The sequence below is a fragment of the Desulfobacterales bacterium genome (genome assembly GCA_028704555.1).
Taxonomy (GTDB): Bacteria; Desulfobacterota; Desulfobacteria; order Desulfobacterales; family JAQWFD01; genus JAQWFD01.
Map to the genome: position 1 here is coordinate 1 of JAQWFD010000027.1, position 53786 is coordinate 53786.

The 53786-nt window shown below is 51.1% G+C and carries 39 protein-coding genes; 19 read left to right on the top strand and 20 right to left on the bottom strand.

The genetic code is table 11. The annotated features are described in order from the left end of the window. The 10 genes from rpiB to PHQ97_10875 form a co-directional block, all read left to right on the top strand. Positions 1 to 396: ribose 5-phosphate isomerase B (rpiB, locus tag PHQ97_10830; GenBank protein ID MDD4393226.1), on the top strand; the 396-nt coding region annotated here is incomplete at its 5' end. A 107-nt stretch (positions 397 to 503) separates the two neighbouring features. After that, positions 504 to 1754, top strand: coding sequence for a serine hydroxymethyltransferase (locus PHQ97_10835; GenBank protein ID MDD4393227.1), 1251 nt, complete (start codon positions 504 to 506; stop codon positions 1752 to 1754). Between the two features lie 58 nt (positions 1755 to 1812). Next, positions 1813 to 2280 carry a cytidine/deoxycytidylate deaminase family protein gene (locus PHQ97_10840; protein MDD4393228.1) on the top strand — a complete coding sequence of 156 codons (468 nt, stop codon included), beginning with the start codon at positions 1813 to 1815 and terminating at the stop codon, positions 2278 to 2280. Positions 2281 to 2315: 35 nt separating this feature from the next. Then, positions 2316 to 2789, top strand: a complete 474-nt coding sequence (gene nrdR, locus PHQ97_10845) for a transcriptional regulator NrdR (protein ID MDD4393229.1) — start codon at positions 2316 to 2318, stop codon at positions 2787 to 2789. A 256-nt stretch (positions 2790 to 3045) separates the two neighbouring features. Then, positions 3046 to 4137: a bifunctional diaminohydroxyphosphoribosylaminopyrimidine deaminase/5-amino-6-(5-phosphoribosylamino)uracil reductase RibD gene (gene ribD, locus PHQ97_10850; protein ID MDD4393230.1), complete on the top strand. Its 1092-nt coding sequence runs from the start codon at positions 3046 to 3048 to the stop codon at positions 4135 to 4137. A 204-nt stretch (positions 4138 to 4341) separates the two neighbouring features. Next, entirely contained in the window at positions 4342 to 5010 is a 669-nt protein-coding gene (locus PHQ97_10855; protein MDD4393231.1) for a riboflavin synthase, read from the top strand. 126 nt (positions 5011 to 5136) lie between these two features. Beyond that, positions 5137 to 6351, top strand: a complete 1215-nt coding sequence (locus PHQ97_10860) for a bifunctional 3,4-dihydroxy-2-butanone-4-phosphate synthase/GTP cyclohydrolase II (GenBank protein ID MDD4393232.1) — start codon at positions 5137 to 5139, stop codon at positions 6349 to 6351. Positions 6352 to 6482: 131 nt separating this feature from the next. Further along, positions 6483 to 6956: a 6,7-dimethyl-8-ribityllumazine synthase gene (gene ribE, locus PHQ97_10865; protein ID MDD4393233.1), complete on the top strand. Its 474-nt coding sequence runs from the start codon at positions 6483 to 6485 to the stop codon at positions 6954 to 6956. A gap of 6 nt (positions 6957 to 6962) precedes the next feature. Next, the gene (gene nusB / locus PHQ97_10870) at positions 6963 to 7412 is read left to right on the top strand and encodes a transcription antitermination factor NusB (GenBank protein MDD4393234.1); all 450 of its coding nucleotides are present in this window, start codon (positions 6963 to 6965) and stop codon (positions 7410 to 7412) included. Between the two features lie 88 nt (positions 7413 to 7500). Beyond that, positions 7501 to 8130 (top strand): MBL fold metallo-hydrolase, encoded by a 630-nt coding sequence (locus PHQ97_10875; GenBank protein MDD4393235.1) that lies wholly within the window; start codon positions 7501 to 7503, stop codon positions 8128 to 8130. A gap of 33 nt (positions 8131 to 8163) precedes the next feature. Here the strand turns inward: PHQ97_10875 and mltF are convergent, their stop codons facing one another. The 12 genes from mltF to PHQ97_10935 all read right to left on the bottom strand — a co-directional run bounded on the left by mltF (position 8164) and on the right by PHQ97_10935 (position 26013). Next, positions 8164 to 9609 carry a membrane-bound lytic murein transglycosylase MltF gene (mltF, locus tag PHQ97_10880; GenBank protein ID MDD4393236.1) on the bottom strand — a complete coding sequence of 482 codons (1446 nt, stop codon included), beginning with the start codon at positions 9607 to 9609 and terminating at the stop codon, positions 8164 to 8166. Positions 9610 to 10003: 394 nt separating this feature from the next. Further along, the gene (locus tag PHQ97_10885; protein MDD4393237.1) at positions 10004 to 11194 is read right to left on the bottom strand and encodes an MFS transporter; all 1191 of its coding nucleotides are present in this window, start codon (positions 11192 to 11194) and stop codon (positions 10004 to 10006) included. Between the two features lie 338 nt (positions 11195 to 11532). Continuing rightward, entirely contained in the window at positions 11533 to 12825 is a 1293-nt protein-coding gene (locus PHQ97_10890) for a 4Fe-4S binding protein (protein MDD4393238.1), read from the bottom strand. A gap of 50 nt (positions 12826 to 12875) precedes the next feature. Beyond that, on the bottom strand, positions 12876 to 13775 hold the full coding sequence (locus PHQ97_10895; protein ID MDD4393239.1) for a glycyl-radical enzyme activating protein: 900 nt from the start codon (positions 13773 to 13775) through the stop codon (positions 12876 to 12878). A gap of 137 nt (positions 13776 to 13912) precedes the next feature. Further along, the gene (locus PHQ97_10900) at positions 13913 to 14980 is read right to left on the bottom strand and encodes a DUF6282 family protein (GenBank protein ID MDD4393240.1); all 1068 of its coding nucleotides are present in this window, start codon (positions 14978 to 14980) and stop codon (positions 13913 to 13915) included. A gap of 54 nt (positions 14981 to 15034) precedes the next feature. Continuing rightward, positions 15035 to 15619, bottom strand: coding sequence for a hypothetical protein (locus PHQ97_10905; GenBank protein MDD4393241.1), 585 nt, complete (start codon positions 15617 to 15619; stop codon positions 15035 to 15037). Between the two features lie 75 nt (positions 15620 to 15694). Then, positions 15695 to 16999, bottom strand: coding sequence for an FAD-dependent oxidoreductase (locus tag PHQ97_10910; GenBank protein MDD4393242.1), 1305 nt, complete (start codon positions 16997 to 16999; stop codon positions 15695 to 15697). Between the two features lie 76 nt (positions 17000 to 17075). Next, positions 17076 to 19082: an aldehyde ferredoxin oxidoreductase family protein gene (locus PHQ97_10915; GenBank protein MDD4393243.1), complete on the bottom strand. Its 2007-nt coding sequence runs from the start codon at positions 19080 to 19082 to the stop codon at positions 17076 to 17078. A 73-nt stretch (positions 19083 to 19155) separates the two neighbouring features. Continuing rightward, positions 19156 to 19689, bottom strand: a complete 534-nt coding sequence (locus PHQ97_10920; protein ID MDD4393244.1) for a 4Fe-4S dicluster domain-containing protein — start codon at positions 19687 to 19689, stop codon at positions 19156 to 19158. A gap of 94 nt (positions 19690 to 19783) precedes the next feature. Then, a complete protein-coding gene (locus PHQ97_10925; protein ID MDD4393245.1) occupies positions 19784 to 22252 on the bottom strand; it encodes a pyruvate formate lyase family protein in 2469 nt (822 codons plus the stop codon). 391 nt (positions 22253 to 22643) lie between these two features. Then, the gene (locus PHQ97_10930) at positions 22644 to 25649 is read right to left on the bottom strand and encodes a sigma 54-interacting transcriptional regulator (protein MDD4393246.1); all 3006 of its coding nucleotides are present in this window, start codon (positions 25647 to 25649) and stop codon (positions 22644 to 22646) included. Between the two features lie 175 nt (positions 25650 to 25824). Next, positions 25825 to 26013 carry a hypothetical protein gene (locus PHQ97_10935; GenBank protein ID MDD4393247.1) on the bottom strand — a complete coding sequence of 63 codons (189 nt, stop codon included), beginning with the start codon at positions 26011 to 26013 and terminating at the stop codon, positions 25825 to 25827. A gap of 554 nt (positions 26014 to 26567) precedes the next feature. On the opposite strand from PHQ97_10935, the gene ispG reads away from it, so the two are divergent. From ispG to PHQ97_10950, 3 genes are all read left to right on the top strand, one after another. After that, positions 26568 to 27644: a flavodoxin-dependent (E)-4-hydroxy-3-methylbut-2-enyl-diphosphate synthase gene (gene ispG / locus PHQ97_10940; protein MDD4393248.1), complete on the top strand. Its 1077-nt coding sequence runs from the start codon at positions 26568 to 26570 to the stop codon at positions 27642 to 27644. 150 nt (positions 27645 to 27794) lie between these two features. After that, positions 27795 to 29315 (top strand): proline--tRNA ligase, encoded by a 1521-nt coding sequence (gene proS, locus PHQ97_10945; GenBank protein MDD4393249.1) that lies wholly within the window; start codon positions 27795 to 27797, stop codon positions 29313 to 29315. Positions 29316 to 29513: 198 nt separating this feature from the next. After that, a complete protein-coding gene (locus PHQ97_10950; GenBank protein ID MDD4393250.1) occupies positions 29514 to 31661 on the top strand; it encodes a bifunctional (p)ppGpp synthetase/guanosine-3',5'-bis(diphosphate) 3'-pyrophosphohydrolase in 2148 nt (715 codons plus the stop codon). Here the strand turns inward: PHQ97_10950 and rpmB are convergent. From rpmB to trxA, 4 genes are all read right to left on the bottom strand, one after another. Next, positions 31658 to 31849: a 50S ribosomal protein L28 gene (gene rpmB, locus PHQ97_10955; GenBank protein MDD4393251.1), complete on the bottom strand. Its 192-nt coding sequence runs from the start codon at positions 31847 to 31849 to the stop codon at positions 31658 to 31660. The genes PHQ97_10950 and rpmB overlap by 4 nt on opposite strands. Positions 31850 to 31957: 108 nt before the next feature. Continuing rightward, on the bottom strand, positions 31958 to 32620 hold the full coding sequence (locus PHQ97_10960; GenBank protein MDD4393252.1) for an outer membrane protein assembly factor BamD: 663 nt from the start codon (positions 32618 to 32620) through the stop codon (positions 31958 to 31960). Continuing rightward, a complete protein-coding gene (gene trxB / locus PHQ97_10965) occupies positions 32617 to 33546 on the bottom strand; it encodes a thioredoxin-disulfide reductase (protein ID MDD4393253.1) in 930 nt (309 codons plus the stop codon). Before trxB ends, PHQ97_10960 begins: the two co-directional genes overlap by 4 nt. 10 nt (positions 33547 to 33556) lie before the next feature. Further along, positions 33557 to 33883, bottom strand: coding sequence for a thioredoxin (trxA, locus tag PHQ97_10970; GenBank protein ID MDD4393254.1), 327 nt, complete (start codon positions 33881 to 33883; stop codon positions 33557 to 33559). Positions 33884 to 34238: 355 nt separating this feature from the next. On the opposite strand from trxA, the gene purN reads away from it, so the two are divergent. Next, the gene (gene purN / locus PHQ97_10975) at positions 34239 to 35045 is read left to right on the top strand and encodes a phosphoribosylglycinamide formyltransferase (protein ID MDD4393255.1); all 807 of its coding nucleotides are present in this window, start codon (positions 34239 to 34241) and stop codon (positions 35043 to 35045) included. A 49-nt stretch (positions 35046 to 35094) separates the two neighbouring features. Here the strand turns inward: purN and PHQ97_10980 are convergent, their stop codons facing one another. Beyond that, positions 35095 to 36261, bottom strand: a complete 1167-nt coding sequence (locus tag PHQ97_10980; protein ID MDD4393256.1) for a TraB/GumN family protein — start codon at positions 36259 to 36261, stop codon at positions 35095 to 35097. 597 nt (positions 36262 to 36858) lie between these two features. Between PHQ97_10980 and PHQ97_10985 the strand changes: the two genes are divergently transcribed. Continuing rightward, positions 36859 to 41067 (top strand): translocation/assembly module TamB domain-containing protein, encoded by a 4209-nt coding sequence (locus PHQ97_10985; protein MDD4393257.1) that lies wholly within the window; start codon positions 36859 to 36861, stop codon positions 41065 to 41067. Positions 41068 to 41154: 87 nt separating this feature from the next. After that, entirely contained in the window at positions 41155 to 43983 is a 2829-nt protein-coding gene (bamA, locus tag PHQ97_10990; protein ID MDD4393258.1) for an outer membrane protein assembly factor BamA, read from the top strand. Between the two features lie 58 nt (positions 43984 to 44041). Here the strand turns inward: bamA and hrpA are convergent, their stop codons facing one another. Continuing rightward, on the bottom strand, positions 44042 to 48079 hold the full coding sequence (gene hrpA, locus PHQ97_10995; protein MDD4393259.1) for an ATP-dependent RNA helicase HrpA: 4038 nt from the start codon (positions 48077 to 48079) through the stop codon (positions 44042 to 44044). 235 nt (positions 48080 to 48314) lie between these two features. On the opposite strand from hrpA, the gene PHQ97_11000 reads away from it, so the two are divergent. From PHQ97_11000 to PHQ97_11010, 3 genes are all read left to right on the top strand, one after another. Then, positions 48315 to 49655 carry an FAD-dependent oxidoreductase gene (locus tag PHQ97_11000; GenBank protein ID MDD4393260.1) on the top strand — a complete coding sequence of 447 codons (1341 nt, stop codon included), beginning with the start codon at positions 48315 to 48317 and terminating at the stop codon, positions 49653 to 49655. Positions 49656 to 49729: 74 nt separating this feature from the next. Continuing rightward, positions 49730 to 50146, top strand: a complete 417-nt coding sequence (locus tag PHQ97_11005) for a secondary thiamine-phosphate synthase enzyme YjbQ (GenBank protein MDD4393261.1) — start codon at positions 49730 to 49732, stop codon at positions 50144 to 50146. After that, complete coding sequence (locus PHQ97_11010; GenBank protein ID MDD4393262.1) at positions 50143 to 51165, top strand: aminoglycoside phosphotransferase family protein; 1023 nt, start codon at positions 50143 to 50145, stop codon at positions 51163 to 51165. Before PHQ97_11005 ends, PHQ97_11010 begins: the two co-directional genes overlap by 4 nt. A 90-nt stretch (positions 51166 to 51255) precedes the next feature. Here the strand turns inward: PHQ97_11010 and PHQ97_11015 are convergent, their stop codons facing one another. Beyond that, a complete protein-coding gene (locus PHQ97_11015) occupies positions 51256 to 53241 on the bottom strand; it encodes an LOG family protein (protein ID MDD4393263.1) in 1986 nt (661 codons plus the stop codon). A gap of 74 nt (positions 53242 to 53315) precedes the next feature. Then, positions 53316 to 53786: flavodoxin family protein (locus tag PHQ97_11020; protein ID MDD4393264.1), on the bottom strand; the 471-nt coding region annotated here is incomplete at its 5' end.

The window sequence follows — 53786 nt, forward strand, 5'->3', positions numbered from 1 at the left end:
GTCAAGTCGTATCTGGCTGAAAACGGTTGTGAAGTCATCGATGTCGGAACCGATAGTGAAAAATCGGTAGGTTATCCGGATTTTGGCATGAAGGTGGCCCGCATGGTTTCCGCAGGAACGATACAGCGGGGGATTCTGATGTGTGGGACCGGCATAGGAATGTCTATGGTTGCCAACCGGTTTCCCCATGTTCGTGCCGCACTTTGTAACGATGTTTACTGCGCCGGGATGAGCCGTCGACACAATGATTCGAATATACTGGTCATGGCCGGGCGGATTATCAGCAGGGAACTTGCATATGAAATCGTTGACATCTGGTTGAAAACCCCGTTTGAAGGCGGGCGGCATCAGGGCAGGCTTGAAAAATTTGATTGTATTCCGGGGCTGGACGGTTGATAGATCGAAGACATCCGCTGCAGGGGGATGTACCGTATTGCAGAGGTATTCAGTAGAATATTTTTTTTCAGTGTTAACCAGTTAAACCATAAGAAGGGGATGGATCGTTGAATTTAAAACTTATTGGCGCAACGGATCAGGAAATTGCCGATGTGATTGCAAAAGAGCTGGACAGACAGGAAAATACACTGGAGCTGATTGCTTCAGAGAATATTGCCAGCCATGCGGTAATGGAGGCTCAAGGCAGTGTATTGACGAACAAATATGCCGAAGGATATCCGGGCAAGCGCTATTATGGTGGGTGTGAGTTTGTGGATATGGCTGAAAATCTGGCTATAGAACGAGTTAAAAAATTATTCAATGCGGAATATGCCAATGTGCAGCCGCATTCAGGGTCACAGGCCAATATGGCAGTCTATTTTGCCCTCCTGAATCCGGGAGACACGGTATTGGGGATGAATCTGTCTCACGGCGGGCATCTGACCCATGGCAGTCCGGTCAGTTTTTCAGGCAGGCTTTTTAATTTTATTCATTATGGCGTCTGCAAAGATTCAGGCCGGATCGATTACGACGAAGTGCGCCGGCTGGCGGAAACCCATCGTCCGAAATTGATTGTCGCCGGAGCGAGCGCCTATCCGCGCATGCTCGAGTTTGAAAAATTTTCAGAAATAGCCAAATCCGTTGGGGCCTTGCTGATGGTGGATATGGCGCATATCGCAGGATTGGTGGCCGCAGGAGTACATCCATCCCCGGTTCCGTTTGCCGATGTGGTAACCTCTACCACCCATAAAACCTTGAGGGGTCCCCGCGGTGGTTTGATACTGAGTGCAGATGCCGAACTGGGTAAAAAATTTAATAAACAGATATTTCCGGGAATTCAGGGCGGCCCCCTGATGCATGTGATTGCAGCCAAGGCGGTGGCATTTAAGGAAGCGTTTTCGGAAAATTTTAAATCCTACCAGCAGCAGGTTGTAAAAAATGCCGGTGTAATGGCAGCGCGTCTGATGGCCGAAGGTGTCAAACTCATCTCCGATGGAACCGATAATCATATGATGCTGGCCGACCTGACCCGCCAGGATATCACCGGGAAATTTGCTGAAGAAGTTCTGGGACGGGCAGGCATTACCGTCAATAAAAATTCCGTGCCGTTTGAAACCCGCAGTCCCTTTGTGACCAGCGGAATCCGTATCGGTACGCCGGCGATCACCACCCGGGGAATGAAGGAGGCCGAGATGGAAACGGTTGCCAGCCTGATTGTCGAGGTACTGACACATCCGGAAGATGAGCGGGTGGTTAAAAGGGTTCGCGAAAACGTATACAGCATTTGTGAAGCGTTTCCTCTGTACGGCAGCAAATAAGGCACAGGCTGTGCGGGGCACTAAAAACACCGATATTATCAGAGGAGAAATTGAGCAAATGCCGGATCAAATGGACCGTCCGTCCTGGGATGCGTATTTTATGGGGATTGCTTTACTGGTCGCAAAACGTTCCACCTGCCTCAGGCGATCGGTCGGGGCGGTCATTGTCAAGGACAAGCGGATACTGGCTACCGGCTATAATGGTGCGCCCAGCGGCATCGAGCATTGCAGCGTTACGGGCTGCCTTCGGGAGCGGCTCAAGGTTCCATCCGGGGAGCGGCATGAATTGTGCCGCGGCATTCATGCAGAGCAAAACGCTATCATTCAGGCGGCGTATCATGGGGTTTCCATCAAGGATGCTGTGCTGTATTGTACCAATCTTCCGTGTTCCATTTGTGCCAAGATGATTATTAATGCCGGCATAACCCGGATCTATTTTCAATCCGGATATGCCGATTCCATGTCCAGTGAGATGTTTGAGGCTGCGGATATGGACGTGGTTCATCTGATATTGCCTTTGGAATAGCTCTTTCGGTATGGCATAACGAGGAGAGGTCCTTCATGAAATGTCCGTTTTGCGGAGAAATTGACAACAAAGTCATTGATTCCCGATTGAGTAAGGATGCGACCGTAATTCGAAGACGTCGGGAATGTCTGTTGTGCTCAAGACGGTTTACCACCTACGAATATGTTGAAAAAGTTCCTGTCGTGATCATCAAAAAGGACGGGCGCCGTGAGGTCTTTAACCGGGATAAAATTCGTACAGGTATCCAGAAGGCCTGCGAGAAACGAAATATCAGTATGAATGTAATTGAAGATTTTCTCGATGATGTTGAACGGGACCTTATGGAATCCGGGGAAAAGGAAATTCCGTCCAGCCGGCTGGGTGAACAGATCATGATCAAACTCCATGAGCTTGATGACGTGGCCTATGTCAGGTTTGCATCGGTTTATCGTGAATTTAAGGATGTAAATGATTTTATCTCTGAGCTTAAAAGCCTGTTGAGTTCTCATCAAGGGTCTCGGAAGGAATAAATTTCACAGGGATTGCGCAGGATTTTCGGAGTCTCGCTCTCGTTTACCGGTTCGTCTTCAAGGCGTATCGAAGCGTGCATACTCGGTGTGTATCTTTGATACAACGCGGAAGATTGACAAAAAGACAACCAAGACGGTGTAATTTATTTTTTTCAAGATCCTGAACTCCGGAAAATCGGGAATAGGACACGGGTGAATGAAATGCCCGGTGCCCTCCGGGGGAAGCCAGCTGGTTTTTTGAGGGGATGTCGCAATGATGGATGATCGGTTTTTTATGGAAATGGCGCTGGACCTAGCTGCCAGGGGACAGGGATATGTGTCTCCCAACCCCATGGTGGGGGCGGTGGTGGTAAAAGACGGCAGCATTGTGGGAACCGGCTGGCATGAGGCTGCAGGCAGACATCATGCCGAGGTCAACGCGATCGACAATGCCGGCGATGCGGCAAAGGGGGCCACGCTCTACGTGACGCTTGAACCCTGCAATCACACGGGGCGTACGCCTCCCTGCACCCGGAAAATTATTCAGGTCGGAATAAAGCGGGTCGTGGTGGCCATGACAGATCCGAATCCGGGGGTCACGGGAGGAGGCATTGACCGGCTGCGGGCTTCTGGCATCGATGTGACCATCGGTATATGCGAGGATAAAGCCCGAAGGTTGAACGAGTCATTTGTCAAATACGTTACGACCGGGCGGCCGTTTGTGACACTGAAGTGTGCCGCCACGCTCGACGGCCGTATCGCGACCCGGACCGGTGATTCCCGGTGGGTGACCGAGCCGGAGGCCAGAGCATATGTTCATAAACTTCGGCATGCCTGTGATGCGATTCTCGTCGGAATCGGTACGGTCAGATCAGACGATCCCCGCCTGACGACCCGGCTGGACGGGGAAAAGGGCCGTGATCCGATTCGAGTTATTCTGGATTCAAGGTTGTCCATTCCCAGGACATCAAACGTGCTGAATCTGAAATCCGATTCCGATACGGTGATCGTAACCGGGGGACATGTTCCGGAACACCGCCGCAGGGAAATTGAAAAAGCAGGCATCCGGATTATTGAATGTGCCGGTGGCGATGATGGTATCGACCTGAATGCGCTGATGGATCAATTGGGCAGAATGCAGATAACCCGCCTGATGATCGAGGGCGGCAGCCGGGTTTCGGCATCTGCGTTAAAAGCCGGGATCGTGGATAAGGTCGCCTTTTTCTATGCACCGAAAATACTGGGCGGTGACGACGGCGTACCGATATGCAGGGGCCCGGGGCCGGCCTTGATGAGCCAGTGTCTTCAGGTGACCGATGTTCGTCTTCAACGGTTTGGCGACGATATGCTGATCGAGGGTTATATTTAATTCAAGGGCTCAGTGTCCGGCAAAAATTAATCGTGCACATGCGCGGGCTTGCCTGCCTGTTTGTTTTCAAGGCGTATCAACGCGGGGCATACGTGTTGAATGTGCTTTTTGATGGAACGTAGCCAGCCAGGCGCTTTAACACTTGAATTTGTGAACCGGTTTTTGTGCGAATCCTTAGCCTTGATTATCTGACGGGGGGTGCTTATGTTTACGGGAATTATTGAAGGGGTGGGTGAGATCAGGGCCATTCGTTCTTCAGGTCAGGGAAGACACTTTACGATTGATACGGATTTTTCCCTGGAGGAAACAAAAATCGGAGACAGTATCGCCGTTAACGGCGCATGCCTGACAGTTGTATCGAAAGAGGCGCGGCGGTTTGAAACCGATGTATCTCCGGAGACCCTGGCGTACACAACCTTTGGTAAGGCAGCAATCGGTCAGCGGGTCAACCTTGAACGTGCGCTCCGCCTTTCCGACCGTATTGACGGGCATCTGGTCTCCGGTCATATCGACGGAATTGGCTTTATCAAGAAACAAGCACCGTTGGCAAATGCCATCATCGTAACCATTCAGGCACCCGAGGCGCTGACCCGGTATATGATTCGGAAAGGCTCTGTCGCGGTGGACGGCATCAGTCTGACCATTAACCGTTGCGACCGTGACGGGTTTGAAGTCAGTATCATCCCTCATACCGCAAGCAGCACGACCATCGGTGTGAACAAAGCAGGGGCTGCGGTGAATCTGGAAACGGATATGATCGGAAAATATGTGGAGCGCTTTGTCACTGAAAGGCGGGCCGACAAAGGTTCGGATAACCATATCGCAGATTCTTCAAAGTATCTGGACCTTCTGGCTAAAAATGGCTTTCTTTAACCGGGATTTTTTTGAATGAGTGGCTTTTTTATTGGTTGTATGTCGATGCGGAACGCTTTACCATAGTTGTCTGTACTGATTTTTAAAATTTATCATAATTTTATATATGCAGGAGAAATAGAAACGATGCCAATGCTGACGATTGAAGAGGCGATTGAAGAAATCCGGGCTGGCCATATGGTCATTCTTGTGGATGATGAGGACCGGGAGAATGAAGGCGATCTGACAATGGCGGCTGAAAAGGTAACGCCGGAGGCGATCAATTTTATGGCGACATACGGGCGGGGACTGATATGCCTGTCGATGACGGGTGAAAAAATCGATTCTCTCGAGCTGCCGTTGATGGTGGATCACAATGAGTCCCAATTCCAGACCGGTTTTACCGTATCTATCGAAGCCCGCAAGGGGGTGACCACCGGCATATCCGCTGCGGACAGAGCGACAACCATTCTGGCTGCCGTGGCTGGCGATGCGAAACCTGCAGATGTGGTCAGTCCGGGACATGTATTTCCGCTGAGGGCACGGGACGGAGGCGTTATAGTCCGTACAGGCCAGACAGAAGGGTCAGTGGACCTGGCGCGTCTGGCCGGGCTGAAACCGTCCGGCGTGATTTGTGAAATTATGGATGAAGACGGCACTATGGCCCGTATGCCGGCGCTTGAAAAATTCAGTGAAAAACACGGGATCGGCATCTGTACTATCGCGGATTTAATTGAATACCGTATGAAAAATGAATCCTTTATTCGTCGGGCTGCCGAAACCCATCTTCCCACCGCCATCGCCGGTGAATTTAAAGCCATTGTTTATGAAAATGATGTGGATGATTACCTGCATATTGCTCTGATAAAGGGAGAAATCGACCCGGAAAAAGCGGTTCTGGTTCGGGTTCACTCGGAGTGCCTGACCGGAGACACCTTTGGATCTCTTCGCTGTGACTGCGGGGATCAGCTTCACACGGCCATGAAGTTGATGGAACAGGAGGGCTCGGGTATCCTTCTGTATATCCGTCAGGAAGGACGTGGCATTGGCCTGGTGAATAAAATAAAGGCATATGCGCTTCAGGATCAGGGGTTTGATACGGTTGAGGCCAACGTGGAACTCGGGTTTAAGCCGGACCTGCGCAATTATGGTATCGGCGCTCAGATTCTTGTGGATCTCGGGGTTAAAAAAATGCGGCTTCTGACCAATAATCCCAAAAAAATGGTTGGGCTTCAAGGTTATGGATTGAGTATCATTGAGCAGGTGCCGATTGAAATTGAGCCCAATGAATTTAACCGGTGTTATCTGGAATGCAAGAGACGAAAAATGGGGCATCTGCTCAAGGGGGATCAGACCTCGTAAATCGTGTGTATGAATTGGAAAACCGGCGCCGAGGGCAAATGATTTTTTGAAAACATATCAGAAATTCCAATTGCCAGCGTTATCAAAATCAGAGGACCGCTTGAATGCTATTTTAAACCGGGGAGGACAAAATGCCGAAAGTGTTGGAAGGTAAACTCATTGCGGAAGGTAAGAAGTTTGCCATAGTGGCCAGTCGATTTAATGATTTTATTACCGATAGACTTGTCGGAGGCGCTCTGGATGCATTGATTCGCTCCGGTGCTGTCGACAGTGACATCGACATTATCAAGGTTCCGGGAGCCTTTGAAATTCCCCTGCTGGCAAAGAAAGTTGCCCGGAAGGGACGCTATCATGCCGTGATTTGTCTGGGGGCCGTCATTCGGGGAGCGACACCGCATTTTGATTATGTCTGCGCGGAAGTGACCAAGGGAATTGCAATGGTCAGCCTGGACAGTGAAGTGCCGGTGATTTTTGGTATTGTGACTACCGATACGATCGAGCAGGCGATTGAGCGTGCCGGAACCAAGGCCGGAAACAAGGGATGGAGCGCGGCCATAAGCGCCGTAGAAATGGCGAACTTAATTGAGATGGTCGATCAGGCATAAAACAAGATGGGTATAAGACGAAAGTCCAGAGAGTTTGCCATGCAGGCGCTCTTTTACATGGATATTACACATGATATTTCTTCGGATCTGATTGGCCGTTTCTGTGACAATTTTCTTTCTTCTTCAAAGGCGAATTCGTTTACCATTGCGCTGATTCAGGGGGTCATTGACAACCGGTTGGAGATTGACGACGTCATTGAAAAATTTTCCAGTCATTGGAAAATCGGTCGCATGCCCTGTGTCGACAGGAATGTCATGCGAATAGCCGTTTACGAATTGCTGTTCTGCCCGGATATTCCTCCGAAGGTGTCGATAAATGAAGCGATTGACATCGGAAAGCGATACGGAACCGAAGAGTCCGGAGCGTTTATCAACGGTATTCTGGATTCCATCAGAATTGCTCTGGAACATAATGAACTCCATGTCAAAAACCATTTTCATGGCGTTAATTTATAGCAATGGGAATCAAATTTGATCATTCATTCAAATTCAAAGGGGCCAGCGCCGTTAAAAATGAGAGGGTGAACACAACAGGAGGAACGTTTTGATTATCAGAGCATTGGAAGTAGGGCCGTTAATGGTGAATTGCTATATCGTGGGGTGTGAAAAAACGAAACTGGCCGCGGTGATTGACCCGGGGGGTGATGTGCGGAAAATCCTCGATATTATAAAAAAAGAGAACCTGACGGTTAAATATATTATCAATACCCATGGCCATTTTGATCACGTCAGCGGCAACCGCAAGTTGAAAGAAGCGACAGATGCCCGGTTGATGATTCATTCCCGGGATGTTCCCCTGCTCAGCACCGTTGCATCCAGCGCCGGCGTCTGGGGTCTGAAAGGCGAGGATTCCCCGCCACCGGATCAGACGCTGGATGATGGAGATACGGTATCTTTCGGTGAAATTACATTGAATGTGATTCATACTCCGGGTCACAGCCCCGGGGGCATCTCCCTGTATACGGATAAATGCGTGTTTGTCGGTGATACCCTTTTTGCCGGCTCGATGGGGCGGACGGATTTTCCGGGAGGAAATTTTAATACGCTGATTTCCAGCATTCAGAAAAAATTGTTTGTTCTGGGGGATGATGTGCGCGTATTGCCCGGGCATGGCCCTGAAACGACGATTAAAAGGGAAAAACAGTTTAACCCGTTTTGTGGTGAAGGCCGATAAGGGACGGGATGTTATTGACCCATATCCGTATTGTCAAGAAACCACCCCGGCTGATTGATCTCTGACCGTTTTTGTCTTGACGGGACAATTGATTTCGTATTCGATTCCCTGATGCTTCAGGATGTCATAGTAGAGCATGATGCGATCGACATACATGATGGGTTCTGTTCCTCTGCAATAACCGTATCGCGTCTGTTTATAATATTTACGATGTCTGAGCAGAGGCAGAACCTGCTTGAGGGATGACCAGCTATCCGGATCAAGGCCTATTTCCTGCGCAAGGCTCTGGGCATCCTGAATGTGACCCAGTCCGACATTGTATGCGGCAAAAGCAATCATCAGGCGGTCTCTTCTTTCCGACTGGTCGAAATAATCGTAGAGTTTTTTCAGATGCGTGACTCCGGCATGAATATTCTGGACAGGATCATAGATATCGGTGACATGATAGCTGTCAGCGGTTGATTGGGTCAGCTGCATAAGTCCGTATGCGCCAGCGTGACTTTTGGCCAGCGGATCGAGGTGAGATTCCTGGTAGATCTGGGCGGCGATGAGTCGCCAGTCAAAGTTCTGCATGCCGGCCGCCTTCTGAATGATGTTCTGATATGTGGGCAGTCTGCTTTTGAGACGGTTGTGGTATATTTGAACATCCACATAATCAAAGTCATCCAGATTCGCATAATACCGGTTGTAAATTTTTGAAAACGTGCCATCATCCCTGATGGTTTGAAAGAAAGAATTGATTTTCTCCAGAAGGCCCTTGGCCTCCGGGTGAACGGCCCATCCCAGATATTCCTCACCATTTAAAGGCCCTGCAACGACGGCCTGGGGATAATAGCGCTGGTTGAGCAGAGCAATGTTGCTGTTCGCCACCGTAACCTCAATTTCCCTGTCTGCAACCTGTCGGATGAATTCCTCGGGTGACAGGTCATCATAAAGTGCTATGGTTAAATCAATTCCCTGCTTTTTGAGTTCTGTCAGCTTGTTCTGATAAGCCGTTCCTTTCCGTATATGAACCGTTTTGCCGTTCAGCTGCTCAGGGGAGTCGATATCCGTCTGGTTTCGATGAACGATTATTTGCTGCTGTATCGGCATGTAACCATCTGAAAAGGCAACCTGCCGCAGTCTGCCTGGAGAGATGGTCATGCTTGCGGCAATAAGATCACCTTTCCCATCGAGTAAATCCGGAATCATTTTTTCCCAGTTTTCAGCAACGGAGATGTTCAGCCGAACGCCAAGATAATCCGCAAACGCTCTGGCAAGATCATATTCAAAGCCCATTTCCTGCCCGCGGTACTGATAATAGCAGTTGGCATTATTTCTTGTAATTACGGTGAGTTCTTTTTTTCCCAGAATGGAAACCAGTGACGCCTGATCATCAATTGTCTGTTTATTGATCTGCATCATCTGCAGGGAGGCGACCAGTATCAACACCGCTGAAATCGATATGAAGAATAAAATTATTTTACTTGCGATATTCATAAATGATCCAATTCGAAAATCGATATACATATGGGGGGAGGTGCCGTTGTATTTGTTGACCGGTTTTATTTATAATGTATTTTCGTATGGAAAACAATGTCAAGTATCTCAGATTGAAATCTGGGTACAGGGTAACCGATGTCAGGTTATTTTGAAACATCACCATGTTGATTATCTTGTAAATAGCTTTTCCAGACCACAGAGGATTATATATCCGGAAGGGGTTGAGTCGTATAGCCGGTGGTTTTAACCACCGGTTTATTAAACACTTTTTCAGAGCCCCGGCAGGAAAGAATTGTGCATGGATTGTGAGGGCATTCGGCGTCGCGCAAACTTGTTTGTCCTGGTTATCATCAAGGCGAATTATGCCTGTTAAATAGGCGGTTGAGATATGTCATCCGGACGTGTTCAGAAACGTCGTTAACAGTGCACCGACCACAATCAGCCCACCCAGTATGATAAATCCCACGCTGAAATAGCCGAGATCCCCCATTGCCCCCATTCCGGTCGGTATTGCTCCGGCACCTGCCAGATAGGCAACTGGAACGGTCAATGATACGGCCATGTTCCGTATTTTTTCGGAAAATATGCGGGACAATGCCGTCATGACTGCCGGGAAAAAACAGACAGCCGACAGGGGCTGAAGAAAAACGAATACAAAAATCCATTTGCCTGAAACGGCGCCTATCAGAACGGTGAAGATTCCTGTTATCAATAAACTGGTACCCATAATCTGTTTTGAGCCGAAACGGTCGACTGCCCAACCCGCTATGAATACCACCGGAAGGGTAAATATCCTTGAAAATGCGATCCACGTATTGGCCGTGTTTTGATCGATGTTCAGGTCTGAGACCAGATAAAGGGGAAGCATGGTATATATCCCGAGGACAGAGCTGACGGCGAGGCTATGGAGCACGATGATGATCCAGAATGATGGGATGGATAACAGCTCCCGAAGGGAGGACAGACTCATTTTTTGTGATTTGAAGTTTCCTTTTTTGCCGCTTTTGCTGATTACCGCCGCCAGACACAGGGATATCAGGCCGGTAGCGATCATGACGCTTCGCCAGGTCATCCAGGCCAAAAACGCCTCGGCGATAAGTGGTGCGGCAATCAGCGCGAGATTGGGAGCCAGCTCATGGATGGAAAGCGCTTTTCCCCAGTGACGGGTCCGGACTATTGAGGTCAGGGTGGTGATGGCTGACGGAAGATAAATTCCTGATGCAAGACCGATCATAAACATCCCGACACGAAGTGTGTTTAAACTGCCGGAAAGCGATATCCACAGATTTGCGATTCCCAGCGCCATACAGGACAGGCAAATTGTGTGTTTGTGGGTGATGCGCGATGAGATGAATCCTGCGCTCAACAGAGAAAAGAAATACCCTGCGGATGCGCATAAAAAAAGACTGCCTGCCTCAAGGTGACTGAAATTAAGGTCTCTTTCAAGCGAAGGCATCAACGGCGCCAGAATGATTCTGGAGAAAAAATTGATAAAAAAAATTCCGGCCATCAGCGTCAGAAATGGAATGCAGGATCGGAAGTCATGGTCGATTTCGTTACTGTTACCTGATAAAAAAGTCATAGTGCGTTTGTTTGATCAGTCATAGCAATAAGCTGGATAATTTAGTAGCAAACTCAAATAATTAGTGAATAATATTTTTGCCTCAAGAGGCCTGAAGCGGGATTTATGATTCAGGCCTGCTGTCTGTTATTACGAAAGCTCGAAATATGCTGGATATTCCTGGGCTTTCGTGCCTTGCCAGACAGCCGCCTCAACACTTAAAATGTGAAGTTATTTCTGAGTGAACCCTTTAGCATTGCAGTAACTGATTTGCAAGTGGCATCCCCCCATGAAGAAGAATGCCACTTGCATGGATTTAAACGACTTCGTGAAAATTTTCAGGGGTAGCAACTTATAACTTAGTATCCTTCTTCGTCCGATACCCAGTCTGCGATGGTTCCACGACCGTCCCAGACCAAATCTCCGGTATCGGCCTTTACCATCTTGACCGCCCACTGTGGGCAGTGGCCTACACACCAGCCACAACCGTAGCAGGTATCTTTGTCAAAGGTCGGCTTTTCGCCGGAAGCCTTGTCGAGTTTAATGGCGCCGTAGGGACACAGGTTTTCGCAAATGCCGCAACGGGTGCATTTCTCATCGTCGAACTCGGGGATGACCGGGGTGGTCTCCTGCATATACGGCCCTTCGCGTTTCCAGTCTCTCAGATACTTAAACTGGCCAGTGATATTCGGGATATCTTTGATGGTGGCATATCCCTTTCTGTCCATGAATTCATTCAGCCCAGTGAGGATTTTCGGGATTACAGAGATACCGCGGGAGTAAATAACGGAGCACAGACCCACCAGATCGCAACCCGCCATGAGGTGACGTGCAACGTCGTCATAGGTGAACACACCGCCGCCGCCGAGGAAAGGTGTGTCCGGTACCGTCGCGGTGTTCTCGAGAATCTTGGCCAGTGAGAAGATCTGCCAGGGGCGTCCCATAAGTCCGCCCATGGAACCGGGAACACCGTAGAACTCTGCCTTCTCATGATCGATCCAGGCGCCGTAGAATGCGTTGTGGCCACTGATGGCGCCTCCGGCCTTGGCAATAGCCAATGCCAGCGAGGCTGTGTCCACGCACTGCGGGGTGGTCTTGAAGATGATTGGTACGGTAGCTACATCCATACAGGCCTTGGTTACCTTGTAAGCGATGTCAGCATCCAATGCCAGCGGTGCGCCGCAATCCTTGTCAGCCTCAATTGCGCCGAAGGTTGCATGAGGGCCGCCGGTGTCAAGCTCGATGATCTTTACGCCGCGTTCCTGCAGATCCTTGATGAAGGGTACCCAAGTATTCGCTTGCGGACCGATTCCGGAAACGGAACCGATGTAGAGAATGTCATTATCTTCACAGATCTTGAGGCACTTGGGCAGTTCTTCGTCGAGCCACTTCTCATAGGGCATATTATGGAACATCTGCGAGCAGATCCACACGTCCTTCATGTCACTGCCGAAGTGCTTCAATGAATAGAAGTACGGCCTGGGCCAACGGTGCACGCCGTCGATTTTATGCACGGTCTTGCCGACAATCCATCCGATACCGGTCGATGAAAAACGCTCGATCAGTTTGGAGGTTCCGCCGAAATCACATGATGTGATACCGATCGGATTCTTTACAGGTAATCCACAAAATTCTGTTCTTAGATCTGCCATGTTAAACTCCTTATGGTTATGTAGTGATATAAAATGATCAGAATGAACCCTTACATCATTCTTCCGATCGTCGTTTTTAAACCGTAACTTTGTATCAATCTGATGATGCTGTCCAAGTGTTCCCGATCAACGGGTTCGCAATTGTCATAGGGATGCGTTAACCCGAGGTATCGGTATTTATCGGTTCCGAGCTGGTGCAGGGGATTGACGTCAATGTGGCTGACACCCAGAGAACGCGCCAATTCGGTTGTTTCGGTTATATTTTGCGTAGAGTCGTTAAATCCCGGTATGAGCGGAATGGAAAACCGGACGGTGGAGTTTTTGGCCATTATGGCGGCATTTTCAAGGATACGGTGATTATCCACGCCGGTTCCCAGTCGGTGTTGTTCCGGATCCATATGCTTGATATCCAGCAGAACCATATCCGTGTATGGCATGGCGGACTGGACGATATCTGCAGATGCCATACCTGAGGTGTCCAGGACGGTGGAAATCCCGAGATCATGGCACCCCTTGAGCAGTGCCGTTGCAAATTCGGGTTGAAAGAGGGGCTCACCCCCGCTTAATGTCATTCCACCGTCTGATCCATAAAAAGGACGGTCTTTTTCAATTTCGTCGAGTACCCATTGGGCTGTCGTGAGGGTTCCTACTTGTTTAAATGCGCCATTCGGGCATTCTTCGACACATTTCATGCACCGGTCGCAGAGGTTTCGATCAATTTTCTCGTGTGTGTCGGGATGGACAGCGCCCTGAGGGCAAATGTGAAAACACGCGCCAAAGGCTTTGCAGCGGCTTGCAATATAGTATACTTCAGGATAGCTGTTGATGGTTTCCGGATTTGAACACCATTTGCATCTCAAGGGGCAGCCCTTGAAGAAAACGGTTGTACGAATTCCCGGCCCGTCGTGAGATGCAAATTTTTTGAGTTCTGTGATGATTCCCTTGACCATGAGCGGCTCCTGTTAATATAAAAATGGTATGTCTGATAAACTGGCTATTGTAAAAAAAGTCTGTCGTATTCTCAGCCGCCGGTCTCCGCTGGGCAGACAAACGGAGACCGGCCTGAGAACAGTATCGATTCTATGGCTTATTCGCCGTAGATCAATCTGGCCGGAACGTCCTTGGCCATGATATTGATATTTTCTTCACTGACTCCCTGAGCCAGAAGGGTCTTGATGAACATTTTCCAGCCGGGAACCGGTTTGTTTCCGGGCTGTCCGGCATCGGTGATCAGACACAGATTGTCCGGTCCTTTTTCCTTGATCAGTTCCTTGATCAGGTTGAAGGAATAATCAAACGCGATAATCCAGTCCTGCATGCCGGGCCAAGGAACACAGGAACATTCGGCAAACTGCAGATAGCCGCCCAGATCGATCATTTCCTTGGCTTCATCCGGCGTCAGGATCGTCATTTCCTGGGTGACGTGATCCATCATCACTTTAACATTCATTCCGCGTTTTTTGATGTAGCGGAGGATGTCAAATTTTTCTTCGTTGGATACATGGCAACCGGACAGAACCGTTTGATCTCCTTTGGCATTGTTGTTGTAGTCGGCCATGACATCGAGAATCGCTATCATTTCAGGGGTCAGCGTGCCCGCTGAATCGCTAACCGAAATGCCGCCGGGCAGCCCCATGGCTGATCTCTGATGCTTGGCGCTCAAAGACGGCAGCCAGACGCCCTTGCATTTGCCGTATCCCAGGGCGGCTTTAACCGCTTCAACATTCATGCCGCCAACCGTATAGTTCAGGACGATACCGCCGTATACCTCAACCGGTGTAAATTCGATGCCCTGTGCGGCTTTGTCTTTTTTCATCCGTTCCAGAAAATCCTGAACGATGATGGCGCAGTTGTTGACCATGGTATTATGATCTTTGAAGACCAGCGCCTTCATGCCGGCTTCACTGGCTTCGATACAGGTTTCGACCATGGTGGGGCGTCCGGGAAGCCATCCGCCCAGAGGCGCGCCGTGAACATGGGTATCGATAACGCCTTTTAAAATATTATCCACCCGTTCGGGGTCTACGGGCTGTCCCGGGTTGAAGTACAGGTACGGCCAGGCAGGATGTGTTCGTTTTTTAAATTCTTCCGGATCCATGCGATCAAGGACTCGTCCGTATTTGTATTTTGCCCAGTCTTCTGAAGCTTTACTCATGATCAACACTCCTTATGATTGATGAAGGTTAAACGATAGCTGAAAAAATGGTTGTTACATTTTCATCAGTGGCGCGCCCATCGGGATGATCTTTTTCCCGAAATGGGTATTTAAAACGGTACCCATCACCACCCAGAGAATCGATAGAACGACAAGGGGCAGGTCCCAGCTGGCAATGGTCCAGAAAATCTTGTTATGGGTAAGGAAAAACAATCCGGCAGGAATAAAAAACAGATCCGTAAAAATCATGAAAAAGAATGCAATCTTTGGAACCACCAGGTGACCAATGGTAAATCCGCACATCAAAATGCCCATGATCAGGAATATCCAGCCGTCAACGGCCATAGTATCGTGGGGCATCAGCTCCAGGGCTTTCATCAGGTTTTCACCCATACCCAGGAACATGAACGCGCTGAATGCGAGCAGGATGTTGCCGTTCAAAACTTCTCCCTTGTGAAGGGCAATGATGCCGGCCGTCAACTGCACGATGCCGCCGGCCAGCCCCAGTGGCACCAGAACGGTCGCCATGGAATGCGGGGCGATGCCGGTTGCGATGGGCCACAGGCAGCCCAGATAAAATGCCAGGACCATTAATCCTGCCGGTCCCGGATTTGCAAATGCACTTTTACTGTCTGGCATGGTATTCTCCTCTTGTAATCAGGTTGAAAGCATATCTCACATAGGGCGGTTCGTGCGTTTAAACAATTCCTGGAATCAGCAGAAAATTACCTTTTGATCGGCATCCACTGCGCTGAGTCCGATCAGTTGGCCGAATTCTCGGAACTGGCTGGGATACGTTGTAACCGGTGCAGCGATTTTGCCCCAGTTTGCTTTCAGGTCGTTGATATTGTCTTTTCTCCACATGAATCCCATGAAAAGTCCGGTATAGTCCGCGTAATGACCGATGGCCTGACCGCCGATTATACGGCCGTCGTGCAGCATCAGCCGAAGATAACCGTTTTGATTTTCCCGTTCGATAATTTCGATATCCTCTTTATTAAATACAGCTTCAGCCGATCTCAGCGTTTTGCCGAAGGTAACCGCGTGGGTATCGAAAAAGTGAGCACGGGCAAACGGATACCCGCCCGGGTAAACCGCGTTCTCGCCCAGAATGTTGCGGGCAACGATTCGTGCCTGCTCGGTCGCATTGTGTTTGAGCTGGTACATGCAGTCTTCGCCGCTTAACGAATCTTTTGTTTGTACGCAGTCGCCGCAGGTATAGATATCCTTCACGTTGGTTTCCATTTTTTCATTGGCCAGGATACCCCGTGCGACCTGAATACCGGCGGTTTGCGCCAGTGGTTTTCCGGGGACCACACCGGTTGCAACGACTACCGTGTCGCAGATAATAGTGCGTTTGTCCGTTACAACACTGCTGACGCGTTGATCGCCTTCAAAACTGAGTACTTTTTCGCCGGTCAATATTTCGATACCGTATCCGCGCATGGCCTCTTCAAGCCGACGGGCTGCCGGTTCACAGAAAAGGGTCGGCATCATCCAGGGAAGCAGTTCGACAATATATACCGTACAGCCTTTGAGTCTAAGTGCTTCGGCAGCTTCAATACCGATGGCGCCTGAGCCGACGACAACCGCGGTTTTCCCATGACCTGCCGCCAGCCGGTCTGCTTCACCCAGCAGCTTGCAGCTGAAAATACCTTCTTTATTGATGCCGGGAATCGGCGGAATGAACAGGGATCCGCCATGGGCCAGTACCAGTTTGTCATAGGCATATTCATCGCCGGTTTCGGTTGTTACGGTTTTTTTGGCAGGATCAATCGTGGTTGCTTTTTGATTCAGTACCAGACGAATATCGTTTTTCTCGTAATCTGCCAGCGATCTTCTGAATACCGCATCCCGTTCGATTTCTTTCCCGACGAAATAGGGAAGGGAACACGGATCGTATTCCGGAAATGATTCGGCTGACAGAATCGTGATCGTAATATCATTTCTGCCGGATGCCCGGAGGCAAGTCGCCACCTCATTGCCGGCGATTCCATTTCCAACAATCAGAATTTCCAATGCATTTCCCCTTTCTGTGGGTAATGGGCTTCAGCCCCGGATGTTCACGGGGCTGAAGCGATGAGGTTCGAGCTGTTTATTCTAGCCGTTTACTGTTCGGGTTTGCCATAAAGTCTTTGTAGATTTTTTTTCCGACTGCCATATCGGGGATAATATCCTCGAGGTCCAGATCCGTTGCTTTTTCCGGGGTAATGAAACCGTCTTCATCCCAGACGTGGCATTTGTAGTATTCTTTCTGTGCCACAGCCCATTTTTCACGATCCAGTTTCAGCCCCTTATGGGGACCACCGACAACCGGTTCGTCAAAATACCGGTCGATATGTGTATCATCGATAACACCGCTTCCTTCACGCAGCCAATGGGCTCGTTCGATGGCAATCACGCGTTCGGCAGATTTGAATACCTCTTCATCGGTCATTTCGCACCCGGTGGCGGCATAGAACATCGGTGCGTAGGCTTCTTTCCAGGTACCTGCACCACCCCATGAACCAATGGCCTGGCAACAGGTGCTCATACAGTCGGCAACACATTTGTTTCGTTCAGACCAGGTACACAGCTGAGGTTTGGTGTCCAGCTGGGTCATCTGTACAGGGAAATTTTCCCAGAATTTTTTCGCCATATCCGGCGTGAAGACTTCATCTATCTGATAGGCCCGACTCTTGGCACATCCCGGGAATTCCAGACAGGAGTAGTTTTTTAAATGATCGGACCCGCGGGTAGACATGGCGTATCCCAGGCTGAATCCAAGAGCGACTCGAGGATCCACACTGATATGTTCCAGACCACGGCAATGCGGCACGATATCCATTCCTACGCCAAGTGTTTCAGCAACGCGAATGTTGCCTTCAGCCAGCAGATTCCCGTATCCTTCACGTCGTGCAATCATCGGCAGCACTTTCATGGAGGTTTCGATATCGCCCCATTCAAATTTGATTCCGCCGGTGTCTTTTTCGGTGATATAGCCTTTTTCCATGGCTTCCATGGACCAGGACAGGGCAGCGCCCGCTGAAATACTGTCCATACCCAGATCATTGACCATGCCGCAGAGTACGTTGACCCCGGCCACATCCGTGCTGTCGATTCTCGGTCCCAGGTTGCAGACACTTTCCATTTCAGGTCCACCCGCGTAATAACCGGCGTATTTGCCTTCTTTGATCAGCGTTGTTCGTCCACAGGCGACCGGGCATCCCCAGCAGGCTTTGCGTCGGAACAGAAACTCATCCGCCCACTGCAGACCGCCGTATACTTCTTCGATATTTTCCATATAACCCGTGGAGCAGTTTCTATGGGCATTGATACCGATGGCGTTTCCAACATCAAACAGGTCCATGCTGCCTTCAGCTTTTCGGCGGTGGGCAGACGGAGATACGTGCAGCTTGTCGCGTAGCTCCCAGGCCAGTTTCATGAATTTTTCCGGGTCGGCAAAGGTGATGGGATTGTTGCCTTTGACGGCGATGGCCTTAAGGTTTTTGGATCCCATGATCGCGCCCATTCCGGTTCTGCCGCCGGAAGATGAGAAGGAGTTGACTATGCAGGCATAACGGACCAGATTTTCTCCAGCCGGTCCGATCAAGCTGACTTTGACGTCCGGATCATTGAGTTTTTCCCGGATTTTAATGGTGGCTTTTTTGGTCCCCAGGCCCCAGAGATCGCCTGCATCATAAAATGTGATTTTATTGTTGTTAATATTGACCCATGTGGGTTTGTCCGCTTTTCCTTTGACAATGATCTGATCGTAACCCGCATATTTCATCATGGGCCCGAATGCACCGCCCATGTTGGTGTCGCCGTGACCATGAATGTCGCTTCCCATGGTGGAACAGGTCATTGGTGACCGGCAGGTAACCGTAGTACGTCCGGACAATGGACACAGGGTACCGGCCAGAGGACCGCAGCCAAAACATACCGGGTTTTCAGGATCAAAGGGATCCATGCCCTGGTGAGTTTCGTAGTAGGAAACAGCAGAGTTAAATCCTCGCCCGCCGAGCCATTTTTTATAATATTCGATCGGGGGCTTTTCAATTTTATAAGTTTTATCGGTGAGATTGATTCTTAATATTTGCCCCATCCATCCGTGCATCATTATATTCACTCCTTATCATTGATGGTTGTTGACTGCATAAAACAGCCAGATTCAAGTCTATATGGAAGAGCGATTACACGCTGAAACTGAAGACAAAGTCCCCATCGTCCTGTGCCGGTGGCTCGATTTCTTTCTTGATAATCGAAGCCATATCTCTTCCCCTGGCCCTGGCCGCATCTTCAATATTGACGAACCTGATCGCTTCTTGCAGCGTACAGGCTTTTGCGCACCAGGGACCCAGTTCGTCGTCCATGCACAGATCGCAGCTCATGGTTTTTCCGGATTCCGGGTTGATGACCGGCGCGCCAAACGGGCAGGCATAGGTGCAGGCCCGGCAGCCGATGCATTTGCTTTCATCCGTGATCACCGCACCACTTTCGATACGGATACGTGCATTCATGGGGCAGACTTTGATACATGGCGCATCTTCACATGCCTGACATGTCACCGGAACATAGGTGCCGACCATACCAAAATCGTGAATTCTGATTCGTGAAAGATAAGGACTGCATTTACCGAAATGTTTAGCGGAACAAGCCATTTCACAACTGTGACATCCCGTACATTTGTCAGGATCAATAACAAGTACCTTTTCCTGCTTTGGCATCGTTTCAACTCCTTCTCATTTTTAATGTTAACAGTTGACCGTTTTTGATCTGCAACCGGTCAATATCATATGGTTATATTTCCAGAATGTCGGGCTACACCTCGGAAAACTGAGTTCGTTCAATCACCTGTCGCTGGACATCCGGGCCAAGATCAATGAATCGGGCTGTAAACCCGGCCACTCTGACCATCAGATCCGAGTAGTTCTCGGGATGTTTCTGTGCGTCAATGAGCATGTTCCGATCGACGATATTGTACTGAACATGGTAACCCCCCAGGTTGAAGTACACATCATTGAGGTGAATAAATTTTTTAGCACCGGCGCTGCCTTCGATGGCAGACGGGTTGAATTTCATGTTGAACAGCGTTGCCTGGAGATTACCGGCATCGACTTTTGTGGCCGATTTGATCAGGCTGGTAGGACCGTTCTGATCGGTACCCGGAAATGCGGAAAGAGCCCCGTCAGCGACAAATTCACCGGCAAGCCTTCCATCGGGTGTTGCCCCGCAAGCCTTTCCGTGAAGCACCTGTGTGGTGACTGAAAGTGTGCTCGGGCGCCAAGGCTCGCCAACCCAGTTTTTAACTTTCTGGGAAGATGCCGACCAGGCATCGTAGAGCTCTGCCAGGATAAGATCGACGTAGTCATTATCATTGCCGTACTTGGGTGCATCCATGAGCGCTTTTCTCAGTTTTTCATGTCCCTTGAAATTCTCGTCAATCGCCAGTTTGAGTTCCTTCATGGTAACGATTTTTTCGTCGAACACGAGCTTTTTAATGGCGGCAAGACTGTTGGCCACGCTGACCACACCGCAGGAGATGACGTAAGCCGGGTCATTGTACCGGCAGCCGCCTTCATAGGCATCCATGCCGCGGTCAATGCAGTCGTCGAGCAGGGCGGTCATGAACGGATGAACCAGGCCCAGATCATTATGCACCAGCATGATGGTGTTCCAGTATTCTTCTTCCCTCTGGATAATGGTATCGGTAGCCCGGTTGTATGCATCGACAATGTCTTCAAATGTTGCAGTATTAATATCGATCTTGACATCGATGAGCCTGTCGCCGGTGATCGGATTGATTCCGCCGTTCAGGACCAGCTCGAATATTTTCAGATTATTTGTGTGGGGGACGGCATACATGGGCATGCGTTTTCCGCAGATTTGCATGTCCACACATCCGCACGGTGCCCAGTCTCTGGCATCGTCCAGATTGGCGCCGGTGACTTTCATGAACCGGTCGGTGGCCAGCTTGTCATTGAACAGTGCCGGATATCCGGAACCGGCCTTGATGCAGTCGACTACTTTCATTTTAAAATCGTCGCTCATATCCTCGCGCCAGCGGACCGATAGGGTGGGCTGCCAGGTTTTCATGTTGACACCGGCCTGAAGGACCAGTTTTGAAAGCGCATTGTCGCAGGGGGTACCGTAGCGGTCCACTCCGCCGAGGGTAACGTTCTGGTAAACACTTCCGCCCAGATAGGATTCGGTAAACGTTGCATGTGCCCGTGCAATTTCGCCGCATTTGACTCGCATCAGTTCCAGAAGTTCCAGGACCTCGCCCTCGGTGATATTGCCGGCGTTTATGTCGTTTTTGAACGGGCGATACATGTACTGGTCAAACCGGCCCGGGGAAATTCCCCTGCCGTTGAGTTCGATAAACAGACATATATGGGTAAACCAGAAAGCCTGCATGGCCTCACGAAAGGTGTCCGCCGGTTTGAATGGAACCTTGTGGCAGATGCGGGCGATTTCAAGCAGCTCCTGTTTTCGTTTTTCATCCGTACAGTCGGCGGCCAGCTGTTCGGCTTCTGAGGCATGATTTTCAGCGTAAGCCACCACGCCCTCCAGTGACATCTTTACGCCCTGATAAAAATTATATTTGTCAAATTTTTCTTTTGAATTTAAATCGTTTAAGTTGGCCAGTTTCTCGTCGACCTGCTCGATGAGTTTTTCAATCCCCCCGTCGATGATTTTTTGATAATCGACAATCAGCCGTCCTTCAGGCACATCAAACATGAATCTTAAAAAGACCAGCTGTTGCATCCACTTTTCGACCCGGTCAAAGTCACTCTTGGTTTCCCTGAGATATTTTTCAGCCATGAAACGCCAGTCTTTGCATTCCCAGAACTTGGCAACCTCAAGGATTTTTTCCTTATCTTCTTTATTAATCAGGTATATGCCCAGGCGGTCGCCGCTTTTTTCCTGCAGGGTTCCTTCGATGTAACGCTCTTCTTCACGTTTAATGTTCTTGAAGCCTTCGAGCATCCAGGTTTCATATTCCGGGTATACCTGGGTGCCTTTGAAATAGCGGGAGATGTTGCCGACGATCAGTTCGTCATCCCAGATTCTGGGGGTCAGATTGGAAAGAACGTGCTTTAAGGCACCTCCGGTTCTCAGATATCTGGGATCGGTCCAGTGTTGCTTCATATACTCGGTGAATAACACCGCCCGTTGTGAATCGATGGACGGCTCATTGTCGAGGAGTTCCTGATAACGCTTTTCGGCTCTGGGGGTTGATGGCGCCCCCTTTATTTCACGTTTTTCTATGGGTACTGATTTCGCCATAATCACTTCCTTCGCAGTTGGGGTATCTGAGGGTTAAAGCATTAATAGCTATAAGATTCGGATAGTGTTGTTTTATATACACAGCAAAACTGGTGCCAAGGTTAGAAAAAGAAAAAATATGATAAATAACAATTTGTTATATTTGTGTGAGTGGGAATGGGAGGGCGAGGAGGGGGTGTTTCGGAAACATAAAGTGTATCATCGTGTACTGTAAATGAAACACCTTTGGGAAATAGTCCGGATTTAGCAAAGGGGATGCAACTGGTGCCTCAAGTAACCGCAACGGCAGTCTGAAGTCGGATTGGAAACAGTGTGATGCCCATCTGCCGAACAGGTGGTTGAAGACTGAGGATGGCCGTGCCAGCCGTTGGAAATGTGTTTCATGAAACAGTTACAGGACGGAGTCCAGATTGAATTCTTTGAGCTTTCTATACAATGTAACCCGACCGATGCCCAGCAGACGCGCTGCTTTGGCTTTGTTGCCTTCGGCAAGCCTGAGCGCATCCAGAATCTGGTCCGGTTCGACCGCCTGTTTTTTCGTTGGGGTTGGATCGTCCGTTCGCAGAGGATCAGGGGTCATCAGCTCCAGGGGTAGATGGCTTAAAGATATCTTATGTTTCGGGCATAAAATACAGGCATGTTCGATTGCGTGTTTGAGTTCCCGAACATTGCCCGGCCATGAATATTGCATGAAGTGTGTCATGACTTCGTCTGTAACGCCATCGATGGATTTTCGCATACTTTCATTGAATATTTCGACAAAATGCCGGGTCAGCATAGGAATATCGGATGCCCGTTCTCTGAGCGGGGGAAGTTTTATTGGCATGACTTTCAACCGGTAAAACAGGTCCTGTCTGAAGAGCCCCTGCTTTATTTTTGACTGTAAATCCGCATTGGTGGCGGCAACGATCCGGACGTTGGCTTTATATGTTTTTACATCTCCCACGCGTTCGTATTCTTTATGCTCCAGAACCCGGAGCAGTTTGAGCTGAAGCAGGGGGGAGATGTCTCCAATTTCATCCAGAAAGATGGTTCCTCCCTCTGCCGCTTGAAACCGGCCGATTTTATCTTTAACCGCACCGGTGAATGCCCCGCGTACATGCCCGAACAGTTCGCTTTCCAGCAGGTTGTCCGGAAGCGCTCCGCAATTTACCCTGACAATCGGTTTTGAACGCTTATCTCCTCCGTAATGAAGCGCGTCGGCTATCAGCTCTTTACCCGTGCCACTTTCGCCCGTGATCAAAACGGTGGTGTTCAGATCCGCGAGTAGCTCGAGCAGACGGTAGATATTCTGCATCACACTGCTTCTGCCGATAATGTTTCTGAAGCTGTTTCGGTCGTTGAGCGTTTTTTCAAGAGTGGTAAGGCGGGTGATGTTGGTCATGACCAGAAGCGCTCCGCCGGCCTCGTGGTTGCCTTCGTCGAGCAGCAGAGAACAGTTGATCTCTTTGATCTGGGTTGGATTGCCGCCGTGAACGCATTCAATCTGATGATTCCGGAGCGGGATTCGGGTTTTAATCGTTTTGAACAGGTGTTCAACGCAGGGGCAGGGGGTATGCCTGAAAATCTGCTGTAGAGAATCTCCGGGACGGATGGTTGAAAATATGCAGTAGCTGTCGTTGAAGGCATTGTTTTTGGCAATCACCCGCAGGTCTTTATCCACGGAGATGATTTCATTGGGAATGCTGCGGAAGGTGGTTTCAAGATTCTGCCGGTAGAGTTCTTTTTTTTCAATGGCATAATGAAGTGCTTCCTCCGCTTTTCGGCGTTGAGTGATATCTGAGAGAAAGACTTCATAATGGATAAACTGACCCTTTTCGTCCCGGACAATCCGTGAGCGGTGTGAACACCAGAATGTGGTGCCGTCTTTTCGTCTGAATTCAATCTCAGCGGTGTTGTTCACCCCGTATTGATTCAGGTTGTCCACTATGATTTTACGGCAGTTTGGATTGACGTAAAGCGGTTCAATATTGTCCATATCCAGGACCAGCTCGTCCGGAGACTCGTAACCGAACATTATTGCGGCCGCAGGATTTGCAAAGAGCACTTTGCCTTCCGGTGTGATCTGATAAATTCCGACCGGTGTGTTATCGAAGATATTTTGAACTTTGCGTTCTGTTTTCCGCAGGGCTGCTTCAATAGCTTTATTTTTGGAAATATCGCTCATGAATCCTTCGTAATACAAAATGGCCCCGGTAGGGTCCCTGACGATTCTTGAATCAAACGCAACCCAGAACAGAGACCCGTCTTTTCGCTTGAACTGGGTTTGAATTAAATTTCCTTCAGGCTGCTGATCGATCTGTTCGAGAATTTCCTGACGTTGTTTCGGATTGGCATATAATTTTTCGACATGGTTCACGTTTTCGATCAGCTCTTCCGGGGATTCATAGCCGAACATTTTTGCGGTTGCGGGATTGGCGAATTTAAACAAGCCTTCAGGATAAATCTGGTATATGCCGATGTGGGCATTTTTGAAAATGTCGTTTAGTTTTTGCTCGGTTTTTTTAAGTGTAGTTTCCGCTTGTTTTTGTGCGGAAATATCGGTCATGAATCCTTCAAAATGAATCGGATTTCCTATTTTGTCCCGGACAATGCGTGAATCGCACAAGGCCCAGAATACGGTTCCGTCTTTGCGTTTCAGTCGAAGCTCAAACTCTTTTGAGTTTAATGAATGGGTGAGCATCGTTACGATATCTTTGCGTTCCCGTGGATCCGCATAATGCTGCGCGACGGTTTTTACGTTTGTGATCAGGTCCTGGGGACTGTCATATCCGAACATGGCTGCCGTGGTCGGATTGGCGAAGATAAATCGACCGTCTTTTGCAATTTGATAAATTCCTACGTGGGCATTCTGAAAGATATCCTGAACGCGTTCCCTGGCTCTCTGTAAATAACCGGTGATCCGTTTGCGTTCAGAAATATCATGGATGACGATATGGTAGAGCCAAGGCTTCCCCTGAATCAGGACAGGATCAATGAACAGCTCCAAATCGATGATTTTGCCCAAAGGCAGTCTATATTGAAACGGGAGTGCAATGCCTTTTATGATTTTGGGCAGGATAAAATTTTGCTGACGCTTGATGGGGGGGAGGTTAATGATGTCGTTTAGTCGTTGTGTTTTCAGGCTGGCTGCGGACCGTCCGAAAAAATTGCTGGCAGCCTGATTGGCATCGATAATATTGTCTGTTGCGGGATCTACGATCAACTTGATGATTTTGCTCTGCTGGAAGATGGCGCAGAGTCGTTTTATTTCATTCCGAGCGGCTTTCCCTGAGCTGTTTTGATGAACACTGTCTTGAGAAAAATCTGTCGGGTGTTGAACAGAACCTTCAGTATGCCCTTCGTGACGGGTTTCCGGCTCATTAATGGGCAATATCTTGGAACAATTATCGTTCATAGCCTGGTTCAGTGTCCATAAGAATTAGTGCGGTGTCCGTATTGTCTGTTTAGCAGCCGAGATAATGAATTTGCAATGTTTAGCTTGAGTTTATCGTTTAACCCTTACGAAATTAACATTTTTTATTTGACGATGCAAATTATTAATCGAGCATTTAAGCTGGGTCGCAAACGTGTTAAAACTTAAAACCCGCTTCCCAGAAAAATTCCATTGCGGTGTCTGCCTCGCTGCCGAATGCGTTACCCGGATCGATCATGGCCGCATAGATTCCAACACTCAGGACTTTGGAATAGGCATACCGGGCTGAGGCCTGGTAGTAATCGCCAAAATCATCATCTGCGGCAGTTTCATCGATTGTCAGCATGGAATAAGATACATATGGTAGACACCTTGTCCGGCAGGGTGATCCCAAAACCGATGGCCGCGATAACAAAGCCTGAGCCGTAAAACAGGTTCTGCCCTTCGGTCATAACGTCGTGAGAACCGTCCCGGCCGCTTCCGGCTTCTCCAGCACGATACGGGGGGATGCCAGTCGTTTTGAAATAGCATAATCTGCTGGAATATCAAGCGACTATAGTCGAAATACTTTTTCATCCACAAGCGGTAATAGTGTGTCATTGACCTGTAGGCGTATGCGTACAGGGTGTTCCGGAAATACATCATGGGCGGCATTGGAACATAGCAGATTCCGGGTGTGCGTTCATCGGGGTCTGACAGAAAAAAATTGTTTAACAGGGGTTGATTGTGGTAGTGTATTAGACATTTATAGACAGGTGAATTTGATTTTTTGAGACCGGTGTGATCCTTCCGCTGCCAATGCCGGGCTTATATTCCGCTGCCAGGCAACCTGCTGCATGGCGACGCTGAAACGACGATGATATAAAATCTTCAAGTTCAGTTTTTGAAAGTAATTTTTACATGACTTCAGAAAACAGACCCAGACTGACAAGACAGATCTGTATCGGGAATGTAAAGGTGGGGGGGGGCGCGCCAGTCACGGTCCAGTCCATGACCAATACCTTCACCTGTGATGTGACGGCTACCGTTGGGCAGATTCATCGCCTTGAACAGGCCGGCTGTGATATTGTGCGGGTGGCTGTGCCGGATCAGGAGTCAGCCCTCGCCATATCCGACATTAAAAAAGCTATATCGATTCCATTGATTGCGGACATCCATTTTGATTATCAGTTGGCGATAGCCGCTGCACAGGCGGGGGCGGACGCGCTTCGGATCAATCCCGGAAACATCGGCAGCAAAATGAAAGTCAGGGCGGTTGTGGATTGTGCAACCGATCTGGGGCTTCCGATTCGAATCGGTGTCAATGCCGGATCTCTTGAAAAAGATATTTTGGAAAAATACAACGGGGCGACGGCGGAGGGGATGGTTGAAAGTGCCATGCGCCACGTGGAATTGCTGACCTCGGTGGGATTTGACCAGATAAAGATTTCACTCAAGGCTTCCGATGTGCATCGTACTCTGGGTGCATATCGTCTCCTTTCGTCTGTAACGGATTTTCCACTTCATGTCGGGGTGACCGAGGCCGGAGGGCTTTATTCCGGAATCGTAAAATCGTCCATTGGAATCGGCATGCTCCTTTCCGAGGGAATCGGAGATACGATCCGGGTGTCATTGACCCGGGATCCGGTCGAGGAAATCCGGGTAGGCTTTGAGATTTTAAAGGCGTTGAATCTTCGTCAGCGCGGTCCTGAAATTATCTCCTGCCCGACATGCGGACGGTGTAAAATCAATCTTTTCGATATTGTCGAGCAGGTGGAAAAAGCCCTCGCATCTATGACTCAGCCCATAAAGATTGCCATTATGGGGTGTGTGGTAAACGGTCCGGGCGAAGCCAGGGAAGCTGACATCGGAATTGCCGGTGGTGATGGCATTGGAATTTTGTTCAAAAAGGGACAGGTCGTTAAAAAATGTCCTCAGGAGGATCTGGTTGACGTATTACTTGATGAAGTGCGCATGTATGTGGAAAAACAGGGGTAAGGGATCGTGATTCAGGCGAATATGCCAGCCGCTGGTAGGATAGAATAAATGGGCTTGATCATAACTGCGGCCACAATGTCGCGAGGTCCGTCCCGCCCGCGTTATACCGAAAAAATATTGTGAAGGTTTATTAAAGTTACGAGAGGATATATGGGAAAACAGGTGAAAACGGCGATTACGCCGACGAGAGATGAAAATTATTCGGAATGGTATCAGCAGGTGGTCAAGGCGTCGGATCTTGCCGAACGCTCCCAGGTCAGGGGTTGCATGGTGATCAAACCCTGGGGGTATGCGCTCTGGGAAAATATCGTGCGTGAAATGGATGATCTTTTCAAACAGACCGGTGTTAAAAATGCATATTTTCCCTTGTTTATACCGCTGAGCTTTCTGGAAAAGGAAGCCGAACATGTGGAGGGGTTCGCCAAGGAGTGCGCCGTGGTAACCCATCACAGGCTGGAAAAATCGGCCGACGGCGGATTGGTTCCCGCCGGCAGGCTGGCTGAGCCGCTGGTGGTCCGGCCGACATCTGAAACCATTATCGGCGATTCTTTTTCCAGATGGGTCAGCAGCTACCGGGATCTGCCCATTTTGTTAAACCAGTGGTGCAACGTGGTTCGCTGGGAGATGCGGACCCGCATTTTTTTAAGGACCAGTGAGTTTTTGTGGCAGGAAGGGCACACGGTGCATGCCACCGAGAAGGAGGCGGTGGACCGGACGCACATGATGCTGGATGTGTATGCCAAAATGGTCGAAGAGTGTCTGGCCATGCCGGTCATCAAGGGGAGAAAGACCGCGTCAGAACGATTTCCCGGGGCGGTGGATACCCTGTGCATAGAAGCCTTTATGCAGGATCGAAAGGCCCTTCAGGCCGGCACATCGCATTTTCTGGGACAGAATTTTGCCAGGGCGTCCGGCATAAAATTTCAGTCGGCCGCAGAAGTCGAAGAATACGCGTGGACGACCTCCTGGGGGACCTCGACCCGGCTGGTCGGCGGGGTCATCATGACGCATGGTGATGATGACGGGATCATTCTTCCTCCGCGGGTTGCTTCATCGCATGTGGTGCTGCTGCCGATCGTTCGCAAGCCCGACGAGCTGGCTGCCGTGATGGAGTATGTAAATTCGCTGGCAAGGCAACTTCGGGATCAGTTTTATCACGGCCGGAGGCTGACCGTGGAGGTTGATGATCGGGATATCGGCGGGGCCAGGGGCTGGGAATGGATTAAAAAAGGGATACCGGTTCGTGTGGAAATCGGTCCCCGGGATATGGCTGCCAACAGCGTGTTTATGGGACGGCGGGATAAACCCCATCGGGAAAAAATTTCCATGAGCCGAGAGGCCTTTGTCGGCGAGATTGGCCGGATACTGGACGATATCCAGAAAAACCTGTTTGATCGCGCGCTTGCGTATCGTCAGCAGCATACCGTGGAGATTGATGCCCGGGATGAATTTTATGGTTTTTTTACGCCCAGAAATGCAGAACAGCCGGAAATTCACGGCGGGCTGGCACTGTCTCACTGGTGTGGCTCTTCGGAGTGTGAAGCGAAAATTAAAGAGGATCTCAGTGTCACGATCCGGTGTATTCCGTTTGACTCAAAGGCAGAATCCGGGCGGTGTATCTGCTGCGGCCGGGACAGCAGTCAGCGGGTCATATTTGCAAAGGCATACTGATTTTCGATAGTTTTATTCTTACGACAGCGGCTGCGCTTATCGCTTATCGGAAGCCGCCCCTTGCCGGGAGGCAACAGGCACTGTTCTTACCGGACAGTATGAAAGGGCCGAGGCCCTGAGGAATGAAAAGCATTTTAAAAGGTTATGCCGGTTCAGGGCTGACGGCCGTCCCCGGCCGGTATGAGTGTATGCGTCTTCATGATCAGAATCAGTGATATTATTGATAAAATTCTCGAGCATAATCCGGATGCCGATGTCGATCTTATAGATCGGGCCTATATATATTCTGCCAGGGTTCATGAGGGGCAGGTCAGGTTGTCGGGTGAGCCGTATCTGATGCATCCCCTTGAAGTGGCCGGTATACTGGCCGATATGAAGCTGGACGTGGTCAGCATCGCGGCAGGACTGCTGCATGATGTCATCGAGGATACGCACGCGTCGCCTGAAGACATACTGGAAATGTTCGGGCCCGAGGTCTGTCATATCGTCTCCGGGGTCACCAAGCTCAGCGTACTGCAGTTTACCAGTTCCGAGGCGCGTCAGGCAGAAAGTATCCGAAAGATGCTGCTGGCCATGGCCGATGATATCCGCGTGATTCTGATCAAACTGGCGGATCGTCTTCATAATATGCGGACCCTGCAGTTTCACACGAAGAGCAAGCAGATAAAAATTGCTCAGGAAACCCTTGATATTTATGCACCGATAGCGTCGAGGCTCGGAATATACAGCATAAAGATTGAGCTGGAAGATGCCGCGTTCAAATATGTTTACCCCGAAGAATACGAACAGATCAAAATTCAGGTCAGCAAGGACAAGGCCGAGCGGGAAAACTATATCGAAACGGTTAAGCGCATCATCAAGGAAAAAATGATGGAGGCGCATCTGGAATGCGAAGTTCTCGGCCGATATAAGCATTTTTTCAGTATTTATCAGAAAATGGTCAGTCAGGATCTTTCGTTTGAAGATGTGTACGATATCATGGCATTCCGGGTTATTCTGGATACCGTTCCCCAGTGTTATGAAGCGCTCGGGTTGGTTCATGCACTCTGGAAACCGGTCCCCAAGAAATTCAAGGATTATATCGGGGTCCCCAAATCCAATATGTATCAGTCGCTGCATACGACGGTGATCGGGCCGATCGGAGAACGGATTGAAATTCAGATACGAACCGGGGAAATGGATAAGGTCGCCAAATCCGGGATTGCCGCGCACTGGAGTTATAAAGAAGGCGAACGGATCGACGAGGGAATCAGCAAGACCTTTTCCTGGGTTCAGAGTCTGGTGGAAAATCAGGAAAATTTCAAGAATCCGGAAGAATTCCTGGAAAATGTCCGGATCGATCTCTTTCCCGACGAAGTTTATATATTTACCCCACGGGGAGACATTAAATCGATGCCCAAGGGGGCAACGCCAGTGGACTTTGCCTATTTAATTCATACGGAAGTGGGGAATCAGTGCACCGGTTGCAAAGTCAACGGGCGGATGGTGCCGTTGCAGTATGAACTGAAAACCGGTGATATCGTGGAAGTCATCACCCTCAAAGGGCATAACCCGAGCAAGGACTGGCTCAATTTTGTCAAAACCGTCAAGGCCAGATCCAAGATCAGACAGTGGATAAAGACACAGGAAAAGGGGCGAAGCATCGCCCTCGGTCGGGAAATGTGTGAAAAGGCTTCCCGGAAATATCGACTGAATTTCAATACATTGATGAAATCCCAGAAAATGGTCGAGGTGGCCGAAGCCTTCGGGTTTAAAGCCATTGACGATCTGATCGCCAGCGTTGGCTATGGGAAGGTCACTCCCTTGCAGCTGATCCGCAAGTTTGAGGTAAAGCCGGGTGGTGGAGACTGGTCGCAGGAATCGTTTTTAAACAAGCTCATTGACAGGGTCCGAAAAAAGAGACCGAAAACCGGAATCATTGTTCAGGGAATCGACGATGTGCTGATCCGGTTCGGAAAATGCTGCCAGCCGGTTCCGGGTGATTCGATCAACGGCTACATCACCCAGGGATATGGCGTTACGGTTCACCGGACAAATTGTATCAACTCTCTGAAAATGAATCCGGAGAGACAGATCGATGTGTCATGGGCACTGGATAAAATTGATACATATCCGGTAAAAATTTATGTGCGCTGTATCGACCGGCTGGGTCTGCTGGCGGATTTGGCAGCCACCATCAATAAAACCGGGGCAAACATACTGACTTCAGAAACGCGGACCCTGGAAAATGAAGCGGTTGACTGCCTTTTCACCATTACCGTAGAAGACACGGAACACTTGGGGAAAGTGTTTGCAGCTCTGAAAAAAGTCAAATCCGTTCAGCACGTCAAACGGGTGAATGCTTAAGCTGTTTTTACAACAAATCCTGATTTGATGCAGTTGGTGCATACGTTGATTTTTTTCACCTGTCCGTTTCTAAGCACACGGACTCTTTGCAGATTGGGGTTGAAACGACGTTTGGTTTTATTGTGCGCATGGCTGACGTTATTGCCGACAAGCGGTGCTTTCCCACAAATTTCACACATCTTAGACATATCGGGTTCTCCTTTAAAGGTCTGGCATTTTCAGTTTCATGATCAGCGATCATGCAAAAGCAAGCTTTATATATAAAAAAAAGTATTCTGTAAAGGTTTTTTCAGATGTTATTCTTTTTCAGGTTGCTGGCCGGACAGCTTTTGCTCGCACAATGCAATATATTGCAATGCTTCCTGATGAATACCCACATCCGGATAATGCGTTAAAATCTGTTTGAACCGGCAAAGCGCCGCTTTGTAATGTTTGCTTTTCAAATAAAATTTTCCCACATACAAATCATGGCCGCAAAGCTGTTTCATGCATTCCTTCAGCAGCCTGCTGCCCCGTTGGGCATATTCATTATCAGGATACCGGTCAGTCACGCGGGTGAATATGTCCGCGCTTTTTCTGGCCGATGTCTGGTCCCGGTCCACAGAGCTGATCTGCTCGTAATAGCACAGCCCCGTCTGAAAAATCACATAGGGAACCGCCTCGTTTCGGGGATGAAGGCTTTCAAACTCTTCATATGCCGCAACGGCATCTTCATATTCCTTCAGATGGTAGTGGGCGTCCGCGATTTTGAGTTCAGCCAGGATGGCATACTGGCTGAACGGATACCAGTCTTTAAGCTTTTCAAAGCTCTCGATGGCGTTCCGGTAATGACCGCTGCTGAAGGCTTCCATTCCGTTGCTGGCCAGTTCATGTGCCGGCAGATTTTCTTTGGTTTGAAACCAGGCACATCCACTGCACATGATTAATGTCATCAGGCAAGTAATCAGTAATCTTTTCATGGTTTTATATTCTCGATATAGTGCTCGGCCGAAAGCGCGGCGATGGCGGCATCCCCCACTGCACTGGCTACTTGTCTTAACGGCGTGTTTCGGATATCTCCGGCTGTAAATACGCCGGGTACCGATGTCCTCATATGCGGGTCAGCCACAATAAACCCGGAATCGTCGACCTTGACCGCATTATTCAGAAAATCCGTATTGGGTACGATCCCTACCCAGATAAAACAGCCGTCTACGGGAAGTTCCGTTATCTTGTCGGTTTTGACGTTTTTGATGGTGACGTTTTCAACGTTGCTCAAACCGCCGATGCCGGTGATGACAGAATCCCAGATAAATTCAATTTTATCGTTGGCCAGCGCACGTTCCTGCAAAATTTTAGTTGCTCTGAGCTGGTCTCTGCGATGGATCAGATAGACCTTTTTGGCAAATTTGGTCAGAAACATGCTTTCCTGAACAGCGGTATCTCCGCCGCCGACAGCTGCCACCGTCCGGTTTCTGAAAAAAGGTCCGTCACAGGTGGCACACGAGGACAACCCCCGGCCGTAAAATGTATCTTCCCCGGGGACCCCGAGTTTTCGCGGGGAGGCACCGGATGCAATAATAACGGCAAGTGTCGTAATGGTACGATCATTTAAGGTGATTTTTTTTATCTGTCCGGACAGATCCAATGAAAGTACCTCATTCAGTTCGATGTTCAGGTCGAACTGCTTGACCTGTTCTGTCATTTTGTCGACTAAATCCGCGCCGGAAAGCCCCTTGGGAAATCCGGGGTAATTTTCAATCCAGTCTGTGATGAGAATCTGTCCGCCCGGTGCGATTTTTTCGATCAGGATAACGTTGAGCTTTGCACGCGCAGCATACAGACCGGCCGTAAGACCGGCCGGACCACCGCCGATGATAACCAGATCATAATCCACATTCTGCATTACGCGATTCCTATAATAAGCTGGTTAATTTTTCTTCTATTTTTGATTTTGCTACGGCGCCGGTTATCTTGTCGACCTCTTTTCCGTTTTTGAAGAATATCAGGGTCGGGATGGATTTGATTCCGTATGTGGCAGGCGTTTCCGGGCTGTTGTCCACATTGCATTTGGTGAATTTGATTCTGTCACTCAATTTCGCAGCCAGCTCGTCAACCACCGGCGCCAACGCACGGCACGGACCACACCATGGAGCCCAGAAATCAACCAGTACCGGTTTATCTGCGTTCAACACTTCAGTTTCAAAGCTGCTGTCATCGACTTCTAAAATTTCCTCGGCCATAATGTTTTCCTCTCTTTAAAAGAATTTCGACGGTGATAAAAAAACATCCTTTTTTGTGACCAATATATAAGGGTTTTATATGAATTGTCAACTCTGACTAAGGTGCTCAGAAATTAATCCGGGTGAAAAAGGAACGGGTTTGGGGGATTTTATGACTGTATACCGGAACAGCGGGTTCCCTGATCAATTTAAACCGTAACCAATTCAATGTCAGCGAAGCTTCAGCGCCAGGACGGCTCTGTGACCCACGACTGTCCCTTGACTCCTTAACAGGGTTCTGATACCAGTCTGCTGATGAATCAATCGATATGACGCGGTTTCCGGTCATTTTTATATTCACTGGGAGGTGTATGGTATGGAGGATAAACTCCGAATCGGCGCATTGATATCCGGCGGGGGCACGAACCTGCAGGCGGTTATCGATGCCTGCGAATCAGGGAAAACAGATGGCCGCATCGTATTTGTGGGATCTGACAACCCGGAGGCAAAGGGGCTTGAACGGGCCAAAAAGCACGGGATTCCTACGTTCGTTGTGGATTACAGAAAGATTATCCGGAATCACCGAACCTGCCCGGATCAAACTCAATGCCCCGAAGATTTTGATCTGAGCGACCTGATGTCCAAAGATCGACTGTTTCCCGCGACTGCTGATCCCGAAAAGATGATCGCCTATATGCTTACCCGGGCGGCAGCTGAAGCGCAACTGCTCGAACAGATGCGGCCTTATCCGTTCGATCTGCTGATACTGGCCGGCTTTATGCGGAAGCTTACCCCTTATTTTATCGACAGGGTCAATATTGATCCTCGCCATCCCCGGATCATGAATATCCATCCGGCCCTTCTGCCGGCATTTCCAGGCGTGGACGGATATGGGGATACCTGGCGCTATGGATGCAGGGTAGGCGGCTGCACGGTTCATTTTATCGATTACGGTGAGGACTCCGGCCCGATCATCGACCAGAAGGCATTTCACATCGAAGCAGTCGACACGCTCGATACGGTCAGGGAAAAGGGGCTCAATCTCGAATGGCAGCTGTATCCCGAATGCATTCAGCTCTATGCCCGGGGACGTCTTGAAACTGTTAAAAAGGTATTCGATCTCGGCCGGGGGAAAACCTTTCAGCGGAGCGTTGTAAAAATTCTGCCGGTGACGGGAGGCTGAAAGGCCTGCTCTGGAAGAGACGAGCCGGCTCAGAGCTTTTAACAGCCAGTTAGAAGGCTCTGGCCATCAGCGGAATGGCCACGAAAGTCCCCAGTGAGCTTCCCAGGTTGGTGAACACCACGACCAGAAGTACCCGGGTCACCTTGTTTTTCCAGAATCCCCGGATAGAGAGAATGTCAGTGGGGAGATTTTCAAAATCCACCACCCTGGGTTTCCGTGAAAATGCCTCCACGAGCCCCGATACCCAGCCGGCGGCGATCATGGGGTTTAACGATGTGAGGGGTGCTGCAATAATGGACGACAGGATCGTCAGCGGGTGCGCCATGGCAAGGGTTGCCCCGATGCCGGCCAGAATGCCGTTTGCCAGAATCCACCAGGTGATCATGTGAGTGCCCGCGGCGGCGCCGCCCGAAAAAAAACCGAAGGCCATCATGAGCAGGATGGCAAGGGGGATCATCCATTTAAGATACCCTGAAGCCCTGCTTTTCGGGGGGAGATCATTTAACGGTGCGATATCGATGTCATGATTCAGATAGGTTTTGATGCCCGGCACATGGCCGGCGCCCACGACAGCGACAATTTTATTGCCCGGCGCCGTACGGATTCGTTGCGACAGATATTGATCCCGTTCATCGATGAGGATGGTCCTGAGCACCGGCAGTGTTTTTTCCACCTCGGACAGAATCGTCTCGAGCATGTCCTGCTGCTTCATTTTTTCGATATCTGCCTCGCTGATATCCTCCATCTGCCCGAACGACATGACCAGTTGAAACAGCATCTTGATCTTTTCCCACAAACTCATCAGCCGCCAGACCCTGGAGAGGGTTACGTGAATATTCCGGTCGGCCAGGTGAATACGGGCACCGGTTTCTTCAGCCGATTCGATGGCGGTGATCATCTCCTGGCCGGGTTTGACATCGAGTTTGTCCGCAATTCGTTTCTGAAAGGCTGACAGCAGCAGGTTGGACAGGAGCAGAAAGGCTTTCTTTTCCTTGATGACCTTGATGATGTCCATATTTTGCCATCGGTCTTTCTGGCGGATGGCATCATACCGCGCCTGGCACAGTTCAATACAGACGGTATCCGGCCGCTCCTCCTCGATCACCGCGCGGACCAGCCGCGCGCTTTCAGCGGAAACGTGCGCGGTTCCCACCAGGATGATTTCTTTATTTTCTATCTGGATACGATGGATATCGTTGCTTTCAATGAGTTGCATAAAATATCGCTTTCTGTTTCAGTGTATCGATAAGAGCAGTGTGCTGTAACTGGCAAAATTTTATTCCTAGAAACAATATGTTCATATATTACGACATTTTCCGGGCGATGCAACCTGTTTGTCACTTAAATGATGAAGGACTCAGTGCTGAGGACTGAGGTTGGAGAAAGTAGGGTGTAAGCAGCAGGCAGCGTGAAAAAAGTTGATAGCTGATAGACAGAAGTCGGTGATCAGATGCCGGAAGTCTGATTTCAACTATCGGGTTTTATAAAATTTTCACGCAAAGCGTAAAAAAATACTGATGGTTAAAAACAGTTGATACGCCTTGAAGACGAACAAGGTACGCGAGCTTGTGAGACTTTGAAATCCCGTGTAATATTCAGAATATTTTTTGCCGGGGCCCTTATACAGAGACAGCGTTTGACAAATGGTGTGCATTTTAAGAAGTTGAATATGAGGAAAATTAAATGAACTTTGCGCCCTTCAGGCGGGCTTGTTTGAACCGATCAGGGAGTGTCTTTTCTGCACGCTGGCGCTGTTGTGTGAGAATCTTATTGAAAAGTATGCTGAAAAGTACCACCTGCAACGGATGTGGTTATGAAACGATATGTTAAAACGCTGATCATCGTCATGGGGGCAGGCACTGCCCTGCTGATCGCCGCTGTCACGGGTCTGCTGTTTTATCTGCAGACGGATCATGGCGGGCAATTTGTTCAAAACGCCGTCAACCAGCGAATTGACGGCACCCTTTCATGGGACGGCCTGGAAATTTTCCTTTTTGAGGGCCGTGTGGAACTCAAACGGCTTCAGGTCCAGGATGCGGCGCATCATCCGGTGGCGGGCTTTGACCGGCTGGCGGTCGATATCTCATGGCGGTCGCTGATATCCGGCATCGTCGATATTGAAGCGCTTTTAATCGAAGGCCTCCGGGCGGATCTGACAGCCGATTCCCGGGGAGAGATTAATCTGATGCGGATTTTCGGGCCTCCGACGCCAGAGGTATCAGACGCACCAGATCAAAAGGGAGGTGCGATACCGGTAAATGTGGTGATCCGGTCGCTCAAGGTGCTGAACGCTTCGGCAGGATTTGAAATGCCGGACAAAGGCTTTAAGGCAACGGTGGGTGATGTCGACCTGATCCTGACCGGCGCGGACCTGAAAAAGCGCACCGGGCGGCTATCCCTCACGGTTTCAGATGCGGGAATCATCAGCCCTGAGTTTAATACCCGGATCCGCCGGTTGCACACAGAGGCCGTATTGAATGACGGCCGCATCGATCCGTTTGTGTGCCGCCTGGAAACAGGTGCGTCAGCCGTTGCCGTCGACGGAAGTCTTCAGGATGTATTTGGCAGACCGGTTGCGGATCTGAAATTGGAATCAACCGTATTTTTACCGGAGATTCAACAGAGCCTGCGGTTAAACCAGATCCTTTCTGGCCAGGTGACGGCCCGTGGCACAGTAAGGGGGATTGTTGACAATCCTGATGCGGACCTTGCACTGGATTACGGGGGCGGGGTGCTCGGCGGATATCCGGTTGACCGCATCCTTCTGAAACTGGTCTTGAAAGACCGGATAGTCGACCTGAACCGGCTGGCCGTGAAAGCGGCGGGCGGTCTGTTAACGGCCAGCGGCATGGCTGATCTGAAGCAGGTGCTTGAGGGCGGCTTTTTAACAACAAAGCCCAATCCGGATGCCATCAGCTACCGGCTGGCAGTTCAGTCCCGGGATATCGATCTTGGCCAGCTGTTGCCATCGGGCCGCCGGGTGTCCGGAATTATCCGGACCGATCTTGATCTGACAGGCAGCGGCATATCCTCTGCGGTGCGATCACTGAACGCATCCCTTGTCTTGGCCGCAAAAGGCCTGGCAGCTGATCCGGCTGCAGCTCCGGTGGATGTGAATCTCCACTCCCGGTTCTATCTGGAAGGCCAGCAAGCCGGAATCCGCCAGCTGACCGTCACATCCGACGGCATTGATATGTCCGCCGGTGGCCGGTATGATCTTTCTTCTGATGCGATCGAGGCCAATATCGATCTGACTGCCTCCGATCTTTTTCCGCTGTTCTCTGGCCTGAATTTTGAACAGCCCCACGGACGCCTCGCGCTTCAGGCCCGGCTCTCCGGTACGGTCAAACATCCGGTTATGGATGCCGATCTTCAGGCAAAACAGATCGGGATGCAGGATATTACCATCGGCGATGTCAGCCTAAAGGCATCCCTGAATGCATCCGGCCTGTTGAACATCTCCCGGTTTGAAGTGGAAAATCAGGGCGCTGTAGCGAGTGGAAGCGCAACGGTCCGGATGTTTCAGCAGCCGTTTGCCCTCGATCCGGATCTTCCGGTCAGTCTTTCGCTCTCGTTTCAACAGCTGGATCTGGGAAAATTCGTTGCCGGAAAGATGGCCTCCGGCGTCATCGATGGCCATTTGTCTGCGGAAGGAAATATCCGTTCTCTGATTGCAACGGCCGCTGTAACGGGAAAAGACGTATTCGTCAGACCGGTTCGGGTGGGGGATCTGACCGCCGGTCTCCGGTTCTCGGAAGGCCGGGTCATAGTGGACCGGCTCTCGGTTCATAACCGGAGGTCGCAGCTTGAGATGTCCGGTTTTGCGCAGATCCTTGAGCCCCCCGGCATAAAACTGATCGAAGATTCTGAATTTGGGTGCGATATCCAATCTGAGGGGATCTATCTGGAGGATTTTTCAGACCGGATACAGGGAAGAGCCGAGATTGATGCCCGGATGGAAGGGACGATCAAACACCCCCGGGGCCGGTTGAATCTGCGGGGAACCGATCTGGATCTGGCGGTTCAAAAACTCAAAGAAGTTACGCTGGTATCCGAATTTGACGGAGAGAAGATTTATTTTAGTCCGCTTCGGGTGACGGTTGCCCCGAAAGAAACCATTGTGGCAACCGGATGGGCGTCAACAGACAAAACCTTTCAGGTGGCGATGTCCTCTGAAGGCGTCAGTCTGGCGAATATCGACCGGGTTCAGCAAACAAATAGGGCGCAGGGACAGGTCGCTTTCAATATTGCCGGAAAAGGCTCTCTGGAAGATCCGGACATCCGGGGAGAAATTACGGCATCAGACCTTCAGATTATGGAAAAATCCGTTCAGGACATCACCGTCCATCTCGAAGTCAAAGACCAGCTGGCCCGGATACAGAGCCGCCTGGATTTTGATGTAACAGCCGAATATCATCTGAAGAAACGGGATTTTTCCGCATTACTTCGGTTTGACGACACTGACCTTTCCCCGTTGTTTGCGCTCCTGGGCATGGCCGATGCGGGCGGTCATCTGACCGGTGATATCAGCGCGGCAGGAAATCTGGATGCAGTGGAGCAGGTTCAGGGAAGCGTGAATGTGGACCGGCTCGGCCTGGTGTTCAGGGAAAAACCGGTGCTTCAGACTCAGAATCTGAAAATGGTGCTGAAGGATCAGCGTCTGCAGATTTTCCCTTCGCGATGGATGCTCGCGGCCGATGGTCAGATCGATATCAGCGGGACGGGCTCCCTTGACGGACCTCTGGACGTTAAAGTCCAGGGCGTGGTTCCGATGCGGGCAGTCGGTATGATTAGCGAGGACTTTTCGGATGCGTCCGGTCAGATCCGTGTGTCCGGCGGTATCGGAGGCACTTTAAAAGAACCCGATATCCGGATGGATATGAACATGGAAGGTGTCGGCCTGACGCTTCCGGTTCTGATGCAGAACCTGCATGATGTTAACGGCCGGGTTCAGGTTACCCCGCAGGCGATTTTTCTGGAACGGATACAGGGGCGGCTGGATGACGGCCGGTTTAATGTTTCAGGCAAGATGGATCTGGACACGTTCAGGCCTTCGTCCATATCAGTTGAGGTCAATGCCCAATCGCTGCCTGTCCGGATTCCGGATACGCTCGATATGACGCTCAATGCCGCTTTAAAACTGACCGGGACCCCTGAACGCTCGGCGCTTCAGGGGCAGGTTGTGATTCTGGACGGCACTTATTACAAGGACGTGAACCTGAGTTTTCTCCGGATAGTGGAAGATAAAAAACGGAGAGAGACCGTGCCTTCAACGGACATGACCCAGCCGTTTTTAAAACACATGGCGCTGGATATCTTGCTGCAGCGTCGAAATCCGTTTGTGGTGGACAATAACCTGGCGCAGCTGAATATACTGCCGGATTTTAAAATTGCCGGCACACTCAATCAGCCCGTGATGACCGGCCGGGCAGAAGTTGAGTCCGGCACGATTCAATATCGGAAAAAAACATTTACCGTCAACAAAGGGGTGGTGGATTTCATCAATCCCTACCGGATCGAACCGCAGCTGGATATCAGCAGCAAGGCCCAGATTCGCGGCTGGGCGATCACCCTGGATATCTCCGGAACACCGGATGCGCTCAAATTCAAGTTGAGCAGTGTGCCTGAAGAACAGGATGCCGACCTCCTGTCGCTTCTGTTGTTCGGGAAAACCACTGCGGAACTGATAGAAAACGAGGGGGGCACGAAACGTCCGGCCGCCCAGATGCTGGCCGAGTTGATCGGGTCCACATTTGGCGAAGACATCAAAAAGACGACGGGCCTGGATATCTTCGAGGTGGACACGCAGGGACAGGATGATACGGATCGCATCAAAGTGACCGTGGGCAAAGCGCTTTCCGAGCGCATGACCGTAAAGTATGAGACCGAATCCAAAAGCGGGGAAATGCTGCAGCGGGCGATTGCCGAATACAAACTGATGGAAAATATTCTGCTCAGCGGATTTCAGGACAGCAAGGGTTTTTTCGGTGGAGAATTCAAGTTCCGGCTGGAATTCCGGTGATGCGGGAGTCAGGGAAAAGAGGCTCAAATCCTGAATTAAAAAAATTTCACGCAAAGGCGCAAAAAAAAATTGTGAAAGGAATCCGTGTTGCGCGGTATTTGTCAACTTATTTATAAACTGAGAATTCCGGTAGCCGTCGTTTTGTTATGGGGGCTGTCAGTGGCCCCGTATGCCATGGCCGGGCCTGCTGACAGCGCCGTCGAGGCGGTTTCTGCTCCAGTCGTTTCTCAAATTGTTATTACGGTCGATGACAGCTGGGGGAAGGCCCGGGAGCTGACACAGATGGCCTCCGAACTGATGGTGATCCGGAAAGGGGAGCCGTTTTCCACCGAACGGATGGAGCAGTCCATCGCAGCGTTGAAGCTGTGCCGCCGGTTTCAGCAGATCGATGTGGATTCCAGGGACGAAAACGGGCAGATGGTGCTGACCGTCCACCTCAAACCGTTTCAATACATAAAGGATGTCCGGATTCACGGCAAATACCCGCTGTTTGAAAAGCAGATCCTCAATGCCATGACAATATATGCCGGTGATGTGTATGACCCGGATGAACTGAACCGGCCGGAAACTTTGATTGCGGAACTTTACCGGCGTCAGGGATTTATCGATCCGCAGATTCAGGTGAAGGCACAACAGGACTCCCGGGATGGCCAGTATGAGGTGGACGTTTATATCTCTGGAAAAGATTATCTCAGCCTGGATTCAGTTCAATTTCAGGGGAATCAGACGTTTTCCGCCGGTCGTCTGAAAATGAAGATGAGTATCTGGCGAAGGGGGCTCAGACCCTGGAGTGCCGGTCGCTTTATAGAAGATCGTCTGGTCGCGGACGTGAAACAGTTGATTCAGTTTTACCGGCAAAAGGGATATGCGGAGGTCCAGATCGAGTCCCGCGTCGAATCCGGGCCGGACAGCCATCAGATCCGGGTGCTGGTCACCGTGAACGAAGGGCCTCTGTACCGGGTGAACTTCAGCGGAAACCGGCAGTTCTGGCCTCGGACGCTTAAAAAGGATCTGGTACTGTTTGATGAAGGGAACCGAAATAATGCGGGCGTGCGGAAAAGCATCAGAAATATAAAGGAGAGGTATCAACGGGCCGGGTATCTGGATGTCCGTGTGACGCCTAAAGAAGAAGCCGTCAAAGAAAAGGGCCGGACCCTTCGAAGTGTGCGCTTTGATATTGAAGAGGGGCCGCGCAGTTTTGTCGGTACCATTCAAATTGAGGGAAATACAGCCATTGACACCGAAAAAATACGCAAACAGATGCTTACCCGGCTGCCGGGAGTGTTTTCAAACGGCATATTTGATCCCCAGGTTCTGGGGGAGGATCTGGATGCGATCCGTTCGTTGTACCGAAGCAGCGGTTTTTCTGACGTGACGGTCGTCCCGACCCTTCAATGGACGGAAGACAGGACCCGGGTCGATATCGTGGTCAACATCGATGAGCGCGTTCAGACCCGGATGTCCTCGGTCAGTATCACGGGGCTGACGGCCGTGCCTGAAGCTGATGCCTATGGTGTGATCAAACTGGTGAAGGGCGAACCGTTCCGATCCTACATGGTGAAAAGTGATGAAAACAGCTTGTCGGCGCTTGTGTCTGAACAGGGGTATCCGCATGTTGCCGTCAAAGGCCGGGTGTCGGTTACTGAAGACCGGCTGGCGGCACGGGTCGAGTATCAGGTGAATGAGGGACCTCGGGTGAACATGGGCCGTACCTGGTTCAGCGGTAACTTCCGCACGCAGGAGCGTATCCTGGAAAATGAAATTAAATTGAAGGACGGGGAGCCGTTTTCGCTCACCCGGATGCTGGACAGTCAGCGGGCTGTTCGCAATTTAAACTGCATGGATTCTGTCCGGTTTAAAGCCATCGGCCTCAAGGAAGGCGACGATACCGTCAACCTGGTTGCCCGGGTCGAAGAAAAAAAACCGTACTCGATTGAATTCGGCGGCGGTTATCAGAGTGACAAGGGAATTTTTGCTCACGGCAGGGCCGCGGACCGGAACCTGTTTGGCAATAACCTGGATGCCTGGATCGGCGGTGAAACCAGTCAGACCGGGTACCGGTATGACCTGTCCGTATCAGAACCCAGGTTGTTCGGCACGCGGACATCCGCGGGGTTTTCCCTTTATTCGGAACGAAGCGCCCCGTTTAATCTGGATTTTGAAACCCTGACCTATGGCGGGGCTCTGAATTTCGGGCGAGCATGGCCTCCCCATGTGAATACCGGCTTGAACTTCCGGTTTGAAGAGCGTGAGCAGAAACCGGATGAGTCCGCAGACGCCGCAGTCGATTCGGACAGTGATGAGCAGTATGAAAAACGTCAGGTGTTTACGGTAACCCCGTCCATCCGCTATGATTCCAGGGATTCATTTGTCCGGCCGAAAAAGGGGATCTATTCGTCCCTGTCGGTGGATGTGTCCAAGGGCATTGAAAGCGAGATCGATGATTTTACCCGGTCCCGGCTGGATATCCGGCTTTACTGGAGCCCATTTCAGCGGCTGACCTTTGCGTGGCTTAACCGGGGCGGATATATTGAACCGTTTGGCGGATCTGACCAGGTGCCGGACGATCAGCTTTTTTATCTGGGGGGCACTCAGGATGTTCGCGGGTTTAAGGAAAATATGCTTCGCGTTGATTCGGAGGGAAGTTCGCTGGGCGGGCGGGTGTCAATCGCCGAAAGTCTGGAGGCCAGAATCGATCTGGGGAAAAATTTCGAATTTACCCTCTTTTGTGATGCCGGAACGGTCAGTGACCAGTTCAGTGACATTACCGCCGAAACCATCCGCAGCTCCGTGGGCCTGGGATTGAGATACATCACCCCCATCGGTGCCATGGGCTTTCTCTACAGTGTTAAACTGGACCGTCAGGAAAATGAGAGCGCCGGCCGGCTTCATTTTTCGATCGGGTATACCTTTTAAGGGTGTGGGGTGTGGGGTGTGGGGAACTGACGACTCCCGACTCTTGACTCCCGACTCATCAAATCATCCGCCGGATCTCCCCCAGTTTTTTTTCAAGCCGTTTTTTTGATATCGGGCCATCGGTTTTGATTTCCTGGGCAAACACCGATATTTTATATTCTTCGATCATCCAGTGAAAGGCTTCGATTTGATTTCGTTTTTCATCTGATGTGGAAGGCGTAAGACCCGCGATTAATTCATCCAGACTGTCGGTCCAGCGCTTTACTTCTGCGGACCGGGCCTGATCTTTCTTGAAATCCAGCAGGCATCGGGCTGCCCGGATTTCCATGGCTTTCAGGTACCGGACGATGTGAGGCATCCGGTCATTTTCGTAAAGTCTGGTAAAATGAGTCGGAACCAGCCGGTCAAGCTCCTGTCTGAGAAAGTCGAAAAAACTCATGAGGGTTGAATTGAAACGGTTTGTCCGTTCCAGATCGTAGATGGCCGACCGGGTCTGATGATAGGCGCTGATCACTTCAAGGACATGTTCCCGTTTTTTCTGTCCGTCTGCCAGGAGGGTTGCAGCGGCCGATTCGGCATAGGCGAAAAACGCATCCCGGGTGCGGATGTTCCGGGCGAAAAATTTGCTGACCACCGTGTCATACAGCTGGTTACCAAAGGCGGCCGGTCCTCCGAACCAGGCAGTCTCGGTCCTGAAATAGTCGGGAAAGGCCAGCTGCTTTTTCAAAAACTTTAATTCTTTTGCCAGATGAATGCAATACAGCGCGGCCACGCCTTTTTTGTGGTTTGCGACTGCCTCGGTTCTATTGTTCAAAAGTTGCAGGTCAATGCCGCCGTTATGATGCACCAGCGCAGGGAACACGTCCCATGTCGTATCGGTGCCCGATTTTATATGGATGCATTCAGGCAGATCGCCGAAATCCCAGTCCGTAATGCCGGATCTTTCCCATTTTTCTTTTTCGGCCTCCAGCAGCTGAGGCGAGGGGCCGGGGCCAATCGCATCCTGTAAAATGGATGTGTCCCTGCCGGACCGGAGCTCTTTACCGTCGGGTCCGGTAACGGCGATCCGCATTTTCAGAAGATCGGGGACCGTTTCCCGGTCCCATTCCGATGCCGGTATGTCCACCTTGAACCGGCTGTGAATAAACCGGCACAGGGCCGTGACCAGCGGCTGCTTGCCCCGGGGCATTTCTTTCATGATGATATCGACGGTATCGGATACCGGAACCAGCTGCTTTCGGTAGGACTTGGGGAGAATTTTGATCAGGGCGATGATTTTTTCCTTCAACAGCCCCGGAACCAGCCAGTCTATGGCCTCTGTGCGGACCGATGCGGCGGACGATGAGGGAATGCTGACCGTAACCCCGTCAGCCGCGTTTCCCGGATCAAACTGATATGAACAGCGAAAGGTTCCGGCGCCCAGATCAATGTGATCCGGATACTGGGCCAGCTCGTCCTCGTCGGGCCGGAGGCGCAGCAGATCGTCTCGGGTCAGCCTTAAAAAATTGTCCCCGCCATTTTGCCGGATCAGTTTCTGAAGCGAACGGATATCATAAACCCCCGGTAGCTTTTCCTTGTAATATTGGAACAGCTGCGCTTCATTGATCAGCAGCTCGCGCCGCCGGATCCGGTTTTCCATGTCGGTGATGTCGTCGATATGACTTTGGTTATGCCTCATGAAGGCAAAGGGCTTTTGAACATCAGCCTCGATCAGTGCGCTGGTGATAAACAGGTCATTGGCCTGATCCGGATTGATTCTGCCGTACGATATGCGGCGGTCGGACGAGATGATCAGCCCGTAGAGACGGACCTGCTCCAGTGCCACCACTTCCCCGCGGGTTCGTTCCCAGTGCGGCTCCAGGTATGTGAAATGGCACAGGTCTTTTCCTATCTGCTGAATCCAGCTGCTGTCGATATTGGCGACGGTTCGGGCAAAAACCCGGGAGGTTTCCACCATTTCAGCGGCCATGATCCATGTGCCGGCCTTGTTAAAAAGGCCCGAGCCCGGAAAGATCATCACCTGCTTTCCCTTTGTCGCCTGGTAGATGTTCTTGTCTTTTTTCAGGGCGATGTTGGAGAGAAATCCGCTTAAAATCGACAGGTGAATCGCCTCGTACAGCGGGCTGAACGTATCGGCCTTCGATGATGCGGCCGGGCGGACAACGGCATCCGCAGCGGCTACCGGTTCAAGCTCTTCTATAATTTCCATGATCTGGGCGTGAACATCCCGCCATTCCCGCATCCGACGGAAAGACAGAAAATGGGTCTTGCAGAATTTTTTCATCTGGTGGGTGCTGCCGGCGTCTTTTCGGGTGTCGTGATAGACGTTCCAGATGTTGAGCAGGCTGATGAAATCCGATGCCGGATCTTTAAACCGGGCATGCATCTGATCCGCTTTCTGTTCATTTTCTGCCGGCCGTTCCCTCGGGTCCTGGATGCTCAGGGCCGATGCGATGACGGCGGTCTCTTTTACGCAATCTCGGGCATGGGCTTCGATCAGCATCCGCGACAGCCGCGGGTCGATGGGCAGTCTGGCCATGATCCGGCCATTGGCGGTGAGCCGGTACTGGTTTTTGTCTGATTTCCGGCGGTTGTCCTCAAGGCAGATGGCGCCCAGTTCGGTGAGAAGATCAAACCCGTCGTGGATATGTTTAAAAGACGGGCCGTCAATAAAGGGAAACTGGCTGATATCCCCCAGTTTGAGTGAAATCATCCTCAGGATGACATCCGCCAGATTGGTTCTCAGGATTTCAGGGGGCGTGTACTGCGGCCGGGACAAATAGTCTTCTTCCGGATACAGGCGGATACAGATACCGTTTTCAACCCTGCCGCAGCGGCCCATCCGCTGATCCGCGCTGCTCCTGGCGATGGGGGCTACCGGAAGAGAGATGGTACGGGTCACGGGAGAATACTGGGAAATACGGGCAAGGCCCGTATCAATCACGTATTTGATGCCCGGTATGGTGATGGAGGTTTCGGCGATGTTGGTGGCGACGATGATTTTTCGGCCGGCCGAACTGCCGAAAATTTTTCCCTGTTCAGCGGCGGAAAGCCTCGAAAACAGTGGAAGAACCGTGACTCCTCTGAAATTTGCGCCCTCGAGCAGTTCGCAGGTTTCCCGGATGTCCTGTTCGGTCGGCATGAAGATCAGGATATCGCCAAACGGGTGCCGGGCCGCAATTTCCGCAACTGCCTGAACGGCCCTGTCCACATAGCTGAGCTCAGCGGATTCACCGGACTCATTCGACGGGTCCTGCCGGTCCGTATACCGGACATCTACCGGGTACATGCGCCCGGACACTTCAATGATCGGGGCTTTGTCAAAATGGCTGGAGAATTTTTCCGTGTCGATGGTCGCCGAAGTGATGATCAGTTTCAGGTCTTTGCGCTTTGCCAGCAGCTGTTTCAGGATGCCCAGGATAAAATCGATATTCAGGCTTCGTTCATGGGCCTCATCCACAATGAGGGTGTCGTACTGGCTGAGCCGGGGATCGCCCTGGGTTTCGGCCAGCAGAATGCCGTCGGTCATGATTTTTATATAGGCATTCGGCCCGGTCTGGTCCTGGAAACGGATTTTGTAGCCCACGGACCGCCCGATCTCTTCGCCGAGCTCCTCGGCGATGCGCCGTGCCACACTGGAGGCGGCAATCCGGCGGGGCTGGGTACATCCGATGAGCCCGTCAATGCCTCTTCCGGCCTCAAGGCAGAATTTAGGCAGCTGGGTGGTTTTGCCGGAACCGGTCTCACCGGAAATGATCACCACCTGGTGCGTTTTGATGGCCTCGATGATTTCCTCTTTCCGGGCAGAGATCGGAAGGTCCGGACAATCCGAAGGCTTTGGCCGGTTTTCAATTCTCAGCCGCCGTCTGAGGATGGAGCTGTCAAGCTGTTTTCTGAGCCGGTAAAGCGTTTGAGCCGGGTCGCTGTTTTTCCGTCCGTCAGCCGGAGGCGTTCCGGAGACGGACGATTGGATTCGTCCCAGTTTGTTTCGAATGATGAGCCGGTCCCGGGCCATGGCCCGGGAAAGAAGCGATTCGATTTCCCGGATCATGCGTCGGGGGTGTTTGTCTGTAGATGTCTTGTTAGATATAGTCATTGAAAAAACTGTGTATTTAAACTACGATTTTATTATAATTTGATCTTACGGCAGAGATAAATGTCATCATGTCAATTTGAAATGGTAACGGGCGGAAACAACCGGGTGATGATGGGTCTGAATTGTTATCGTCTCTGACAAGGTTGCAATGCCGTTAACCTGAAACAGCCTATATTATACATTTATCGTCGGAAATACAATATTGCATTTACCCTCTGGAAAAGGAGCATGGCTGATGGACTTTGTTGTGATCGGAGGAGATGCCGCTGGCATGAGCGCTGCCAGCAGAGTAAAACGCATCTGTCCGCAAACTTCGGTAATCGTTCTGGAAAAATCCATGGATGTGTCCTACAGCGCCTGCGGAATGCCCTATAACATTTCGGATTCCGACCGGGAGATCGAGGACCTCGTGGTCCGGCCGGCAAAAGAGTTTCAGGATAAACAGGGCATCCATGTGCTGACCGGCCATCAGGTGGACCGGATTGACCCGCAGAACAAAATCGTCAGGGGCACGACGCTGGCCGGAGATCCGTTTCAGTTTTTCTATGATCAGCTGTTGATTGCCACCGGTGCCTCCCCGATGGTGCCGGATCTGCCGGGATTTGATCTGCCGGGAGTCATGGTGCTCAAAAGTCTGGAGCATGGCAGAAAAATCAAGGTGTATTTAAAAAAGAACCAGGTCAAAAAAGCCGTTATCATCGGAATGGGGTATATCGCCCTTGAAATGTGCGAGGCGCTCCGGGCGCTTGATATTGACCTGGCAATGGTCAAATCCCGAAAGGGCCTGCTGCCCTGGATGGTGGAGGATCTGGCCCGGGCCGTTCAGGACGAGGTGCAGGCCATGGGGGTTCAGCTGTATCCCGGGCACCCGGTCCGGCGCATTGAATCCGCCGGTACCGGGCTGAAGGTGATATGTGATGACCTCACGCTGGATGCGGATATGGTGCTGGTTGCCATTGGGGTGACTCCCAACAGCTCGCTGGCGGCCGATGCCGGACTCAATCTGAGCGTGGAGCAGGCCATCGGGGTGGACCCGTCTCTGAAGACATCCGATCCGTACATCTATGCGGCAGGAGACTGCGCCGATGCCTTTCACGAGGTGACCGGAAAGCGAACGTGGATTCCGCTGGCCCTGAGGGCCAACCGGGCCGGATGGGCTGTTGCCGACAATGTATGCGGCAAAACCGTGAAGCTTCACGGGGTGGCCGGTACCGGCGTATTTAAGGTGTTCGGCCTTGAGGTGGCGCGGACCGGCCTGAATCTGGGCCAGGCGGAAAAAGCCGGTTTTGATCCGGTCGGGGTGACCATCAAGACCCGGTCGCGGGCCCATGCCCATCCGGGCTCATCGGATCTGTGGGTGCATATGGTGGGTGATAAGACCTCCGGCCGGCTTCTCGGGGTTCAGATGGTGGGCCGGGAAGGGGTCGCGGCCCGCATCAATGCGCCGGCCGTGGCGCTTCACGGAAAGATGACCGTGGAGCATTTCAGCCAGTCGGATCTGGCCTATGCCCCGCCCTTCGGGCCGGTATGGGACCCGATGCTGACCGCGGCGAATCAGCTGCTTAAACGGATGTAGGGACGGGTCGAGCGTCGAGGGCCAGAGGGGCAATAAGTACCAGTTATTAGCTTCCATAGGGACGGAGGAGGATGATGAAAAGTTTTCGGAAGGAACTGCTGTTTAATGTGCCCACACGCCGGGCGTTTATCAATATTACTCCCCAGGTGGAACAGGCTTTGAAGGAAAGCGGTATTCAGGAGGGTTTTGTCCTGGTCAACGCCATGCACATTACAGCATCGGTGTTTATCAATGACGATGAAACCGGGCTGCATTATGATTATGATGTGTGGCTGGAAAAGCTTGCCCCGCATGAGCCGGTTGCCCAGTACCGCCATAATGTCGGAGAGGACAATGCCGATGCGCACATGAAGCGCCAGATCATGGGCCGTGAGGTGGTGGTGGCCATCACCGAAGGAAAACTGGATTTTGGCACCTGGGAGCAGATTTTTTACGGGGAGTTTGACGGACGACGGAAAAAACGGGTTCTGATAAAGATGATCGGGGAATGACGTATCTGGGCCGGCTATCCCCGAAGGATCCGATGTGGGCGTATCTGTGTGATGATATCCTGCCGCTGGTAGATGGGGCCAATGGATCGGATGGCACGGTGGTTGCGCCTGATTTTGAGGTTTACCGGATGCCGTTGTCCCGGCGGGTGTACCTGTATGAAGACCGGGCGCGCAATGCCCGGATTATCGGGAAATTTTTCGGGGGTGATCCCGGCCGCTCGTTTGAATCGGCCGTTCGTCACATGGAGCGGGAGCATCATCACCTGAATCAGTTCCGCATGCTGGGATTTGACCGGTATCCTCATTATGTGGCCCGGCCGCTGGGCTGCAATGCCCGGATCAACTGTGTGCTGGTGGAAGAATTTTTAAACGGGCAGGCCCTGACCCATGTGATTCTGGATGCCATCGGCAAACAAAATCCGGGCGACCTGTTAGAAAAACTGGCCGATCTTGCCTGGTTTCTGGCGGCGTTGCACCAACGAAGCATGAACAAGCATCCGGTTGATATGGCCCAAACCGCATCCTATTTTAAAAAAGTAATCAGGCAGCTCAGAGACTGGAAACATATCGATGAGGACCCGTACCGCAATTTTTTGAGCGCCAGGGACCGGTGGCTGGGTAAAGCGTTCATGAGCGCGGACCGCCAGGTTCTGGTTCACGGCGATATCACCCCGGCCAATATCCTTTTCGGGGACAGCCCGGGGGTGATGACCTTTGATCTGGAAAACGTGAAAGCCGATGACCCTGTGTTTGATCTCGGAAGGCTGGCCGGTGAACTCAGACATTTTTTTATGCAATACGCCGGGGACTCGGAAAAAGCAGTGCCGTTCATCCGCCACGTTCTGCAGACGTACGCCGGCCAATTTTCCGACCCTGACTGCGTATTTTCCGCCGTTACCCGCAGAGTCCCCTTTTACGAGGCTATGACCCTCCTCAGAATCTCCCGCAACAGCTGGATTTCCGATGCCCACCGAAAGCGGTTGATCGAAGAGGCCGGAGAGATTCTGGGGGGAGGATAGTCATTTCCCTACACCCTGCACCCTCCATACTGCATACTTCTTACCCTCAGTCCTCAACCCTCAGCACTCAGTCCCCAGTCCTCTTTTTCTTCAAAACAGCTGAAGCCGGCTCCGGTAGGCCTGGATGACCACATCCGGATCATCGGTGATTACCAGGTTGTCCCGGATCCATGCCGGTGCGCGGTTTCGGCGGATCATTTCATCGATCTGAGTTTCCATTCCCTGCCAGAAGCTTCCGTTGCCTTCGGTATCAAACAAAATCAGCGGCACCGGGTCCATGATCGACAGCTTCATGTTGCACAGCGTGATGCCCAGTTCCTCCAGGGTGCCCAGCCCCCCGATGTTGAAAATCGGAAACGAGGCCACTTCAAACCACTTCTGCCGGCTGTGGCGGCAGGTGGCCTGAAACACCTGGCAAAAGTCCACATCGGTGGTCATGGGCTGATCCGTGATGTCCAGGTAGTTGGCTCCGGACAGGATGCCGTGTTTTCGTGCCAGGGTGTTGGCATGTTCCATGACCCCGCTTCCCCCGCCAGTGACAATGCCGATATTTTTTTCCCAGAAATCGATCAGCGCCCGGATAAGACGGTCGACACATTCCACACCTTTTTCCGACAGGGGCTTGTTCGAGCCGTAAAAGGCGAACAGCATGGATTTGTGAAACTCGGCCAGCCGTTCCGGCACCACAAAATAGCCTTTGCCGTCCCGCATGGTGTGAACCATCAGCCGGTTGTTGAGCCGGGAGACCCAGTAAACGTCAACGCCGAAATCGTGGTAATCCTGAAGGCGGCTGTGGTCGTTCTGTGACAGAAACTGACCGTGTTCGCAGGAAGGTTCGAAAAAATAAAATGAATCGATCAGGCTGTGGCCGTTGCTGGCCAGGTTGATGATGTCCCGGTGTTCGATCAGATTGGGGAAATACTTGATCGCCAGCGTGACCGGTATGCTTTCGATCGTTTCTGAAATTTTTGAGGTGGCATAGATATGCGGACAGTCGCTTCGCCGGGTGAACTTGCGCCGTTCGACCGCGCAGACTGGCTGGGGAATCCCGCACGGGCTCTCCGGGCCGTTTCCAAATATCCGGGCGCTGGCCAGCGCTTTGGGTTCATCATGGATCACGGCGGCCGGTTTTCTCAGATAATGGCAGGTGGAAGATCCGCTGTGGTCCATCCGGTTTTCCAGCCACCGCATTTCTTCAAAGGAATACCGGATGCCCGGAGGCTGAATGGCTGTCGGAAGTTTTGCCGTCCCGGGGCGAGTGGCCCGGTAAATTTTTGCTGAAATCAGGGGATTGACAATCGGATGCCGGCTGCTGTTGACAATTTCCAGATAGATCCGGATTCCGCGGGTTTTGATGGGGTCCAGGATGGTAGCCGACAGATGCTCTCCGAATTCAAATCCGCTTTGAAGCACCACATAATGGTCGTTTAAATACATCGAACAGGTGGTGATCACCCCCTGACCGGGTGGAATGATCACGGCCGATACGGTTTCCCGGGCCTGGAACCGGTTGAGGATTTCCCGGCCGTTTTCCCTGAACAGGATTCGTTCCAGAATTTCCTTGCCCAGAGGCTCCCGGAGTTTGCAGATGGCCGGGTGCGGGGCAATCAAAATCCTGCCGTCGCTGGATATGGTGGTCGAGGCCGGAAGCTTGAGCTCGGACCGGTTGATGGCGTCGATCACTTCATCCGAGGTCAGCAGCGCATCCGGATTGCAGAATACCAGACGCCCCACGGCCAGCCCCGGCGTGAAAAACTTTCTGAGTTCATTGAGCCCCGGATACCCCGGAATGACGGCTGTCGCGGTGAGCGTCAGCGATGCCATGTCACCTGCCAGAGAGCCGGCATGCGGCGGCTGGCAGTTAATCTGAACGCCGAGCCGGGCAATTCTGGACCGCTCGCTGAAAATGAGGTTTTCCGGCTGCTCCCGGAGCCGATCGGACAGCAGCTCCGTCAGCCGGAAGGCGGTCTGAAAGGTGATGCTCCTGGAATTGGAGTCGATCACCTCGGTGATGATCCCGTCTTCCGACTGAAGCAGTCCGCGAAACAGGGAACTTTCCATTTTTTTACCGGTCATGCAGGGTCCTTTCGAGTCAGGTCGTGAGTCGTGAGTCATCTGTTCTCTGTCCTCTGACTTCTGTCCTCTGGCCTTTATCCCTTAATCTTTCCCATCAGCCACGCCATATTCTGTCCCAAAACCTTCATGGTCAGAAGCCCTTCCTCATCCTTTTCCACATCACCCTTGTCCAGGCCATAGCCGATGTTCCAGTAGGAAGAGCCCGGCACGATCATCTGTTCGATGAAAAAGAAGTGATTGATCGCATCAAACGCGTGGATGGCTCCGCCCCGTCGCACGGCCACAATGCCCGCTCCGGCTTTGCGTTTATAAAGGTAATCGTTGGCAAGGCCGACCATGCCGGCCACATCGATCAGGGCTTTAAGCTCGGTGCTCACATTCGCAAAATAGGTGGGGGAGGCCAGGATGATGCCGTCGGCGGCAACCATTTTTTGAATGCAGTCGTTGATCGCCTCATTTTCCTTCATGACGCAGCGCTGGTTTTTTGTCTCAAAGCATTTCATGCAGGCAATACAACCTCGGACGGATTTGCCCGCAAGCTGAAC

What these genes read in the sequence shown, in the direction of transcription:
- PHQ97_10840 (MDD4393228.1), top strand. Translation starts at nt 1,813, where the DNA reads ATGCCGGATCAAATGGACCGTCCGTCCTGGGATGCGTATTTTATGGGG.
- nrdR (MDD4393229.1), top strand. Translation starts at nt 2,316, where the DNA reads ATGAAATGTCCGTTTTGCGGAGAAATTGACAACAAAGTCATTGATTCC.
- ribD (MDD4393230.1), top strand. Translation starts at nt 3,046, where the DNA reads ATGGATGATCGGTTTTTTATGGAAATGGCGCTGGACCTAGCTGCCAGG.
- PHQ97_10855 (MDD4393231.1), top strand. Translation starts at nt 4,342, where the DNA reads ATGTTTACGGGAATTATTGAAGGGGTGGGTGAGATCAGGGCCATTCGT.
- PHQ97_10860 (MDD4393232.1), top strand. Translation starts at nt 5,137, where the DNA reads ATGCCAATGCTGACGATTGAAGAGGCGATTGAAGAAATCCGGGCTGGC.
- ribE (MDD4393233.1), top strand. Translation starts at nt 6,483, where the DNA reads ATGCCGAAAGTGTTGGAAGGTAAACTCATTGCGGAAGGTAAGAAGTTT.
- nusB (MDD4393234.1), top strand. Translation starts at nt 6,963, where the DNA reads ATGGGTATAAGACGAAAGTCCAGAGAGTTTGCCATGCAGGCGCTCTTT.
- mltF (MDD4393236.1), bottom strand. Translation starts at nt 9,609, where the DNA reads ATGAATATCGCAAGTAAAATAATTTTATTCTTCATATCGATTTCAGCG.
- PHQ97_10885 (MDD4393237.1), bottom strand. Translation starts at nt 11,194, where the DNA reads ATGACTTTTTTATCAGGTAACAGTAACGAAATCGACCATGACTTCCGA.
- PHQ97_10890 (MDD4393238.1), bottom strand. Translation starts at nt 12,825, where the DNA reads ATGGCAGATCTAAGAACAGAATTTTGTGGATTACCTGTAAAGAATCCG.
- PHQ97_10895 (MDD4393239.1), bottom strand. Translation starts at nt 13,775, where the DNA reads ATGGTCAAGGGAATCATCACAGAACTCAAAAAATTTGCATCTCACGAC.
- PHQ97_10900 (MDD4393240.1), bottom strand. Translation starts at nt 14,980, where the DNA reads ATGAGTAAAGCTTCAGAAGACTGGGCAAAATACAAATACGGACGAGTC.
- PHQ97_10905 (MDD4393241.1), bottom strand. Translation starts at nt 15,619, where the DNA reads ATGCCAGACAGTAAAAGTGCATTTGCAAATCCGGGACCGGCAGGATTA.
- PHQ97_10915 (MDD4393243.1), bottom strand. Translation starts at nt 19,082, where the DNA reads ATGATGCACGGATGGATGGGGCAAATATTAAGAATCAATCTCACCGAT.
- PHQ97_10920 (MDD4393244.1), bottom strand. Translation starts at nt 19,689, where the DNA reads ATGCCAAAGCAGGAAAAGGTACTTGTTATTGATCCTGACAAATGTACG.
- PHQ97_10925 (MDD4393245.1), bottom strand. Translation starts at nt 22,252, where the DNA reads ATGGCGAAATCAGTACCCATAGAAAAACGTGAAATAAAGGGGGCGCCA.
- PHQ97_10930 (MDD4393246.1), bottom strand. Translation starts at nt 25,649, where the DNA reads ATGAACGATAATTGTTCCAAGATATTGCCCATTAATGAGCCGGAAACC.
- PHQ97_10935 (MDD4393247.1), bottom strand. Translation starts at nt 26,013, where the DNA reads ATGCTGACAATCGATGAAACTGCCGCAGATGATGATTTTGGCGATTAC.
- ispG (MDD4393248.1), top strand. Translation starts at nt 26,568, where the DNA reads ATGACTTCAGAAAACAGACCCAGACTGACAAGACAGATCTGTATCGGG.
- proS (MDD4393249.1), top strand. Translation starts at nt 27,795, where the DNA reads ATGGGAAAACAGGTGAAAACGGCGATTACGCCGACGAGAGATGAAAAT.
- PHQ97_10950 (MDD4393250.1), top strand. Translation starts at nt 29,514, where the DNA reads ATGATCAGAATCAGTGATATTATTGATAAAATTCTCGAGCATAATCCG.
- rpmB (MDD4393251.1), bottom strand. Translation starts at nt 31,849, where the DNA reads ATGTCTAAGATGTGTGAAATTTGTGGGAAAGCACCGCTTGTCGGCAAT.
- PHQ97_10960 (MDD4393252.1), bottom strand. Translation starts at nt 32,620, where the DNA reads ATGAAAAGATTACTGATTACTTGCCTGATGACATTAATCATGTGCAGT.
- trxB (MDD4393253.1), bottom strand. Translation starts at nt 33,546, where the DNA reads ATGCAGAATGTGGATTATGATCTGGTTATCATCGGCGGTGGTCCGGCC.
- trxA (MDD4393254.1), bottom strand. Translation starts at nt 33,883, where the DNA reads ATGGCCGAGGAAATTTTAGAAGTCGATGACAGCAGCTTTGAAACTGAA.
- purN (MDD4393255.1), top strand. Translation starts at nt 34,239, where the DNA reads ATGGAGGATAAACTCCGAATCGGCGCATTGATATCCGGCGGGGGCACG.
- PHQ97_10980 (MDD4393256.1), bottom strand. Translation starts at nt 36,261, where the DNA reads ATGCAACTCATTGAAAGCAACGATATCCATCGTATCCAGATAGAAAAT.
- PHQ97_10985 (MDD4393257.1), top strand. Translation starts at nt 36,859, where the DNA reads ATGAAACGATATGTTAAAACGCTGATCATCGTCATGGGGGCAGGCACT.
- hrpA (MDD4393259.1), bottom strand. Translation starts at nt 48,079, where the DNA reads ATGACTATATCTAACAAGACATCTACAGACAAACACCCCCGACGCATG.
- PHQ97_11000 (MDD4393260.1), top strand. Translation starts at nt 48,315, where the DNA reads ATGGACTTTGTTGTGATCGGAGGAGATGCCGCTGGCATGAGCGCTGCC.
- PHQ97_11005 (MDD4393261.1), top strand. Translation starts at nt 49,730, where the DNA reads ATGAAAAGTTTTCGGAAGGAACTGCTGTTTAATGTGCCCACACGCCGG.
- PHQ97_11010 (MDD4393262.1), top strand. Translation starts at nt 50,143, where the DNA reads ATGACGTATCTGGGCCGGCTATCCCCGAAGGATCCGATGTGGGCGTAT.
- PHQ97_11015 (MDD4393263.1), bottom strand. Translation starts at nt 53,241, where the DNA reads ATGACCGGTAAAAAAATGGAAAGTTCCCTGTTTCGCGGACTGCTTCAG.